Source organism: Flavobacterium sp. (assembly GCF_046293665.1).
In the GTDB taxonomy this organism is placed as follows: domain Bacteria; phylum Bacteroidota; class Bacteroidia; order Flavobacteriales; family Flavobacteriaceae; genus Flavobacterium.
Map to the genome: position 1 here is coordinate 1 of NZ_JBKBOL010000007.1, position 57,671 is coordinate 57,671.

Annotated in this window: 46 protein-coding genes and 1 CRISPR repeat array; of the genes, 33 read left to right on the top strand and 13 right to left on the bottom strand. The window is 34.3% G+C overall.

From position 1 onward, the window contains the following. The 7 genes from ACK4R1_RS10560 to ACK4R1_RS10590 form a co-directional block, all read left to right on the top strand. Positions 1-1,712, top strand: a 1,712-nt coding sequence (locus tag ACK4R1_RS10560) for a T9SS type B sorting domain-containing protein (protein ID WP_409686627.1), incomplete at its 5' end; no start/stop codon positions are given. A gap of 451 nt (positions 1,713-2,163) precedes the next feature. Beyond that, the gene (locus tag ACK4R1_RS10565; RefSeq protein WP_409686629.1) at positions 2,164-2,742 is read left to right on the top strand and encodes a TetR/AcrR family transcriptional regulator; all 579 of its coding nucleotides are present in this window, start codon (positions 2,164-2,166) and stop codon (positions 2,740-2,742) included. A gap of 241 nt (positions 2,743-2,983) precedes the next feature. Then, complete coding sequence (locus tag ACK4R1_RS10570) at positions 2,984-4,114, top strand: efflux RND transporter periplasmic adaptor subunit (RefSeq protein ID WP_409686631.1); 1,131 nt, start codon at positions 2,984-2,986, stop codon at positions 4,112-4,114. A 25-nt stretch (positions 4,115-4,139) separates the two neighbouring features. After that, positions 4,140-7,313, top strand: coding sequence for an efflux RND transporter permease subunit (locus ACK4R1_RS10575; protein ID WP_409686633.1), 3,174 nt, complete (start codon positions 4,140-4,142; stop codon positions 7,311-7,313). 19 nt (positions 7,314-7,332) lie between these two features. Then, the gene (locus ACK4R1_RS10580; protein ID WP_409686635.1) at positions 7,333-8,763 is read left to right on the top strand and encodes an efflux transporter outer membrane subunit; all 1,431 of its coding nucleotides are present in this window, start codon (positions 7,333-7,335) and stop codon (positions 8,761-8,763) included. Between the two features lie 30 nt (positions 8,764-8,793). After that, positions 8,794-9,003: a hypothetical protein gene (locus ACK4R1_RS10585; protein ID WP_409686637.1), complete on the top strand. Its 210-nt coding sequence runs from the start codon at positions 8,794-8,796 to the stop codon at positions 9,001-9,003. 191 nt (positions 9,004-9,194) lie between these two features. Beyond that, a complete protein-coding gene (locus ACK4R1_RS10590; RefSeq protein ID WP_409686639.1) occupies positions 9,195-10,070 on the top strand; it encodes a hypothetical protein in 876 nt (291 codons plus the stop codon). Here the strand turns inward: ACK4R1_RS10590 and ACK4R1_RS10595 are convergent. Next, positions 10,053-13,784, bottom strand: coding sequence for a metallophosphoesterase (locus ACK4R1_RS10595; protein ID WP_409686641.1), 3,732 nt, complete (start codon positions 13,782-13,784; stop codon positions 10,053-10,055). The genes ACK4R1_RS10590 and ACK4R1_RS10595 overlap by 18 nt on opposite strands. A gap of 22 nt (positions 13,785-13,806) precedes the next feature. Here ACK4R1_RS10595 and ACK4R1_RS10600 point away from each other — a divergent pair, with 22 nt between their 5' ends. Next, positions 13,807-14,991: a Pycsar system effector family protein gene (locus ACK4R1_RS10600; RefSeq protein WP_409686643.1), complete on the top strand. Its 1,185-nt coding sequence runs from the start codon at positions 13,807-13,809 to the stop codon at positions 14,989-14,991. On the opposite strand, the gene ACK4R1_RS10605 is transcribed toward ACK4R1_RS10600, so the two are convergent. From ACK4R1_RS10605 to ACK4R1_RS10615, 3 genes are all read right to left on the bottom strand, one after another. Next, positions 14,984-17,311 carry a GAF domain-containing protein gene (locus ACK4R1_RS10605; protein WP_409686644.1) on the bottom strand — a complete coding sequence of 776 codons (2,328 nt, stop codon included), beginning with the start codon at positions 17,309-17,311 and terminating at the stop codon, positions 14,984-14,986. The two genes, ACK4R1_RS10600 and ACK4R1_RS10605, sit on opposite strands and share 8 nt — an antisense overlap. Positions 17,312-17,479: 168 nt before the next feature. Then, positions 17,480-17,620, bottom strand: coding sequence for a hypothetical protein (locus ACK4R1_RS10610; protein WP_409686646.1), 141 nt, complete (start codon positions 17,618-17,620; stop codon positions 17,480-17,482). Between the two features lie 344 nt (positions 17,621-17,964). Beyond that, a complete protein-coding gene (locus ACK4R1_RS10615) occupies positions 17,965-18,804 on the bottom strand; it encodes a hypothetical protein (RefSeq protein WP_409686648.1) in 840 nt (279 codons plus the stop codon). Positions 18,805-19,140: 336 nt separating this feature from the next. On the opposite strand from ACK4R1_RS10615, the gene ACK4R1_RS10620 reads away from it, so the two are divergent. The 9 genes from ACK4R1_RS10620 to ACK4R1_RS10660 all read left to right on the top strand — a co-directional run bounded on the left by ACK4R1_RS10620 (position 19,141) and on the right by ACK4R1_RS10660 (position 36,303). Beyond that, positions 19,141-19,329, top strand: coding sequence for a hypothetical protein (locus tag ACK4R1_RS10620; protein WP_409686650.1), 189 nt, complete (start codon positions 19,141-19,143; stop codon positions 19,327-19,329). Positions 19,330-19,376: 47 nt separating this feature from the next. Beyond that, positions 19,377-21,020: a hypothetical protein gene (locus tag ACK4R1_RS10625; protein ID WP_409686651.1), complete on the top strand. Its 1,644-nt coding sequence runs from the start codon at positions 19,377-19,379 to the stop codon at positions 21,018-21,020. Between the two features lie 6 nt (positions 21,021-21,026). Then, a complete protein-coding gene (locus ACK4R1_RS10630; RefSeq protein ID WP_409686653.1) occupies positions 21,027-21,695 on the top strand; it encodes a response regulator in 669 nt (222 codons plus the stop codon). A 459-nt stretch (positions 21,696-22,154) separates the two neighbouring features. After that, positions 22,155-29,681 (top strand): PKD-like domain-containing protein, encoded by a 7,527-nt coding sequence (locus tag ACK4R1_RS10635; protein WP_409686655.1) that lies wholly within the window; start codon positions 22,155-22,157, stop codon positions 29,679-29,681. A 13-nt stretch (positions 29,682-29,694) separates the two neighbouring features. Continuing rightward, positions 29,695-30,726, top strand: coding sequence for a PorP/SprF family type IX secretion system membrane protein (locus ACK4R1_RS10640; protein ID WP_409686657.1), 1,032 nt, complete (start codon positions 29,695-29,697; stop codon positions 30,724-30,726). A 123-nt stretch (positions 30,727-30,849) separates the two neighbouring features. Beyond that, positions 30,850-31,905: a type I restriction endonuclease gene (locus ACK4R1_RS10645; protein ID WP_409686659.1), complete on the top strand. Its 1,056-nt coding sequence runs from the start codon at positions 30,850-30,852 to the stop codon at positions 31,903-31,905. 22 nt (positions 31,906-31,927) lie between these two features. After that, the gene (locus ACK4R1_RS10650) at positions 31,928-32,215 is read left to right on the top strand and encodes a DUF3892 domain-containing protein (RefSeq protein ID WP_409686661.1); all 288 of its coding nucleotides are present in this window, start codon (positions 31,928-31,930) and stop codon (positions 32,213-32,215) included. A gap of 246 nt (positions 32,216-32,461) precedes the next feature. Continuing rightward, positions 32,462-35,836, top strand: coding sequence for a type II CRISPR RNA-guided endonuclease Cas9 (gene cas9, locus ACK4R1_RS10655; protein ID WP_409686663.1), 3,375 nt, complete (start codon positions 32,462-32,464; stop codon positions 35,834-35,836). 182 nt (positions 35,837-36,018) lie between these two features. Beyond that, positions 36,019-36,303 (top strand): GIY-YIG nuclease family protein, encoded by a 285-nt coding sequence (locus tag ACK4R1_RS10660; protein WP_409686884.1) that lies wholly within the window; start codon positions 36,019-36,021, stop codon positions 36,301-36,303. 204 nt (positions 36,304-36,507) lie between these two features. Then, a CRISPR array of direct repeats spans positions 36,508-39,704; the repeat unit is 36 nt; unit sequence GTTGTGGTTTGATTAAAGATTAGAAAACACGATATT. Between the two features lie 105 nt (positions 39,705-39,809). On the opposite strand, the gene cas2 is transcribed toward ACK4R1_RS10660, so the two are convergent. Together cas2 and cas1 are read right to left on the bottom strand one after the other, a co-directional pair. Then, positions 39,810-40,139 (bottom strand): CRISPR-associated endonuclease Cas2, encoded by a 330-nt coding sequence (gene cas2 / locus ACK4R1_RS10665; protein WP_409686665.1) that lies wholly within the window; start codon positions 40,137-40,139, stop codon positions 39,810-39,812. After that, entirely contained in the window at positions 40,130-41,014 is an 885-nt protein-coding gene (gene cas1, locus ACK4R1_RS10670; RefSeq protein ID WP_409686667.1) for a type II CRISPR-associated endonuclease Cas1, read from the bottom strand. The genes cas2 and cas1 overlap by 10 nt, the downstream gene beginning before the upstream one ends. Positions 41,015-41,126: 112 nt before the next feature. Here cas1 and ACK4R1_RS10675 point away from each other — a divergent pair, with 112 nt between their 5' ends. From ACK4R1_RS10675 to ACK4R1_RS10735, 13 genes are all read left to right on the top strand, one after another. Next, positions 41,127-41,333 carry a hypothetical protein gene (locus tag ACK4R1_RS10675; RefSeq protein ID WP_409686669.1) on the top strand — a complete coding sequence of 69 codons (207 nt, stop codon included), beginning with the start codon at positions 41,127-41,129 and terminating at the stop codon, positions 41,331-41,333. Between the two features lie 387 nt (positions 41,334-41,720). Further along, the gene (locus tag ACK4R1_RS10680) at positions 41,721-41,960 is read left to right on the top strand and encodes a DUF4236 domain-containing protein (RefSeq protein WP_409686671.1); all 240 of its coding nucleotides are present in this window, start codon (positions 41,721-41,723) and stop codon (positions 41,958-41,960) included. A 6-nt stretch (positions 41,961-41,966) separates the two neighbouring features. Next, positions 41,967-42,188, top strand: coding sequence for a hypothetical protein (locus tag ACK4R1_RS10685; protein ID WP_409686673.1), 222 nt, complete (start codon positions 41,967-41,969; stop codon positions 42,186-42,188). 68 nt (positions 42,189-42,256) lie between these two features. Beyond that, positions 42,257-42,541, top strand: a complete 285-nt coding sequence (locus ACK4R1_RS10690) for a DUF6804 family protein (protein WP_409686675.1) — start codon at positions 42,257-42,259, stop codon at positions 42,539-42,541. Positions 42,542-42,612: 71 nt separating this feature from the next. Continuing rightward, on the top strand, positions 42,613-43,068 hold the full coding sequence (locus ACK4R1_RS10695; RefSeq protein WP_409686677.1) for a hypothetical protein: 456 nt from the start codon (positions 42,613-42,615) through the stop codon (positions 43,066-43,068). Continuing rightward, positions 43,065-44,291, top strand: a complete 1,227-nt coding sequence (locus ACK4R1_RS10700) for a DUF4407 domain-containing protein (protein ID WP_409686679.1) — start codon at positions 43,065-43,067, stop codon at positions 44,289-44,291. Before ACK4R1_RS10695 ends, ACK4R1_RS10700 begins: the two co-directional genes overlap by 4 nt. 2 nt (positions 44,292-44,293) lie before the next feature. Further along, positions 44,294-45,832, top strand: a complete 1,539-nt coding sequence (locus tag ACK4R1_RS10705) for a DUF4407 domain-containing protein (RefSeq protein ID WP_409686681.1) — start codon at positions 44,294-44,296, stop codon at positions 45,830-45,832. Beyond that, positions 45,832-47,601: a hypothetical protein gene (locus tag ACK4R1_RS10710; protein WP_409686683.1), complete on the top strand. Its 1,770-nt coding sequence runs from the start codon at positions 45,832-45,834 to the stop codon at positions 47,599-47,601. Before ACK4R1_RS10705 ends, ACK4R1_RS10710 begins: the two co-directional genes overlap by 1 nt. Position 47,602: 1 nt before the next feature. Beyond that, positions 47,603-48,112 carry a hypothetical protein gene (locus tag ACK4R1_RS10715; protein WP_409686685.1) on the top strand — a complete coding sequence of 170 codons (510 nt, stop codon included), beginning with the start codon at positions 47,603-47,605 and terminating at the stop codon, positions 48,110-48,112. A 92-nt stretch (positions 48,113-48,204) separates the two neighbouring features. Further along, the gene (locus ACK4R1_RS10720; RefSeq protein WP_409686687.1) at positions 48,205-49,344 is read left to right on the top strand and encodes a hypothetical protein; all 1,140 of its coding nucleotides are present in this window, start codon (positions 48,205-48,207) and stop codon (positions 49,342-49,344) included. Between the two features lie 2 nt (positions 49,345-49,346). Further along, a complete protein-coding gene (locus ACK4R1_RS10725) occupies positions 49,347-50,147 on the top strand; it encodes an endonuclease/exonuclease/phosphatase family protein (protein ID WP_409686689.1) in 801 nt (266 codons plus the stop codon). Positions 50,148-50,157: 10 nt separating this feature from the next. Then, positions 50,158-50,562, top strand: coding sequence for a hypothetical protein (locus ACK4R1_RS10730; RefSeq protein ID WP_409686691.1), 405 nt, complete (start codon positions 50,158-50,160; stop codon positions 50,560-50,562). Between the two features lie 37 nt (positions 50,563-50,599). Next, positions 50,600-50,953 (top strand): DUF5763 domain-containing protein, encoded by a 354-nt coding sequence (locus tag ACK4R1_RS10735; RefSeq protein WP_409686693.1) that lies wholly within the window; start codon positions 50,600-50,602, stop codon positions 50,951-50,953. Between the two features lie 92 nt (positions 50,954-51,045). On the opposite strand, the gene ACK4R1_RS10740 is transcribed toward ACK4R1_RS10735, so the two are convergent. The 3 genes from ACK4R1_RS10740 to ACK4R1_RS10750 form a co-directional block, all read right to left on the bottom strand. Then, positions 51,046-51,642, bottom strand: a complete 597-nt coding sequence (locus ACK4R1_RS10740; protein ID WP_409686695.1) for a hypothetical protein — start codon at positions 51,640-51,642, stop codon at positions 51,046-51,048. Between the two features lie 123 nt (positions 51,643-51,765). Continuing rightward, complete coding sequence (locus ACK4R1_RS10745; protein ID WP_409686697.1) at positions 51,766-52,116, bottom strand: hypothetical protein; 351 nt, start codon at positions 52,114-52,116, stop codon at positions 51,766-51,768. Between the two features lie 59 nt (positions 52,117-52,175). Continuing rightward, entirely contained in the window at positions 52,176-52,445 is a 270-nt protein-coding gene (locus ACK4R1_RS10750) for a hypothetical protein (protein ID WP_409686699.1), read from the bottom strand. 262 nt (positions 52,446-52,707) lie between these two features. Between ACK4R1_RS10750 and ACK4R1_RS10755 the strand changes: the two genes are divergently transcribed. Then, positions 52,708-52,914 carry a hypothetical protein gene (locus ACK4R1_RS10755; RefSeq protein WP_409686700.1) on the top strand — a complete coding sequence of 69 codons (207 nt, stop codon included), beginning with the start codon at positions 52,708-52,710 and terminating at the stop codon, positions 52,912-52,914. A 377-nt stretch (positions 52,915-53,291) separates the two neighbouring features. Here the strand turns inward: ACK4R1_RS10755 and ACK4R1_RS10760 are convergent, their stop codons facing one another. After that, positions 53,292-53,606 (bottom strand): DUF3892 domain-containing protein, encoded by a 315-nt coding sequence (locus ACK4R1_RS10760; protein WP_409686702.1) that lies wholly within the window; start codon positions 53,604-53,606, stop codon positions 53,292-53,294. 256 nt (positions 53,607-53,862) lie between these two features. Between ACK4R1_RS10760 and ACK4R1_RS10765 the strand changes: the two genes are divergently transcribed. Beyond that, positions 53,863-54,978 (top strand): AAA family ATPase, encoded by a 1,116-nt coding sequence (locus ACK4R1_RS10765; protein WP_409686704.1) that lies wholly within the window; start codon positions 53,863-53,865, stop codon positions 54,976-54,978. Next, the gene (locus ACK4R1_RS10770; protein ID WP_409686706.1) at positions 54,971-55,696 is read left to right on the top strand and encodes a hypothetical protein; all 726 of its coding nucleotides are present in this window, start codon (positions 54,971-54,973) and stop codon (positions 55,694-55,696) included. The genes ACK4R1_RS10765 and ACK4R1_RS10770 overlap by 8 nt, the downstream gene beginning before the upstream one ends. Before the next feature lie 182 nt (positions 55,697-55,878). Here ACK4R1_RS10770 and ACK4R1_RS10775 read toward each other — a convergent pair whose 3' ends face one another. The 3 genes from ACK4R1_RS10775 to ACK4R1_RS10785 form a co-directional block, all read right to left on the bottom strand. Beyond that, positions 55,879-56,196, bottom strand: a complete 318-nt coding sequence (locus tag ACK4R1_RS10775; protein ID WP_409686708.1) for a hypothetical protein — start codon at positions 56,194-56,196, stop codon at positions 55,879-55,881. A gap of 23 nt (positions 56,197-56,219) precedes the next feature. Beyond that, on the bottom strand, positions 56,220-56,999 hold the full coding sequence (locus ACK4R1_RS10780) for a hypothetical protein (RefSeq protein WP_409686710.1): 780 nt from the start codon (positions 56,997-56,999) through the stop codon (positions 56,220-56,222). 139 nt (positions 57,000-57,138) lie between these two features. Further along, complete coding sequence (locus ACK4R1_RS10785) at positions 57,139-57,414, bottom strand: hypothetical protein (RefSeq protein WP_409686712.1); 276 nt, start codon at positions 57,412-57,414, stop codon at positions 57,139-57,141. Positions 57,415-57,671: the final 257 nt, after the last annotated feature.

Genomic DNA, 57,671 nt, shown 5'->3' on the forward strand with positions numbered 1-57,671 from the left:
GTGATAACAATAACCCTGGCGATATGCAAGAAGTATTCAATTTAACGTTAAATGCGAATTACATCTTAAATGGTGATCCAAGTTTGACATTGCATTATTACCACAGCCAAGCAGATGCTTTGGTACCGCAAAATGAGATAATGAACCCTACAGCTGCTTTAGTAGGAGATGTTGACCCAGCCGAGCAAAGTGTATGGATACGAGTAGAGAATAATAGAGTAGACTCTTTTGGTAATCATTGTTTTGTACTAGTGGAACAACCTTTAACGGTTAATCCTTTGCCGAATGTAGCTATTATAGTAGATTATCAAATTTGTGAGGCGGATCCATCGGGTGTGAATGATGGCTTTGAAGTTTTTGATTTAACCACACAAACAGCGTCATTATTGGCCAACAATCCAACTCCGCCAACTTACAGTGTGGTGTTTTATGAAGATGCCGCGATGACTATTGAAATAACCAATCCAACGACTTATACCAACCTTAGTAATCCACAGACGATTTATGTTCAAGCCACCAATGATGCTACTGGCTGTCAGAGTGTAGTAGGTCAGTTTAACATTTTGGTCAACCCAAAACCGAGTATCAACATTGTTATGGGTGATATGAGAGAGTGTGATAATGTTGATGGGGTGAATGATGGTATGATGTTGTATCTCCAAAATCCGGCTAATGCCCAGGCGAGTTTGGCCGGTTATATAGATGATTTGTTAGGACCGACGCAAACAGCCCCAACTTACATTGTAGAGTTTTATTATAACAGTCAGTCAGATGCTGAGTCGGGTAACTCTGCCAATGCACTAACCGGTTTAGATACTTATCAAGTGCAAACGGGTACTTATTGGGTACGCATTGAGAATACCATAACGGGATGTTATGTATTGGATTCTTTTGATGTTATTATTGAGCAATTGGCAGAGCCAATTATCACGAGCAACACGGGTAGTAATATAGCTTGTGTTGTCTACAATACTGTAGCTGTAACCAATAATTTGATATTAGACAGTGGTATTACGGCGCCTAACTATACCTTTAATTGGTATGCAGACGGAGTATTGATTCAGGGCGCTAACTCGAGTACCTATCCCGTAACGGATATTGCCTCAGACAGTGTTATTTACACAGTTGAGGCAGTTAGTATTGACCCGCCATTGTTGGGTTGTACTTCATTGATTGATGCAGAAGCGACTTTTGAAGTTGTTCGTTCAGGACCGGCGACAAATATTAGTTATACTGTGACTAATGCTTTTGCAGAGAATCAGATAATTACGGTGAGCTATGAAGGTTATGGCGTTTATGAATACAGTTTGGATGACGGACCAAGACAAGTGAGTAATGTGTTTGAGAATGTTCCTATAGGAGAACACACTATCTATGTTTGGGATGTTAGAGATTCAAGCGGTTATTCTTGTGGAGTAGAATTTATCTCCGGAGTTCAGGTGATTGATTATCCACATTACTTTACCCCGAATGGTGATGGTATCCATGATACATGGAATGTGAGAGGATTGGAGAGCTTCTCCGGGATGACTAAGATTTACATCTTTGACCGTTATGGCAAACTGTTGAAACAAATCAGTTCGGCAGGAGAAGGATGGGATGGTACCTACAACGGACAGCCATTGCCTTCAACGGATTACTGGTTTACGGTGGATTATCCGGAGCAAGGCGGTATGAAGCAATTTAAAGCACACTTCTCGTTGAAACGATAAGAATTACACAAATAAAGAAAGCCACTCAATTGAGTGGCTTTTTTGTTGTGATGCTCTTAAACAAGCTTAGGATGACAAAAAAATACTAAGAAGCAATTATGTGATGATTAGCCCCGATTGCAGAGGAAATCCTTTTTATTGATTTGAAGAAAAGCCCTTCGACTGCACTCAGGGTGACAAAGCAATAAAAAGATTGTAGCGGAAAGCGGGAGCAGTAGTGAAAGAAAGCAGGATGGTTTGCTCCTAACCTGAGCGAAGCGAACTGACGTAATAAAATAAAAAAACGCCACATGATTTATTTTTTAACGTTTTTGTTTTATTGAAATTACTGCTGAGCACTTGATAAAATTGAGATTTTTAAAATCGTATAATAAATTTTTAAAAAAAAATGTTAATTCTGAAACAACCGTTTCAGAATTAATTATATCTTTGTCCCAGAAATTAAAATACCATGGCACGCAGTGTTGAATTTAATGAATGTGAGATAATAGAAAAAGCTATGAACGTCTTTTGGGAAAAAGGCTATCACGGTACTTCTATGCAGGATTTAGTAGATGCCATGCAGATTAACCGAAGCAGTTTGTACAATACCATTGGAGACAAACATTGTTTATTTATAAAATGTGTAACTGTTTATGCCGAAGCCGGTTTAAAGGAAACACAAGAAAAAGTAGCTAAAGAAAAATCGGCATTACAGGCGTTAATCAATATCATTCGTGATAAAGCAGCCTGGGTTGTAGATTCTGAAAAAGGGTGTTTGGGGATTAAAACGGTTTTTGAAATAGCTCCCGAAGATATAGAGGTTAGGAATGTGTTAACTAAAAGTAGCGTATTATACCGAGAGTTAATGACCAACCTAATCCAAAAAGCGATAGATGATGGTGAGTTGGATGGCAGTGAAGATGCCTCTTTATTAGCAGAATATATCATGACGACATTTACCGGTTGGAAACAGGCTTTTATTTTAAACCAAGATCCAATTATTATCAAAAAAATGTCTGAATATCTTATTAAAAGTATTACCCGATAATACTTTTTTTTAACAATAATTCTGGAACAATCATTTCAAAAAATGACTGTTCAGAATAACTATAATAATTATAAAAAACAGCTTTAATTCTGGAACAATCGTTTCAGAATGAATAGTTTAACAGTAACTAAATTTTTAATAAACAGCTATAATTCTGGAACGTTTATTTCAAAAAGAGCACATGAAAGCAACAATAAATAAGAATCAAAAACAAAAAACAATAACTATCAAAACAATCATTATGAAGAAAGTAATTACCTTGAGCTTAATGGCTCTATTTTTAGCCAGTTGTGCCGACAAAAATGCAGGCGCACCTGCAAGCGCACCGGCCACTTTACCGGTTTTAGATATCGCTTACCAATCAACGACTACTGATACTGAATATCCTGTTGCCATCCAAGGCAAAACAGATGTTGAAATTAGAGCACAAGTTAGCGGTACTTTGGATAAGATTTATGTGGATGAAGGGGCTTATGTAACTGCAGGACAGCCTTTATTTAAAATTAATGATAATCCTTACCGTCAGCAGTACAATAATGCAACGGCTAGTTTAAATGCTGCTGAAGCTGCAGCTATTAATGCGCAATTGGAAGTTGAAAAACTTTTGCCATTGGTTCAAAACAAAGTGGTCTCAGACTATCAGTTGAAAACCGCTAAAGCGAATTTGGCGATTGCCAAAGCAACGGTAGCACAATCAAAAGCGGTTCTGGCCACAGCCCAAATCAACTTAGGTTATACTGTCATTAAAGCACCGGTTAACGGATACATCGGCAGATTACCAAGAAAACAAGGGAGTTTAATAAGCCCGGCTGATCCAGAAGCTTTGACCAAATTGTCTGATATTAAAGAAGTGTATGCTTATTTTTCATTAAGTGAAAATGATTTTATAAACTTCAAATCACAATACAAAGGCAATTCAGTGAATGACAAATTAAAAGGATTAGCACCAGTCTCATTAGTGTTATCCGACAATACCATTTATGCCGAAAAAGGAAAAATCGATATGGTTGATGGCCAATTTGATAAAACTACCGGAGCCATTACTTTGAGAGCCAAATTCCCCAATGACAATGCACTATTGCGTTCCGGAAATACCGGAAGAGTAAAAATCAGCATGCAACACCAAAATGCTATTGTGGTTCCACAAGAAGCTACGATTGAAATTCAGGACAAAATTTATGTATTCTTAGTGGATAAAAAGAATGCAGTTACCAGACAACCTGTAGTTGTTTCTGCTAAAAGTGGAACCGATTATTTAATCAAAGAGGGCATTGCCACCGGAGACCGAATTGTACTTAAAGGCTTTGAAAATCTGCCTGACGGTGCAACCATCATTCCAGAGAATTCTAAAAAAGTAGTCGCCAAAATTTAATAAGACAAACTAATTCATCCTTATCATGTTACAAAAATTTATTGACAGACCAGTGCTGTCAACAGTCATCGCTATACTTATTGTGATCCTAGGAGCCATAGGCTTAAAGGCTCTTCCGTTGCAGCAATTCCCCGATATTGCGCCACCGTCAGTGCAAGTTGTTGCCCTTTATCCGGGTGCCAATGCAGAAACAGTTTTACGTTCGGTTGCGCCTTCTTTGGAAGAAGCCATCAACGGAGTTGAGAATATGAGTTATATGAGTTCAACGGCCAGTAATGATGGTTCGCTCGTAATTACTGTCAATTTCAAGTTGGGCACTGATCCGGACCAAGCTTCGGTAAACGTACAAAACAGAGTTTCGCAAGCAACAAGTCAATTACCGGCTGAAGTGGTTCAGGCCGGAATACAAACTACCAAAAAACAAAATAGTTTGTTGATGGTAGTCGATTTATATACCGAAAATGAAAAACAATACGATCAGACGTTTTTGACCAATTATGCACAAATCAATATTATCCCTGATCTTAAAAGGATTCCGGGTGTAGGACAGGTTATCACTTTTGGAGGAAACAAGGACTATTCAATGCGTGTTTGGTTGAATCCGGCCAAAATGGCCAATTATAATTTGACACCAAGAGAAGTAATTGGCGCCATTCAAGATAAAAACTTGGAAGCAGCTCCGGGTCGATTTGGTGAAGCTAGTAAAGAAGCCTTCGAATATGTAATCAAATACAAAGGAAAATTAAACAATTCCGGTGAATATGAAAACATTGTAATTCGTTCTAATGCTGACGGTTCTGTGTTGCGTTTGAAAGATGTAGCCCGTGTAGAATTAGGTTCCTACACTTATGCCAGCAGCACCAGAATTGATGGAAAATCAGGTTTGAATATAGGTATTTTCCAATTGCCGGGTTCTAATTCAAGCGATGTGCAAATTGCCATCAAAGAAATGATGGAAAAAGCCTCAAAAGATTTTCCAAAAGATGTAAAGCACTTAATTCTTTACAATACCAAAGACTCGTTAGATCTTTCCATTGCTCAAGTAAAATCAACTTTAATTGAAGCTTTTATTTTAGTATTTATTGTTGTGTTCTTATTCCTTCAGGATTTTAGAGCGACTTTAATTCCGGCCATTGCGGTTCCGGTTTCTATTTTAGGAACGTTCTTCTTTATGCAGATTTTTGGTTTCTCCGTGAACCTTTTAACCCTTTTTGCCCTTGTATTGGCCATTGGAATTGTCGTCGATGATGCTATAGTCGTCGTCGAAGCAGTACACGAGAAAATGCACAGTAAGAAATTGTCAGCCAAAGCGGCTACAACTTCGGCGATGAGTGAAATTACAGGCGCGATTATCTCGATTACTTTAGTGATGTCGGCGGTATTCTTACCAGTTGGATTTATGGAAGGTTCTACCGGAGTTTTCTACCGTCAGTTTGCCTTTACTTTGGCGATTGCGATTGTGATTTCTGCCGTGAATGCATTGACTTTGAGTCCGGCGCTAGCTGCTTTATTCTTAAAAGATGTGCCTCATGATAACCATCATCACGACGATGAAAAGCCCAAAAACTTTAAAGAAAAATTCTTTATCGGATTCAACAGCGGGTTTACAAAATTAACTAACCAATATGTAAACAGCCTTCGCTTTTTAATCAAAAACAGATGGGTAAGTTTTGGTGGATTGGCTGTTGTGATTGCTGCAACGGTTTATATGGTAAAAACAACGCCAACCGGTTTCATTCCTTCAGAAGACCAAGGATTCATTGCGATTTCGCTATCAATGCCGGCCGGAGCTTCATTGGAACGAACTCAAAACGTAATGAAAGAAGTAGAAGGTCAATTAGGCAACATGCCATCCAAAAAAGTACTGAATGTCATTTCAGGTTTTAATTTGTTGACTTCGTCTACTAGTTCTTCGGCCGGAGTTGCGTTTATTTTATTGAAGCCAGCCAAAGAGCGCGGCGAACTTCAGGATATCAATGACATCATGAACGATGTTCGAGGTAAATTAGGAACCATAAAAGGGGCGAATTTCTTTGTGTTTACGTTCCCAACTGTACCTGGTTTTAGCAATGTGGATGCTTTGGACATTGTATTGAAAGATAAAACCGGAGGAAGCATCAGCAAGTTTAGTGGTATCAGCACACAGTTTATCGGCGAGTTGATGAAACGTCCTGAAATAGCGTTTGCCTTTACCAGTTTCAAAGCTGATTTTCCACAATTGGAAATGGAAGTCGATGATGTAAAAGCCGAACAATTAGGCGTGAATGTTAGAGACATTCTCCAAGCGATGCAGACTTATTATGGTAGTGCACAAGCCTCAGATTTTAACCGTTTCGGAAAATATTACCGTGTAATGGTTCAGGCAGAAGCGGGAGCAAGAAATAATCCTGAAACCATGAATAATATTTTTGTCAAAAATAGAGCAGGTGAAATGGTACCGGTAAATTCACTGGTAAAACTAAAACCGGTAAACGGTGCTGAAACGGCTTCAAGATATAATTTGTTTAATTCTATTGGAGTTAATGCTATAGCCAAACCCGGATTCAGTTCTGGTGCTGCCATTAAAGCGGTACAGGAAGTGGCCGAAACCAAGTTGCCAAAAGGCTACACTATCGAATTTTCGGGCTTGACCAATGAAGAAATCACTTCTTCCGGACAATCAGCCGTAATATTCGGATTGAGCTTGCTATTTGTCTTCTTCTTATTGGCAGCACAATATGAAAGCTATATCCTTCCGGGAGCGGTATTGTTGTCGATACCAACAGGAATCTTTGGAGTATTTGCAGCCATTGGTTTGACCGGCATAGAAAACAATATTTACGTACAAGTGGCGCTAATTATGCTTATAGGATTGCTTGCCAAAAATGCCATTCTGATTGTAGAATATGCCGTGCAAAGAAGAAAAGCAGGAAAATCACTTTTGGCTTCCGCTTTAGAAGCCGCCAAATTACGTTTGAGACCAATTATTATGACTTCATTCGCCTTTGTAGTTGGATTAATTCCGATGATGCGTGCGACAGGTCCATCAGCTTTGGGTAACCATTCGATTAGTATTGGTGCTGCAGGTGGAATGGTTTCAGGAGTATTGTTAGGGATATTTATTATTCCGGTGCTGTTCATTGCATTCCAGTATTTACAAGAAAAAGTGACAGGAAAACCATTGGCAGTTTTGAATAATGAAAAACAAGCTCAAGTATAATTACAGAAAAATTAAGATTATGAAACTATATATAAAAATAAGTGTGTTGGTTATGCTAATGATGGTCAATTTTACCTCATTGGCACAGCACTCGAGCGAAAGCGAACTGGCGAAGCAAACCGCTAAACCTGAAGTTCCGGAGAATTTCAGAAATGTTACCAAAGCAGATACGACCAACATAGCCGATATCAAATGGAAATCTTTCTTTGGAGAAACTGATTTGGTCAAATTAATAGACGAAGCTTTGGCTAAAAATAACGATTTGCAAATAGCCGAAAAGAATATAGCGATAGCCAATTTGCAATTCAAGCAAACCAAATGGGGTAATGCACCACAAGTAAATGCTTATGCGAATGCCACAACTACCAGACTTTCAGACAACAGTTTGAACGGGATTAGTACCAATCTGTTTTTAGGCAAAAGTCATATTGAGGATTATTCAGCAGGCTTAAACCTGTCTTGGGAAGCTGATATTTGGGGCAAAATCCGAAACAGAAAAAAGGCAGCGCAAGCGGCATATATGCAAACGGCTGAAGCAAAAAAAGCATTACAAACTACAATAGTAGCTTCTGTTTCGAATGGATTTTACGACCTGTTAATGCTCGATGCGCAATTGGCTATAGCCAAAAAAACATTGGAACTAAATGACAGTACTTTATTTGCAGTCAATTTACAATATGAAGCAGGAAATATCAATTTATTAGGTAAACAACAAACCGAAGCACAAAGATTAATTGCGGCTCAATTGGTACCTGAATTGGAGAAAAATATTCAATTACAAGAAAATGCTTTAAGTGTTTTATCCGGCACTTTTCCGGAAGCCAAAGCAAGAGCCAGCAAGTTGGAAGCTATTGAAGTAAGAGAAAACTTGTCTGCAGGAATTCCATCGCAATTGTTGAGCAAAAGACCGGATGTGAAAAGTGCGGAATTGGCTTTAAAAGCAGCGAATGCTAAGGTTGGAATTACAAAGGCCAGTTTGTATCCATCGTTAAATATTACCGCTGTTGGTGGTGTGAATTCTTTTGAATCGAGCAATTGGTTCAATATTCCCGCTTCTTTATTCGGTTCGGTTGCCGGCGGATTAACAGCACCTTTGTTAAACGGAAAAAAACTAAAAACGCAATATGAAGTAGCCAAATTGGAACGTGACCAAGCCGTGATTCAATTCAGACAAACGGTTTTAGCAGCTGTTGGCGAAGTGTCGAGTGCTTTGGTAAAAATTGACAAACAAACACAACAATATACAATTGTAACTGAGCGAGTAACTACTTTACAAAAAGCGGTGGAGAATGCGAATTTGCTTTTCAAAAGTGGTATGGCGACTTATTTGGAAGTGAATATTGCCCAAGGCAATTTATTGCAAGCCGAATTGGAGTTGGCTTCCATCAAGAAAGAAAGATTAGCAGCCAATGTCGAATTGTATCGTGCTTTAGGCGGAGGCTGGGAATGATTTTAAGTATAAACCAAAACAAAATTAACTATGAAAAATATAACTTTTTTTGACCACATGAAATGTATCGTGAGAAATGATTGTAGCCCGATTGAGAATCAAAAAGCCGAAATTAAAAAGCAAGGCTCGAGCCTAATGGGCGAATTGGCAAAGCCAATCAACACTGAAAATGTAAAACAAGATACAGTATCAAAACTAAATGTTTACTTATTTGATATAGACCAAGTCTTTGCTAATTGATTTAAATAATAGAAAAAGAAAATAGTCCGTTGAGAATGAAACCGTTTGTTAAGTAGCGGTTAGAAAGATTGATAGGTGATTATTTTTTGTTGGAGTCCCGGCGTGATGAACCGGGGCTTTTTTTTTGTTGAATTAGAGAGTGAAATATATTCGATAACTTTGTGGCTATAGTCAATGCAAAATAGTGTCTTATGAAAATATATATTGCCCTTCTTTCCTTTTTTCTTTGCAGCTGTCAGGAAACGCATTCTGAACTAACCATGCTTTGTAAACTTCCCAAACACCTCAAAGAGGTTTCGGGTATGCAATATGCCAAAGACGGAAACTTTTTTTATGTGATTCAAGATAGTGGAAATGGCAGCTTTTTATATGAAATCGGTTTGGATGGAAAAGAAATTAAGGATGCGCTTATTGGTGTTGAAAATATTGATTGGGAAGATTTAGCGTCGGATAAAGAAGGTAATTTATATTTTGGAGATTTTGGCAATAACAAAAACAATAGAAAAAATTTAGGCATTTACAAAGTCAGCAAAGCAGCCATTCAGGATGAAACTATGATGCCCTCGCCGGAGTACAAAGTATCGTTTTATTATCCGGAGCAAACCGAATTTCCACCATCTAAAAAGGAATTACTTTACGATTGCGAAGCTTTTTTTGAACTCAATGGTTTCTTCTATTTGTTTACTAAGAATAGGAGCAAAGGCTTTGATGGTACAACCTTAATTTATAAAGTTCCTAATAAAGAAGGCCATCACGCCGCGCAATTATTAGGCAAATACAAAACCGGAGAAGACTATAACGATAGCGCCATTACCGGTGCAGCCATCAGTCCGGATGGTTCCAAATTTGTTTTGTTGAGTCATAGTAAAGTTTGGTTGTTTGAGAATTTCAAAGATGATGATTTTTTGAACGGAACAATTTCCGTGTTGGAATTGAACCATTATTCTCAAAAAGAAGCTGTTTGTTTTAAAGATAATAATACCCTTTTAATTGCGGATGAAAAAGACAAAAAAACCGGTGGCAATGTTTATGAAGTCAACGTGGAAAGTTTAAAAACCAAACCCTAAACCAAAAGCAATTCGGGCATTATCAATCTCACTTTTGAAATAAGTTATTCTAGCCGTTACAACGCCTAAACCATTCAGCCATAAACCGCCGCCATAGGATTTGTGCCAAGTGTTGGAGTTTTCGCCATCGAGCCAAACTCTTCCATAATCAAAACCGCCTAAAATGCCGTAAGACATTGGCACTAAACTACCACTGATTTTGCCTAAACTCAATCGCAAATCGCTGCTGTTAAAGAATGATTGTTGGCCTAAAAAACGCTCGTTTCTAAAACCTCTCAAATCATAATCACCACCCAAAGTAGCACCTTGATAGAATTCGAAATTGTCATTTAGAATCGCTTTCCCTTTGAAAAGTGTTGCGAAAACCAGTTTGCCGTTTTTGTCGATTTTGTGATTAAAATTCCATTTGGCTTCCAGTTCGGTGAAGTTTTTTCGACTTTCGTTTAAATTCATTTTCCAACCTCCGGAGATTAAGAAGCCCATCCCTAAGGTTGGATTCGAAACATTGTCATAATTTTCAAAACTGTATTGCAATTTTCCGCCTGCGAATTGTTGGTAGTCAAAAACTTCAGGATTTACAATACCCGGAATATTGACAAAACGATCGGTAGTTCTTTCGACTTCTATGTTTTCAAATGAAGTTTGCAATTTGATTTCACTACCATATTTTCCAACTTTCTTGATTGAAGGTTCAACTTTGATCATTTGTATCCGTACTCGGTTGTAATCCATGCCTAAATCATCGTCATTATTAACCGTTTCGTTTCCGTAGCCAAAATAATTGATGGCAAAATTCGGACTTGTAAAACGCGTGTCTAAATCAAAATCCCATTGGCCTAAAACTTTCGGGAACTTGGCAGCATAATAAAGTTCAAATCCGTTAGTGGCAAAGTAATAAAACGCTTTAAAAGTGTGCTTTTGCGTATACGGATTTTGCTTGAAACTGTAATTCGTATAGTTCAACATTCCGCCAATTTTTACGCCATCATCCGGATTAAAACCTATGCTAGGCAAACCGGTCCAAGCATTGAAACGCGGTTTTTTGTAGTCGTACAAATTGGTTTCATAATCATCGGTCAAAATGGTTTTGGTTTTCGAATCGGTTTCGAAAGTGTTTTGCTTTGATTTAAAATCATAAATCACCACTTTTCTTCCTTTTTCAACCTTGTAATTATCATGATTTTGTCCGCCGATTAATCTGATTTTAATGGTTGACTTTTCGTTGCCGTTTACTACAAATAAATCATCATCATCCAAACCGTAAACCCAAACTTCATTGGTTTGCTTACCCGAAATGGTTTTAGTTTGCACCAATTTTTCGCCTTCTTTTCTCAGTCGGAATTGTTTGATTTTGGTTTCGTTACTGGCTTGGCGAGTGATTTCAAATTTGTCTTTGTCTTCAGTGCCGACAATTACAACGGTTTTTTGCAATACATTATAATATTCTGAAGCATATTTTTGCAAATCGTTCTTTCTGATTTTTAATTTGGCCTTGATGCTTTCAATCGTTTCATCTTGCATTTCCTTTGGCAGATTTTGGAATGCGTTGGCTATGTCATTTTCGGATAAATGGTCTTGAATGTATTGGGCTTCTTTAATCCAATCAGCTTCAGTTGCCGTTTTCAAAAACGTAATATCCAAAGGATAAGGTTCGCGGTTGAACCATTTTACATTTTTTATTCTTTCTTTGAAAGTTTGCATGTGACGCAAATCGGGAATGTTCATTACAATCGCCAATAAGGCTCCGTCATATTTGGTAAACGCTTGATCTCGGTCACGCGGAATCGGTTTGTAAATCGTTTTGTTGTCGCTTTTGTATTCACCCCAACGCCATTGGTCAAAATGTCGATCCCAATCGCCAATCAGCATGTCAAACAAACGCGCACGGATATAAGCACTTTCATCGACTTGGTTTTTTTCGCTCTTTTGTAATTTTTTAAGCAAGTCGTTGGTACTGATAATAGCGTCAGGATTACCAAAGGATTTTAGGTCCTTTTGCGAATCCGTTGGACGTTCTTCCACCATGTACAATTCATCACCAAAATTGTCATTGAATTTACCTAAAGTATTTTGTTTCGGAATGAAATAAAGCTCCGGATTACTATGACTGACGCCAATTTTATCGGCTAAATCAGCTACAGCAAAAGGTGTATACGGATGCGAAGTAGTATAAAAATCCAACAAGAAATTCTCCGCATAAGTATTCTCAAATTCCTTTTCTACATATTGGTCTTTAAACGCGACTGATTGTAAAAAACGCGAAGCACTTTTTTTCAAAGCACGCATTACATATTCTCTATCATTTAGATCTTTAAGGCGAAGGGATTTGGATTGGTGTCCGCCACCGGCTTGCATGGGTTTTAATCCGCCGAATAAAGTATCTAGGTTGACTGTTTTCACTTCAATTGGAATACTGTAATAATCTTTGAAATGTTTGCCTAAGAACCAATTGTGAAACCAACTTTTCGTAGTCATTTCTTTGGTGTAAACTGAAGCCAAAGTCGTTTTTGGAAATTGATTTGGGTAATTGACTTCCGAAGTTTTTGTTTTTTTGTGGATAGATGTTTGCCACAACAGTTTTTCGGTTTTGTTTTCAATACCAAAATAACTAATGAACATTTCTTCGTTTTTGTCAATAGTAATCTGCGCATAACCATTGCCACCATAAGAGAAATCATTCTTGCCAACCGCTCGTGCCGCTTCGGTTTTTGAACCTGAACCGCTGATGATTTGCGTGATGTTGTTTTTCTCTAAATATTGCAAATTATGGTCATGACCCGAAACCACTACTACATTGTCTTGACCTTGTAATAAAGCGGTGATTCGTTTGATGTAAACTTGATAAGCTTTATTCTGCAAATCTTGTGGACTGATGCCTGAAGTTTTTCGAGTGAGGTTTAAAAAGCTTCCTAAAATTGGTAAAGGAAACTTACTTTCAAATGGAAACAATTGTTTTTCCCAAGAAAATTGACCGCCATGCGTTCCGTTACTGAGTAATGGATGATGTAGTGCAATGATTTTAATCTTATCTTGATTTTTATTCAGTACATTTTCGAGTTCTTCAAAAAAGCCTTCTCGGGTTTTGATTTCGCAATTGTCATTAATCTTCGGATGGTTTTCCCAATCTTCTAAAAACCATTGGCTGTCAATGGTAATCAAGACAATATTTTTAGTGATTTTTAGGTCATCAATAGCGCAGAATTTTTTGGGTTGAAAAGCGTTTTTGTCCTTTAAAAATTCATTCACAAATTGGGCTTCGGCTTCTAAACCTTCTAAACCGCTGTACCAATCGTGGTTTCCCGGAATGAAAATAGTTTTGCCTTTAAAATTTTTGGTGATTTGCAATTGGCTGTTGATTTTTTTGGCAGCCGATTCATACTCGGGATGATTTTGGTCTGCAGGCATTCCAATAGGATAAATATTGTCGCCTAAGAAAATTAGTGTGCTGTTAGTGTTTGCTTTATTTAACCTTTTTTCTAGGTTAGAAAGCGTTGCATTGGTTGTGCTGTCGCCGGCATTTCCTGCATCGCCTATAAGGTAAAAAGTATGGGTTGCATTTATACTATCAGTTGTTTCGACAGTAACTGATTTATTGCTATTTTTGTTGTATTGTGGTTGCTGTGTAGCACAAGATTGTAGTAATGCCAAGAAGCATACTACGACAAAAAATATACAATATTTGCTTGTATCACTGTTGATACAAAACAATTTCATAACTTGGATTTTACTTTTGCCAATGACCATTTTAGAACAAGCCGAAGATTTTGTCTACAAATTACTCAAAGATAAGTTATCTGATTCATTTTTGTACCATAATTTTGACCATACTTTATCCGTGGTAAATGCGGTGAAAACTATTGCTATCGCTCAGAAAGTTAGCGAAAAGGAATTGGAATTATTGCTTCTCGCCGCTTGGTTTCATGATACAGGATACACGAATTGTTGTGATAATCATGAATCGGTTGGGGTTAATATTGCTGAAAGTTTTCTAAAAGAAAGAAATTATAATGAAGCTGACATTGCCAAAATTTGTTCTTTAATCAATGCGACCCGAAAGAGTGCAACACCGACAACTGATTTGGGAAAAATCATACGAGATGCCGATTATTTTCATTTGGCAGACAAAGATTATTTATCAAGTGCGGAGTTTTTAAAACAAGAATTAAAATCTACTTTAAACATTGATTTCACCGATTTAGAATGGGCCAAAGAAAATTTAAATTTTCTCACCAATCACCATCGGTTTTTTAGTGATTATGCACTACTGCATTGGCAACCCAAAAAAGAAAAGAACATTCAAAAGCTTCGAAAAAGAATCAACCAACTTGAAAACAACAGCATGGAAACAGCACCTAAATCCAAAAAGCAAAAAGAGAAGGAAGAAAGACCTGATCGGAGTATTGATACCATGTTCAAAATCACGCTGACGAATCACATTCGATTGAGTGAAATTGCCGATAGCAAAGCCAATATTTTATTGTCGGTGAACGCAATTATTATTTCAATTGCGCTTTCGACTATTGTGCCCAAATTAGACAGTCCGGGTAATGTACATTTGATTGTGCCGACTTTTGTTATGGTGTTATTTAGTGTGATTTCAATCATTTTTGCGATACTTTCTACCAAACCTAAAGTTACCTCCGGCAAGTTTAGCCGTCAAGATATCGAAGACAAAAAAGTGAATTTATTGTTCTTTGGTAATTTCTTTAAAATGCCATACGAAGAATACCAATGGGCTGTGAGCGAATTATTGAAAGACAAAGAATATTTGCACAATTCGATGATTAAAGACTTGTATTATTTGGGTATAGTGTTAGAAAGAAAATACCGTTTATTGCGTATTACGTACAATATTTTTATGGTGGGTATCATAGTATCGGTGATTGCTTTTGTACTTGCTTTTAGGAATGCGCCTATGTAGTAATCTGATGCGCCACTTTTACGCGTATGCCTTTTAAGCCGGAAACTCCTTGAAGTTCTTCTACTTCAAATTGTTCTACCGTTGGTTCTAAAATCTCTTTAAATTGTAAATATTTGATGTAATCCATGTATTCTTTTTTCTCGCTGGCGTGAGAATAAACTATGGTTATCTTTTCTTTTTCGGTAATGCGTTCCTGGGTTCCTTTGATGAAGGCTTTGTCGATTCGCTTTTTTACGACTTCATATCTTGCATTGTAAGTGCCGTCAACGTCAAAGCGTTTTTCATCCATACGGAAACGAATAGAAATAGGTGAACTAAAGACCAAGATCAGTGACGTAACCTCCAAATGATAAGGCAGTTCAGCTTTCATTTGATGGTGCTCTAATTCCATTTCGCACATCGTTTGCAATTGCCAAAGTCTTAAATTGTTGAGATAAATTTTGTCGAAAGGCTTGTCAGGAGCAATAGAAGCACCGATATAGAGATTATGCTCAACGCCATCAGTTTTGAATCGTTCATAATAATGAGGGAAAATTTGTTGGGCTTCTAATTGTTTTTCGTCCAAAATAGATGCTAACTTTTTGTTGACTTTAGTTAGTGCGTTGTCAAATTTCTTTCGCGCTTGGTAAAACATGCCGGTTTTTTCGTCAATCTTTTCAAAATACTTTTTGATTAATACTTTGCCTTCTTCTGAGGCAATATCCGGGTTGATAATCGGATGGATTTCGCTCTCAATATAGCGCTGCATGATTTGCTCTGAATCTGCTTTTAAAGGCAAATTAAGTTCCTCAATAAAAGAATTCAGTTCAAATTTTCGTTGTTCCAAAATCATTAAGTTGGCTTGAGATTCTTGGCTTTCAATAATGGCAATTAAGGAATCTAATTGTTTTTTCAAATCCAGTTTTACGGTATGATTTCGGTGTTCGGAAGAACCTTTGATGTCTATTTCGCCAAACAAAGGATAAACTTCTTTAAAGACTATTTCTTTAAAGATATACTCTTTGGATTGAAAAGCCGTTCGGATGTATTTTTGCGCTTCTCTTCTGAATTTCCAGTAAACGCTTGAGTGAATTGCGGTATATTCTTTTTGGATTACGGCTTCAATTTGGTTTTGTAAATCGAGGCGATATCGGCTCATGGTATCGACCAGATAAGGCAATATCAAATCGAGTTTATTGGCATTGATGCTATTAAGTGCTCGTGGTTTTTCTGAGGCTAATTCGAAAACGCCCAATAATTCATTGTCTTTGACTACCGGTGCCAATAGGCAACTTTGAATGTTTTGACTTTTCAGGTGCTTCCCTAGTCCTTCGTTTCCTTTTTTAGTGGAAAACGTATCTATGTTTGAAATTATGAAAATTTCCTTTTTGTCAATAATAGCTTTAGAAAAGCAGTCGTAAAGTTTGTTTGAGCATTCGGCTTCTTCGGCTTCATTTAGAATAAGGCTTTGAATTTTGTCCTTGTTGGCATTAGGTCGAATAAACTTTTGCTCTTCCGGATCAAAAATGGTCAAGCCTATCCTTAAATCGGGGATTCTGAATATAGACCTAAAAATAGATTGGAAGTCTTCTTCTAAATCTTCCTCATGGTTATCGTTAGCTTTTAATAAATTGGTCTTCAATGTCGAAACTGAACTTTCGGTCGTGGCATCGTACAGTTGCACAATACCAAATCCTTTTAATATCCAACTGTCTGCAGGGAATTTTTCTTTCCAAAGGGTAATATCATCAAAATTATCAATCAGTTGGTCGATGTCTTCTTGAGTTAGTTTAATGGCTCTTTCTGTGGGAATGATTTCGATAAAATCAGCATTGTATAAAATGCGATAATGTTTCATGATGCCGTTGCTATCGGGAATATCGTAAAATAAAGGATTTGTGAAATCTATATTTTGTTGGTAATGATCATTTAAAATCAGACAACAATTCATAATATAGAAAAGATCATCTTCAAAATCACGGATATTCATGTCAAAATCGACTCCGGCCGCGTTTAAAATCTTTTTAAATCGTTCGGTATAATTAAAGGTGATGTTGTGAAACGGAATGGCTACCGCTTTGATTTCATTGTGTGTCAATGCCGTTGGAAACAAATCGGCTAAAAGATTTTTGATTAAATCTTGATGGTCGTCAATCAAGGATAAATCTTGAATTCCTGTTCTGAATTCAGGTAAACCAGCTATTTCTTTTAGTAAAGCTTTAGCATAGTTAGCTCTGTAATCTACATTAGAATTGGCAATGCTTTCGAGTGTTTCAATTAGTTTGTGAAACGAAATTTGAGTGATAAACGGGCTGTCGTATTGTTCTAATTTTCTTTTCATTTTGACCTACTAAAAAGTAGTGTAAAGGTATGGTAATATTTGAAAACTGACAATTGAAGTTTAAATGTGGTTTGAATGTAACTCAGCCATCATTAGTTATATTTTATTGTTGCAAGTCAGATTAAACTATTTGTAAACAAGTGCGGATTTTTTATCAATTTAGATTAGTTATTTTACACAAAAGTCAGCATCAGTTAAAAAGTTGGTATCACTATCGGTTGAAAGTTCATGTAGTTTGGTAGCCAAAATCATATTGGCACATTTGGCAATTTTGTTTGCGGGGTAACTAATGCCAGAAAGTCTTTGCATTGCGATTTTTGCACTATCTCCTTCATTAGAATTATTTGATGCTTTGTAAGATTATATTCTGGTAAAAAACGGAGAATAGTGTAGTATTCCAATCAATAATTTGGTCTTTTACCTCTTTTAAATCTATTCCTAGAGCTTCTAAATGATCAATAGTGTGGTAGTGTCTTTTAGGTTTTGAATATTTAGTAAATATTTCCAACCAGGGGTTATTGGCTAATTCGTGGTCTTTGCAGTGTTTACTAATGAGCTGTAGAAATGTTTTTATTAACAAGGTAAGATAATGAGCAGGCAAATATAGATCGAAATCTGTTGCTTGATTCAATTATCAGAAATATTGAAAACATTTACTTTTCTCTCACATATTTACCAAGTATGTAATCAGTAACTGGTTTCAAACTTTTTTTGGTTATGGGATGGAATCCTGGATTATTAAAAAACTCTAGTTCTTCTTTAACTTTACAATACCAAACTACTGCTTTTCCACCCTTAAAGAAAGTAGTGGTGTCATATACTTCAATCTTTCTTAAATCTAACACTTTATGGTCTTTAGGTTCAATCACAGCCTCCGAATAAAGACCATTAATTTCACTATCGCATTCCAATAATTCATAATGGTCATTTTGCCATTGCATGCATTGCTTTTCAGGCAAAACCAAATCATTCGCTGTATAACCAATAGAGAATAAAGCAGTAAAACCAAGTAACCAGAAAATTAATTTCTTTTTTCGTTCTGATTTCTTTTTAGTAGATATCTTGATTTCTTCATTTTCGTCTTTTACATCTGCTACAGTCTTCTCTTCAATTACAGCATCTTTTTGTCCATTAATAAACCTTACGAATTTCAAAAAAGGTCTTGGTGAGAAATCGACCAAAATAGCGGCTAAATTTATTACTTCTACATCATTACTATCTGTAATACCTTTTATAAAATTCTCTATAGTTCTGAAACGATCTGTTTCGTCTTTTAACTTATTTCTATTTTCAGGTTTAAACTCAAATCCCATAAAAATTTTAAAAGTGTTGAGATCGTCAGAGGTTACATTTTCTTTCAAACGCTCTACACACAACTTTCTCAAATTAGCCCTACTGGGTTGTAATAAAAAACTAGAATAGTAGCCTTTTTTTTCTTTTTCATAATGCTGTTTGACAGCCTTTTTATATGATTCTAAGTCGTTTTGTTTCATGATTTGTCAGGATTTTTCAGGAAAAGTTGGGAAACATAGGAAATACCGGAATTCCCTATAAACACTTATACAAAAACCCCATTCCTTTGTCTCAGAATTAGTTCTTGTTCTACATCGCGATAGAACAAATGTACAAAACTACTTCTTAAAAAGTGACGCTTAACAGGACTGAATTTTTATTCGGGAAGTATAATCAAACGGTTCTGTAATAGCGCACTTCACTTCCCAAAATAGTATTTCGAATACTCAAAATTCCGCATCGGTTATAGCCTTTGCAAGGGCTTCGGGCAGTACCCGAATAGCCACAACTATGTCCAATTTTAAAATGTCAAAATCATGAAAAAAATACTTTTATTTTCGTTTTTTATCCTGTCGTCAATAGCGATGACATCTTGTACTGCTGATGAAATGCAGGCACCAACTCAAAACCAAACTGCCGATGATACCGGAGGTCAACATGGTATTCCAACACCACCACCGCCACCACCACCGCCACCGGCAATGGGAGGTGGTAAAACAATGTAATTTAAAGATTTGCTTTGCAACTTAAAATTATTTAATAACTTCGGGAAATGATACGTGAAAAGTTACATTTCCCGATTTTGTTTTTGTTACTGCTCGCATTTACAGGTTCCTGTATAGATTCACCTGTGAGGAACTCCGAAAAGTATTATACAACAAAGGATAAGGCAGAAGCCTTTTACTCAAAAGCACAATTAGATAGTGCCTATCTTTATTACAATCAGGCAAAAGAAGCCAGTCAAGACAAAACCGGTGATGAATATGGGTATGTTTTGCTTCAAATGGCAACTGTTCAACAATATATAGGTGATTTTTATGGAGCTGAAGAAACCATAACTGAAGGATTGGCTCATTACAAAGGAGAGATTTACAAACCTTACTTTTACCAACTTTTGGCTGTCACTTATGATAAACAAAAGAAATATGAGGACGCTTTACCTTATTATGAGAAAGCTTATGCAACCTTTAAAGATGATACGGCAAAAGCCATAACAAAGAACAATATAGGGCTCAATTTTCTTGAAAGAAACCAATTTGTAAAAGCCATCCAGTTGCTCAAACCGCAATTGAAAGATCCTTTTCTGCAAAATAAAAAAGTTGAAGTTGCGCGTGTTTTGGATAATATTGGGTATTCTCAATTCAAATTAAATTCTGACGAAGCATACAGTAACCTTTTGAAGGCTTTCCAGTTAAGAGATAGTTTAAGCGATTATAATGGACTGATAGCTTCAAACCTCCATTTGTCTGAATATTTTAGTAACGATGAAGCACAATCTAAAAAGTATGCTGTCAATGCACTTATTGCTGCTAAAAAAGTGAACAGCCCGGATGACATACTCAATGCCCTGCGATGGCTGATTAAAAATAGTGAGCCAGTAACTGCAAAAAAATATACTGTTTCTTTTTTGAGATTGAACGATAGTTTATCATCGGCAAGGATTTCTGCTAAAAATCAGTTTGCAAAAATAAAATATGATTCTACTACAGCTCTTAAAAACCTCGAAATTCAAAAACAACAAAAGCAACTCTATTTTATTCTTTTCCTATCAGTGGTTTTACTGAGTATACTATTGTATTTCTTAATTCGTTCGAAGAATAAGAATAAGTTAAAAACCATCTCCTATGCAACAGAAACACGAATCTCGAAAAAGCTTCACGACGAACTCGCCAACGATGTCTATAATGCTATGACCTTCGCTGAAACTCAAGATTTACAACTTCCGGATAAAAAAGAAGTACTGATTGATAACCTCGACAAGATTTATAACCGAACACGAAATATTTCCAAGGAAAACAGTAGCGTCAATACGGACGAAAAATTTGAGAATGATTTAAAAGAAATGATTTCAGGCTATAGTAGCAGCGAAGTAAACGTCATAACTAAAAATCTAAATACTATTTCGTGGTCAAACATAACTGTCGAAAAAAAGATAACAATTTATAGAGTGTTACAGGAATTATTGGTTAACATGAAAAAACATAGTGAAGCCAATTTAGTGATGCTTAGTTTTGAAAGTACACCAAGATTTGTTGAGATACAATATACAGACAACGGAAAAGGAATTGACAATGATCATTTTTCAAAAAAAGGACTGCAAAATGCGGAAAACCGTATTCACGCCGTGAAAGGAACTTTTATTTTTGACCAAGAAACAAGTAAAGGTTTCAAAGTCACTATTCAAATACCAAAGTAAATTACTATGTTTAAAAGAGTATTAGTTGCCGAAGATATAGATAGTATTAATATTGGCGTAATTCAGGCACTGAGTGAATTAGGAATTGTCCATATAGACCATGTTAAATATTGTGATGATGCTATTTTAAAAGTAAAAAAAGCAATTTTAGACAATACACCTTATGATCTTTTTATATCTGATTTGTCTTTTGAGCAAGATCACCGTGACGTAAAGATTAAAACGGGTGAAGAAGCTATACAACAAATCAGGATATTGCAACCCAAACTAAAAATCATTGTCTATTCCGTTGAAGATAAAAGTTTCAGAATTAAGACTCTTTTTGAAGAGTCACAGATTAATGGCTATATCCAAAAGGGTAGAAGTAGTATTGACCAGCTTAAGATGGCTGTCAATCATATAATTCATAGCCAAGAACCTTACCTTTCCCCAAGTTTACAACACATTTTTAAAGATAATTCTAATCGCGAAATTGACAATTATGATGTTCAAATCATCAAACAATTATCCATTGGTATTACCCAAGACGAATTAGAATCAAGATTCAAAGAACTCGGAATAACTCCCAACAGTAAAAGTACTATCGAAAAAAGAATCAGTAAACTCAAAGACCACTTCAGAGCCAACAATACGGTTCATCTCATTGCTATTGCCAAAGATTTAGGAATAGCTTAATTATCCCTTTTTATTTTTTATGGCCTTTACGGAAATCCGTAAGGATTGCAATTGTATTGAATTTAATTTTGACAAATAGATTGACTGCATTTCGGTTGCAGACCTATGGGTTAAAATTGTAAAGTTTTGGACATAAGAGTAATCATAAAAATACATGAGCTTTTAAAAGCGAATAGAGCAGGTAATTCCATGGATATTTCATTGAAGTTGGGAATTTCTGTTCGTTCTGTATATAATTATTTGACCTTTATGAAAACAGAACTCAATGCCCCAATTGCCTACAGTCATCAGACTAAGAATTATTGCTACGAAAGAGAATGTGAATTAAATTTTAGAGGTTAGTTTGTAAGATAAATTTAACTATGTTTGTATGATAAGTTAGGTTAAATCTAATTTATTCATTCACGTTGCTCCCCAAAGCTATTAGATCAAACAAAAGGATACTCATAAAAATTCATTATGAAACAAAATTATATTGCCATTTTATTACTGTTGGTTTGTCAGTTTGGGGTAGCCAATGAAAAAAATAATTTATTAGTGCCTTCGGCAACGATAACCGGGACGACAACGATTTGCCAAAATTCAGCTAGTCCTTTAATAACTTTTACTGGTACTGGAGGAACAGCTCCGTATACGTTTACATATAAGATAAATAACGGAAGTAATTTAACTATTACTACTACTGGAAATAATAGTACAGTTACAGTTTCTGTTAGCACTATAAATCCAGGAGTTTTTAATTACAGTTTAGTAAGTGTTGAAGATTCAGATAATCCTCCTGGTTCAGTTAATGTCTTAGGAAATGCCATCGTTACGGTAAATCCTCAAGCAAACGCAGATTTGAATTCATCCGCAAATTCAATTGTTTTCAATGGTTTTACCACTTTCAGAGAATGTTCAAATCAAGCCGCCTCGATTGATTTTTTTAATGCTTCAACTACAACTGCAACAAATACAAACTACACAATTAATTGGGGTGATGCTTCTCCTAATTTTACTGGTACATCATGGACAAGTTTATCTCATACCTACCAGGTAGGATTATGGACATTGACATATACAATAACAGCACAAAATGGGTGTAATATTGTCAAAATTTATAAAGTATTCGTGGGAAATAATCCAGCAGTTGGATTAGGAAATCCCGGCAACACTGATATTTGTATTTCATCTTCTTTAACGTTTCCTATAACAGGCACTGATAATAACCCTCCTGGCACAACCTACGTTGTAACATTTAATGATGGTTCTGCGCCAGTTAATTTTAATCATCCGCCTCCAGCTTCAGTAACTCACAATTTTTTAATTAGTTCCTGCGGAACAACAAGTACATCAGGCAGTACTACTTATCAAAATTCATTTTTTGCTAGTATTGCAGCAATAAACCCATGTGATCAATCTTCTGCTTCAGTTGTACCAATCAGAATATCAACACCTCCGGTAGCTAATTTTAATTTACCACAAACTACTGTATGTATTGGTAATCAATTATGCTTAACTAATACTTCTACAGGAGGAGACTCAGCTTCTTCTGCAAGTTGTTCAACTCCTAAATTAATTTGGACAATTTCTCCCAACACAGGGTATACTTTAAGTAGCGGTACATTAGGAAATGATTTTGGTTCACCAAATACCAATTCTTGGACAAGTGGAAGTGCCTCAATATGCCCTGTTTTTTCAATAAATGGGACTTATACAATTAAGTTAAAGATTGGAAATAGATGCGGGATAGATGAAATTACAAAAACAATATGTGTTCAATCAACATTAACTCCACAATTTACTTTAAATACAAACTCAGGTTGTATTCCATTAGCTGTAGTAGCTACAAATACAACAAATTTGACGAATCAATGTTCGGCACCAACTTACCTTTGGGCAGTTACATATACGCCCGCATATTGTGGAACTTCAATAACCCCTATCCCAAATCAAACTACGGCAAATGCTTCCTTTAACTTTGTAGAATCAGGAAGCTATTTAATCAGATTGACAGTTACTAATTCATGTGGCAGTACAAATACAACTCAAACAGTCGTTGTCAAAAAACCACCAACAGTTACTATGACTCCCATCAGCAACACATGTGGCTCGGCAAATATAACCCCAACTGCTAATGTCACTAATTGTGCTCCAACAGGAGGAACTCTAACGTATGCTTGGAGTTTTCCGGGAGGAACGCCTGCGAGTTCAAATACATTAAATCCGGGATCTATAAGTTATCCTACTGGAGGTCCTTATACGGTTTCTTTTACCGCTACAAACGAGTGTGGCGTTTCAAATACGGCTACTCAAAGTTTCTCAGTCAATACAGCACCGGTTATCACTAATACGACTTTAAGTCAGACCATTTGTTCAGGTTCTCAAACTACATTGGTAAACCTAACAGCTAATCCACCGGGAACTACATTTTCTTGGACTGCAACAGCAACTGCTGGTATCACAGGATTTACTCCTTCAGGAACGGGGAGTACAATTCCTGCTCAGACCATCACAACAACTAATCCCAACGCAGGTACAGTTACCTACGTAATCACACCAACGTTTAATAATTGTGTTGGGCCAACGGTTAGTTATGTTGTTAATGTCAATCCGGCTCCATCAATAACAACACAACCTGCTTCCAGTTCAGTATGTTTGGGTGGAACACCGACAGCTTTAACAGTTACTTTGAACAGTTCTGCAATCACACCAACCTATCAATGGTATTCCAATACAGCTAATAATACAACGGGAGGAACTTTAATTCCTGGAGCTATAAATGCTACATTTAGTCCGCCATCTACCACAGTAGGAACTTTATATTACTATTGTGTAATTACTTTGTCATCTGGTGGCTGTTCTAGTTTAACTTCTTCAATTGCAACAGTTACTATCAATCCATTACCAACTATTAATACGCAACCTCAGGCTACACAAAATATCTGTGTTGGAGGAGCAATAAATGCATTAACAGTGTCTCACACAGGAGGCAATGGGACAGCATCTTATCAATGGTATAGTAATATTAATAACTCAACTACCGGAGGTACACCGGTTGGGACAAATTCACCATCTTATACACCATCGGTATTTTCTACGGCTGGTACATTTTACTATTATGTTATTGTGAGTTTAAGTGGAAATGGGTGTGGTACTGCGACGAGTAATACGGCTGAAGTAGTAGTTTCGCCTGATCCAATTATTTCAGTTCAACCCTTAGCTACTCAAACCCAATGTCAGAATGCAACTGCTGCTCCGTTAACAATTTCGGTTAGTGGTGGAGTTGGGACTTTCAGTTATCAATGGTATAGTAATGCAAATAACAATACAACAAGCGGTACGATAATACCCGGAGCAACAAGTAGCACTTATTCACCTCCAACCACAACTATTGGAACTAGATACTATTATTGTATAATAACGCAAACCGGTTTGGGATGCTCAGTTACCAGTGCGACTGCAGCTGTAGTTACTGTTCCGGCACCATCAATATCAACTCAACCATTGGTTAGTCAAACAGTCTGTTTAAATGGAGCAACAACTGTTTTGACAATTAATTATATAAATGGTATTGGAACACCTTCTTACCAATGGTACAGCAATATTTCCAATTCAAATGCTGGTGGAACATTGTTGTCTGGAGAGACAAATAATAACTATACGCCACCATCTTCACCTGTAGGAACTAATTATTATTACTGTATTGTAACATTTACTTCTGGTGGTTGTACAAGTGCTACTTCAAATACAGCTGCAGTAGTGGTTAATGATTTACCTGTTATCAATACCCAACCACTTTTGACTCAAAATATCTGTGTTGGAGGCATTATTAGTGCTTTGACAATTTCTTATAATGGAGGTGTTGGAACTGCCGGTTACCAATGGTATAGCAATACTTCAAATAACAATTCAGGAGGAACATTAATAACCGGAGCAACTTCAGCAACTTATACACCACCTGTTTTCAACAATGCTGGAAATTATTACTATTATGCTGTAGTGACTTTGAATGGAAATGGCTGTGGAACTGTAAATAGTAATACAGCAGAAATAGTAGTATCACCAGACCCTACGATTAATAGTCAACCATTAACCACTCAAACACAATGCCAGAATGCAGTTGCCACAGCTCTAACAATTACAGCTTCGGGTGGGATAGGTACTTATAACTACCAATGGTATAGTAATACTAATAATAACAATACCGGCGGTACTCTAATATCAGGAGAAACGTCAAGTACATTTACACCTCCGACAACAACAACAGGAACAAGATATTATTATTGCATAGTAACACAAACCGGATTGGGCTGTGGAGTGACTAGTGACGTATCTACAGTAATTGTAGTACCAGCCCCTATTATTACTACCCAACCTCAATCGGCAACGGTATGTGAAGGTTCAGTTTTATCCCCTTTAACGATTGCTTATAACAACGGAACAGGAACAGCAAGTTACCAGTGGTACAATACTAATGGTTTGATTCCAGGAGCAATCAATAATACTTATACGCCGAGTAATACAGTTACGGACACTTATTACTGTGTAATTACTTTTTCTTCTGGAGGATGTACCAGTATTACTTCAAATTCAGCTGTCATAACAATTAATCCACTGCCTATAATAGATGTCCAGCCATTAAATACTCAAAGTATTTGTGTCGGAGGTTCAATTACTGCTTTACAAGTCTCTTACAGTGGAGGAGTAGGAACACCAACCTATCAATGGTATAGTAATACCTTGAACGCAACTACAGGGGGAACCCCAGTTGGAACCAATTCTTCAAGTTATGCTCCACCTGTATTTAGTTCGTCGGGTAGTTTTTACTATTACGTTACTATTAGTTTAAATGGAGCAGGTTGTGGCCTTATTACAAGTGATGTTGCAGAGGTAATAGTGGTGAATGATCCAATTGTAACTGTACAGCCAATGGCAGTACAAACACTTTGTCAAAATGAGTCAGCCACTGCATTGTCAATTTCAGTTTCAGGTGGAATAGGAACTAATTACACTTATCAATGGTATGTTTCTTCAACTAACGATACTTCATCAGGAACAGCAATTTCAGGGGAAACAAATCTAGTATACATACCTCCAACAAGTAACGCCGGAACATTGTACTACTATTGTATAATATCCCAACCAAATGGAATTGGATGTAGTGCAACTACTAATATAGCTGCTATTACAGTTAATTTAGCACCAGCTATAGCTGATCAGCCAATTTCAAGTATAATCTGTCTTGGCCAAAGTCCAACCCTTTTGTCTTTTACTATTACTAACGGTGTTGGTACTCCAACTTATCAGTGGTTTAGCAATAGTAGCAATTCAAATACAGGAGGCACTTCAATTCCGGGAGCAACAAATGCTACTTACAATCCACCGGCAAATGTTTCAGGAACCATCTATTATTATTGCATAATAACTTTCCCTTCGATAACTGGAGGATGCTCTGTTATTTCAACTGATACAGCTGAAGTAACCATAAATCCAAATCCCGAAATTGCTAATGAAGCTGTTACGATCTGTAGTAATACTTCTTTTGCTATAACTCCAATAAACTCAGGAGCTAATATAGTTCCGGTAGGCACAACTTATGTTTGGTCAACTCCGGTGGTAAATCCATCCGGTTCTGTAACAGGAGCAACTTCCCAAAGTATTGCTCAAAATCAAATCAGCCAAACTCTAGTAAATACTACTACAAGTCCGGCTACAGTTACTTATACAGTTACCCCAACTTCGGGTATTTGTATCGGCAATGATTTTACAATAACTGTAACAGTTAATCCTGCTATTAATCCTAATGTTGTGGCGACAAACAGCACTTGTTTCGAGATTAATAATGCTTCTATTACTACTAATATAACCGGTGGTATACCTTTTTCAACAGGATCGGCATATTTAATCAATTGGACCGGTCCAATTGGATTTGTCTCATCAGCAAATAATATTACTGATTTAGTACCGGGGACTTATAATCTTACCATTGATGATGCAGGAGGTTGTCCTTTTACAAATTCTTATGTTGTTACTGAACCAACAGATATTGTAATCACAGTTGATAGTGAGAATGATATCACTTGTTTTGGAAGCGCTAACGGCAGTGTTAATATAACAGTTACAGGAGGAACTGGTAATTATACATATACTTGGACGCAGAATGGAGCTTTTTATGCAAGTACTGAAGATATTACTAATCTTAGTCCCGCAACTTATATCGTATCAGTGACAGATGCCAACAATTGTGGTCCAAAAACAGCAACTTTCACTATAACACAACCTCCATTATTAGTAGTTAGTTTATCAGGTCAAACGAATGTTTTGTGTTATGGGGCTGCTACAGGAGCTATAACCGTTACTGTTTCGGGTGGTACTCCGGATCCTATTACATCAGACTACAACTACTCATGGACAGGTCCAAACGGATTTTCAAGTACAACGCAAAATTTAAGCAATATTTCCGCCGGCACATACAGCCTAACAGTTACAGATAATCAAGGATGTGTTAAAAACCTAACCGTTGAAATTAACCAATCCACCGAGATAATTATCAGTTATACCACTACACCTATAACCTGTTATGGTGCTAATAATGCCTCCCTAACAGCAACCATCTCAGGAGGTAACGCACCTTATCAATACCAATGGAACAATTTGGCTACAACGTTAAATCAAACCAATTTGTCTGCTGGAACCTATATTATAACGGTTACTGATGATGTGGGTTGTATAAAAGTCCAAACCATTGTCATCCCCGAAGCACCTGTCTTTACAGTAAACCCTATAGTGACTAATGTTACTTGTTATGGAGCTAACAATGGAAGCATCAACCTAAATTTAACAGGTGGGATTGCACCCGTAGCTTTAACTTGGAGTGATGGAAGTACTTCGGGACTTATTAGAAACAATCTTCCTCCTGGGACATATACAGCAACCATATCCGACGGCACTCCTTGTTTTATAGTTCGAACATTCACTATTGTACAGCCGCAACCTTTGGTTCTTTCTGCTAACATTACCCATCCACTGGATTGTAATGTAGCCAATAGTGGAGCAATAAATTTAATTGTATCCGGAGGTACTGCACCATTTAATTATAGCTGGAGTAATGGTTCAACTATAGAAGACTTAACAAGTCTAAATGCCGGTAATTATTTGGTAACAGTAACCGACGCAAACAACTGTGTCGTTTCTGGACAATACTCACTAGTGAGACCAGCTCCAATTCAAATTGCAGTTACAACTCAAACCGATTTTGACTGTGCCGCCCATGAAGTAACTCAAAATTTTGTTGCTCAAGCTAGTGGTGGTGTTCCGCCATTTCAATACCAATGGTCAAGCGGTAATGTTAGTGGAGCCAGTGGACAAATAATGAATTCAGACACCAATGGAACAGTAATTTTAACTGTAACAGATAATGTGGGCTGTACCGCAAATTATACGGTAGATATTGATAATCCTGAAATAGGATATGCATCGTTTGAGCCAACATCGTTTGGTTATACAACTTACGGTATCTATTCCATTGGCGACCCTATCCAATTTAACAGTACCATTACAGGAGATTATATCTCGGTTTCTTGGGATTTCGGCGATGGTACTTTTTCAACTGAATTAAATCCGGTGCATACTTATCTTATCCCAAGAGATTATGTAGTCACTCAAACAGTAACTTATCCTTTTGGATGTGTTTATATACAGACCATTACTTTAATAGTTGAAAAAGGATATTTATTAGTAGTGCCAACAGCATTTACACCTAACAACGACACTGTAAACGACACTTACCGTCCGGTAACCAAAAGACTTAAGGAAGTTCAGTTAGATATTTATGATACATGGGGTTCGCTTATTTATACAGAGAAAGGCGATGTTCTGGTTGGTTGGGATGGCAAAATAAAAGGATTCAATGCCGAAAACGGAAACTATTATAGTAAAGTGACAGCAGAAACATTCTATGGAACCATTGTGAATGAGAATCAAACTTTTGTTTTAATCAAGTAAATGCCAAAATGATATGAAATTTAAATTTATTCTAGTTACAGCATTCACTTTGATTACAACTTTTAGTAATGCTCAGGACCCAATATTCACTCAATTCTATCTTGTTCCTGAGACTTTAAATCCTGCATTTACCGGGATTTCCAATACATGGAATGCAGGTATAATTCACAGGCGTCAATGGCCGGATGGCAATCGTAAAATAGACACTCAGTTTGGCTTTGCCAACAATTTAATAAAAGATGAAATTGGCGTTGGAATAACCGTCTTAAATCATAATGAAATATTTACAGGTTACAATTATTTTAAGTTCAATGGAACCTTCTCCTATCGCATTGATTTGGATTATGATTGGAGATTAAGATTAGGGCTCGAAGCAGGTTATGGTCGGAAAGACTTTAATTTTAATAATCTTTTATTGGAAGACCAAATCAATATCAATACAGGAGCTATTAGTCCCGGAAGTGTTGACCCGGGTGTGATGGATTATAGCAATAAGATTAACTTCATGGATTTCTCTGCCGGGTTTGTATTTGATCAGGAAGATGCATGGTTTGGAGTAGCAGTAAAACATTTAAACAGGCCAGATATTTCTTTCAGAGAAAATGCCAATGTACCCTTAGATTTATTCATATCTGTTCATGGGGGATATTTTTATGAATTTTTCAATTCACCTTCTAAACTAATACCTGAAGGTACAAACCTGCTGATAACAGCCAATTATATGAGACAAGGACAATACAATAGATTGGACATTGGAACAGTGATGGATTTCAGTCGATTTAGTTTTGGACTAATTGCTGTGACAAATCCCGAAGGAAGAGCCTCAAATAGTCATTTAATCACTTCTCTAAATCCTGTTCTTTCATTTAAAAGTAGTGAGTTTACTTTCGGGTATTCTTATGATTGGAATACTTCAAAGATTGGTAGAACCCAAGGAGTTCATGAGCTATCCCTAACCTGGCAGTCGAGTTATCGCTGTGATCGTTGTGATAACTATAAAGTTAAATTAAAACGCAACGGAGAGTCAGGCTATCAAAAAATGTAAAGTTTTAAGAACTATTTATAAACACCCTTTTGGGTGTTTTTTTTTTTTTTTTGGCTTTACGGAAAACCGTAAATAACTCATTTATAATGGTTTTAAGTTTGTTCTACATCTAACTCAAGACAAATGGAACTACAAATACAACTCAAAGCCCTAGCCGATAAAATCAATTTGTTGAAAGATAAAATCGAAACCGAGGAATCAACAAAACATGCATTCGTATTGCCGTTTATAAATATACTAGGTTATGACACCTTTAATCCTACCGAAGTAGTTCCTGAATTCACAGCTGATTTAGGCCTTAAAAAAGGAGAGAAAGTAGACTATGCCATAATTCAAAACGGAGAACCTATTTTAATCATTGAATGCAAAAACTGGAAAGAAAACCTATCTGTTCATGGCTCGCAATTGTTTAGATATTTCCACGTATCAAAAACCCGATTTGCATTATTGACCAATGGAATCACTTATCAGTTTTTTACTGATTTAGATGAGAAAAACAAAATGGATCAAAAGCCTTTTTTAGAGTTTGATATCACTAATTTAAAAGACAACAGCATCAATGAAATAGCCAAATTTCATAAATCAAGTTTTGATGTAAATAATATAGTCAGTAATGCCAGTTCCTTGAAGTATATCAAAGAAATTAGAAAGCAAATCGACAATGAATTGACGAACCCATCTTTTGAATTTATTAAACTTTTTGCCAATAAAGTATATTCCGGTAGATTAACCGAAAAAGTAATGGAAGAATTCAAAGAGCTTGTTAGTAAAGGTTTTAATCAATTCATCAATGAGAAAATTAACGACCGACTAAACGCCGCGCTGAATAAAGAAGCCCAAAATCAAAGAGCCGATCAAATTGAAACTATTGAAGATGAAAGTAAAATTTTTACTACCGAAGAAGAAATGGAGGGATATAGAATTGTCGTTGCCATTTTACGCCGAAAACTGCCGGTTGATAGAATAGTTTGTCGTGATACCCAATCCTATTTCGGAATTCTTTTAGACGATAACAACCGCAAACCCTTGTGTCGTTTACACCTCAATGGCGGTAAAAAGTATATTGGACTTTTCAATAATGACAAAAATGAAAAGAGAGAGCTCATTCAATCGGTAGATGATATCTACCAATTTGAAAAAGAGTTACTGGAAACCGTTAGGTTGTATGAAACTGAGTAATTAACAATTTAAGCATAAAATTATGGCAACATCGCACGAAATTAAATGTATTAATAAATCAGACAGAACGAATATTCATGAAAGAATAGTAAATGTTGGAGGAATAAATTCAGATGGAACTAGATGGAAAATAACCGAGACTGAAGCAATTAACGGAATAGAATCTGGAACATGGTTATTTTATGTTAGTAATGGTGTTAGTAGAGTAAATGTTATTATTGCAAAAAGTGCTGCGGGTTATAAATACCTGAAAACTGAAGCTGACAATTCTACATCAAATAATTTACTTTACTTGCCAGAATGTCCATAATCCAATAAATTCTTTAAATTAATCAAACACCTTGACAAGGTGTTTTTTTTATAAAAAAAAGTCCCGCCGAAGCAGGACTAAAGATTTTCATCTACGGCATATAGCCTTATTGTGATAAGATTAAAGATTAGAAATTTTAATCTAAAACAAATATAAGTAAAAAAGAATTAACCTACTTTACGGTTTTCCACATTAAGGCTAATATTATTTTTTTAACTTTAAAAATTGATTTAATAACAAGAAGTTATGGCAAAAATATTAGGATTAGATTTAGGTACAAATAGTATTGGATGGGCGTTGATTGATGATAAACTAAATAAAATATTAGGGGTTGGGAGTAGAATATTTCCGATGGGAGTAATTGATTTAGGTAATGGTGAAAGTGAAATGTCTAAAAATTCAAGCCGAACTGGGGCTAGGGGTGTTAGAAGGCAATTTTTTAGAAGAAGATTGAGAAAGAAAGTTTTATTGAAAGCTTTGTCTGAAAATAGAATGTGTCCAATGATAGCTCAAGATTTTGAAGATTGGAAAAAGACTAAAACGTTTCCTTCAGAAAAGTTGGCTTCATGGTTCGCTATAAATCCTTATGAATTACGTTATAAAGCATTGAATGAGAAACTTAGTCTTGAAGAAATAGGACGTTTGTTGTATCATTTAATTCAAAGAAGAGGTTTTTTAAGTAACAGCCGAAAAGGAGGTAGTGATGATGGTGCTATTTTTAAAGGTAATATTAAAGAAGGGAAAATAGGGATTGATGATACATTGGAAAGTATTGAAGGACAAACTTTAGGCTCTTATTTATATTCTATTTATCCAAAAGAGAATCAACCGTTCAAAGATGGTTTGGAACGCATTAGAAACCGGTATACTACAAGAAAAATGTATGTAGATGAGTTTGAAATGATATGGAATAAACAAGCCCAATTTCATACTGCTTTAAATGAAGATTTGAAACAACTATTTGGTGGTAGAAAACAAGATGGCTACAAGGAGGATGGAATTTTATTTCATCAACGACCTTTGCGTTCTCAAAAGCATTTGGTTGGGAATTGTTCTTTTGAGCCAAATAAAACAAAATGCCCTATAAGTGCGATACCTGTTGAATTGTATAGAATTTATCAATGGGTTAATACTGTTGAATATAACGGAAAGAAAATATCGAGTGAAGAGAAAGATAAGATAATTGAGCAGTTGCTGTTGTCTGATAAAATTGAGTTTAAAAAACTTCGAAAGGCAATAGGAAAGGAAAGCGCAGAGTTTAAGTTTAATTATAAGGATGATGATAGGATTGTGGGCACCCATACCATATCACATTTAGCGAATAAGAAATTCTTTGGACAAAGATGGTTTGAATTTACAGAGAAAGAGCAAGAAGATATATGGCATGTGTTGTATTTTTTTGATAGTAAATCTAATTTGAAAGAGTATGCGATAAAGCATTGGGGATTTACTGAAGAACAAGCAGAAGCTATTTCTAAGTTTAATGTAAAGGATGGTTATGCTAGTTTAAGCCGTAAAGCTATTGGTAATATCTTACCATTTTTGAAACAAGGTTTTGTTTATGATATTGCTGTGGCATTAGGCGGAATTAAAAATGCTTTTGGCGAGCAATGGGAAATACTTGATGATAGTCAAAAGAGTTTTATTATTGATAATGTTCCTGATATAGTGAGAGCTAAAATAACGGGCGGTTATATTGATACTATTAAAGACTTGCTTCGTAAAGAGTTTGGCTTTACAGATAAACAATTAAAAAAACTTTATCATCATTCTACTACTATAGATGCTCAAGTATTATTAGATAAACTGCCTGTTGGCAAAGATGCCGATAAAGAGTTACAGGCTATTAGAAATCCGATAGTTATAACGGCTTTGTTTGAGTTGCGTAAATTGGTTAATGAACTGATTGATGAGCATGGCAAGATTGATGAAATTAAAGTGGAAATGGCAAGGGATTTAAAAATCTCTAAAATGCAGCGTAACAAAATTAGAAGAGAGCAAAAACGGCTGGAGCGTGAAAATGACAGAGTGAAAGACCGTTTGAAAGAAGAAGGACAGCGAATAACGCATGATAATATATTATTATATAAACTGTGGGAAGAGTGTAAAAAGACTTGTCCTTATACGGGAAACCCTATACCGTTACATAAACTTTTTAGTGGTGAAGTACAGATAGAACACATTCATCCATGGAGTCGCTCATTGAATGATAGCTTTAATAATAAAACTTTATGTTATGCTGATGAGAATAGAAGAAAAGGTGATAAAACACCCTTTGAGTTTTATGGCGGTGATGAGCAAAATTGGAGCGCTATAAAAGAACGTGCCTTGAAATTATTTTCGGACACTAAAGAATATCCAAATGCGTATCAAAAATTCAAGCGATTTGTACAACAAAAATTTGATGAAGATTTTAGCACACGACAGTTAAACGATACTCGTTATATAAGTAAAGAGGCCAAAGAATATTTGTCGCAAGTATGCAAAAATGTTATTGTTTCTCCGGGGCAAGCTACTTCGAATTTGCGCCAAAAATGGGGAATGAATAATATATTGAATGATGAAAATGAAAAGACACGTGAAGATCATCGTCACCATGCTGTTGATGCTTTGGTGATGGCTTGTACTAAAGTTTCTTATGTTCAGGAATTGTCAAAATGGAATAGGTATAATAGAAATTCTGAATTAAAGGAATTTCCTTTGCCTTGGGAAGGTTTTAGAAGAGATGCCGAAGTGGCTGTTGAGAAAATATTAATTTCTCATAAGCGAACTACTAATGATATAACTGTTAGAACACATACGGTTGAAAAAAATGGGATAAAACATAAAAATGTCGGTGTTGCTGCTAGAGGACAGTTGCATTTAGAAACCGTTTTCGGACAGAGAAACTTTAATGGAGTAAGTGCATTCCACGTCAGAAAGCCAATAGAATCAAGACAGACTGAAAAGCATATTCATAAAATTGTAGATGAGACAATTAAGTTGTTGATTTTGAAAAGAGTCAAACAGTTGGGAGGTTTTATAAAGGGTAATGTACCACCAAATACCTATTTTATAGTAGATGAAAATGGTAAAAACCAACCACAAATATTCTTACCAAACAAAAATGGTGATTCAATACCAATTTTAAAAGTAAGAATTAAAGAAAATATTGGAGGAGCTGTTCAATTGGGAAATAACATAAACCAATGGGTAAATCCAGGAAACAATCATCATGTATTAATTTATAAAAATGAAAAAGGAAATTTTAAAGAGGAAGTTGTTACTTTTTGGACAGTTGTAGAAAGAAAGCGACAAGGTTTTCCGGTATATCAGTTGCCAAGTGATGGAAAGGAAATTGTAACCACTTTACATATTAATGATATGTTTTTGTTGGGAGTTAATGAAGATGAGGTTAATTGGGAAAGTCCGGATTATGAATTGTTAGTTAATCATTTATATAGAGTTCAAAAATTAACATCAGGAGATTATTTTTTCAGAAAGCACAAATCTTCTAATGTAACTGATGATGATTATAAACAAATAAGAGGTTTTGGGGAAGGTAAAACGGGATGGTTTACTTTTAATCCAATTAAAGTGAGAATTTCAGTTACAGGAAAAATACAAAAAGTGTCAAGATAGTTTTGTCATTTCGACGAAGGAGAAATCACATAATATTGAATAGTGTAATCAAGTTACTCATTCGTTAGCATCACAAAAAGAACAGTCAAAAATAATAAAGAAATAAGTTAAACGATAACAGGAAAAGTATGAATAATGACATGATAGAGTATAATGAAGGTCACTAAACTTTTTATGTTTATATTATCACAAATAAATATCGTTCTACATATTATATTGGTATGACTAACAATCTCGGTGAACGATTAAAGCAGCATAAAAAAAACATTGAGGAAGGAATTAAGACTTTTGCATCGAAATACAACATTGAGTTTTTAGTGTACTATGAAAAGTTTACTTGGGTACAGGATGCAATCGCTAGAGAAAAGGAATTGAAGACTTGGAGAAGGGAAAAGAAATTGGATTTAATTAGGAGTTTTAATCCTGAATTTGAATTTTTGAATGATAGGTTTGTGAATAATAAATAGTTTGTCATTTCTAGTTTGTCATTTTTAGTTTGTCATTTCGACCATCGGGAGAAATCACATAATCTTGAATAGTTTGATAAAATTTCTCCCGATGGTCGAAATGACAAAAATGAAGCAAAAATTAAAGAAATAGAAGTTCTTTGACATAAAACTTTTAATCTTAAACAACCAAACCACAACGGAGTTTCGGCGATAGCTCACTCAGTTGTGGTTTGATTAAAGATTAGAAAACACGATATTAAGGTTGGCAAATGGTTACTGCCTTTGACCGTTGTGGTTTGATTAAAGATTAGAAAACACGATATTTTACCCTAAACTTTAAACCATGGAAATTCAGTTGTGGTTTGATTAAAGATTAGAAAACACGATATTGTAGAGGTCTTTTTGATTTTATCAAACAACGTTGTGGTTTGATTAAAGATTAGAAAACACGATATTTTGGTATAAAAACAATATCATAAGTTTTTAGTTGTGGTTTGATTAAAGATTAGAAAACACGATATTAGTACCTACCGGAATGTTAGTAGCAACCGTGTTGTGGTTTGATTAAAGATTAGAAAACACGATATTTATTAATCAAAAGGTATTTGACGCGAGTAAGTTGTGGTTTGATTAAAGATTAGAAAACACGATATTTAAATTTGAAAGATTATGACACCACAAGAGTTGTGGTTTGATTAAAGATTAGAAAACACGATATTCGTTATCGACGGTGTTTACTCTTTAGATGGTTGTGGTTTGATTAAAGATTAGAAAACACGATATTTCTACAAAAAGAATATGCTCAAAAAGTAGCGTTGTGGTTTGATTAAAGATTAGAAAACACGATATTGGTGTAAGTATAGATTTTCAAGTCCCGAGCGTTGTGGTTTGATTAAAGATTAGAAAACACGATATTCAAATCTATTGCAGATGTAGATCCTAACATGTTGTGGTTTGATTAAAGATTAGAAAACACGATATTTTGAAAGCTGCAATTAAAACAGCTGAAGCCGTTGTGGTTTGATTAAAGATTAGAAAACACGATATTCTAAAAATTAATTATATTTGTTTAAACTTTGTTGTGGTTTGATTAAAGATTAGAAAACACGATATTCTAATAAATCAAAGTATGAGCAATAGATAGTTGTGGTTTGATTAAAGATTAGAAAACACGATATTTTAACGAACATTTATCAACGTTAGCGATTAGTTGTGGTTTGATTAAAGATTAGAAAACACGATATTTCTTTATCAAATAGCATTATACAATGTGAGTTGTGGTTTGATTAAAGATTAGAAAACACGATATTCCATTTCCTCCATGCATCTTTTAGAGGTTGTTGTGGTTTGATTAAAGATTAGAAAACACGATATTTCTAAAAATTAAATTAACACCTATTAATATGTTGTGGTTTGATTAAAGATTAGAAAACACGATATTATCTATATTAACGGTCAGATAGGGAGCTTTGTTGTGGTTTGATTAAAGATTAGAAAACACGATATTAGATTTAACGCAAGGGCGAATAAGGTAGCGGTTGTGGTTTGATTAAAGATTAGAAAACACGATATTCAACAAATAATATCCATATTTGACTGCAAGTTGTGGTTTGATTAAAGATTAGAAAACACGATATTAACAATTCAAAAGGCTTTGAAGTTTTGACCGTTGTGGTTTGATTAAAGATTAGAAAACACGATATTTATTCCGATTTTGTTAATTTAAGGGCAACAGTTGTGGTTTGATTAAAGATTAGAAAACACGATATTAGGAGCGCTAAAAATAGTTCCGGATAAACTGTTGTGGTTTGATTAAAGATTAGAAAACACGATATTTAAACTTACCGTCCAAAATATCAGCATACAGTTGTGGTTTGATTAAAGATTAGAAAACACGATATTATTTTGTTTGAACATCATCTAAAACATCGAGTTGTGGTTTGATTAAAGATTAGAAAACACGATATTATCTTAAAAAACTTCTACTTATAGCCTCGTGTTGTGGTTTGATTAAAGATTAGAAAACACGATATTAATAATCAAATTACCAGTCATAATCGCCTCGTTGTGGTTTGATTAAAGATTAGAAAACACGATATTTTTCTTGCCCAAATCAACCTTCCTTCATCCGTTGTGGTTTGATTAAAGATTAGAAAACACGATATTTCAAGCATTAATTAGGATTGGAATTGACTAGTTGTGGTTTGATTAAAGATTAGAAAACACGATATTAAAAGGGATTCAGGAAAAAATATACAGCTAGTTGTGGTTTGATTAAAGATTAGAAAACACGATATTAGGAATCGCACCCAAATCAAATTGATAACTGTTGTGGTTTGATTAAAGATTAGAAAACACGATATTCCTTTGTAACTATAAATCGAACCTCATTAGGTTGTGGTTTGATTAAAGATTAGAAAACACGATATTTTTGATTTCGTTTATAGTGTCCGACATCAAGTTGTGGTTTGATTAAAGATTAGAAAACACGATATTTAACTATTTGTAAAACTTTATTATCTTCGTGTTGTGGTTTGATTAAAGATTAGAAAACACGATATTAATTGGCAAAAAAAGCCAGGGCAACGAGTCGTTGTGGTTTGATTAAAGATTAGAAAACACGATATTCTACGATATCACATTGCTTTTTGATTGGGTGTTGTGGTTTGATTAAAGATTAGAAAACACGATATTCATACAAAGATAAAGTAAAATATGATATAAGTTGTGGTTTGATTAAAGATTAGAAAACACGATATTTCTAGAACATAATACTTGCTGATTTCCTCAGTTGTGGTTTGATTAAAGATTAGAAAACACGATATTCAACTATAGCCGCCCATGGAATACCCAATAGTTGTGGTTTGATTAAAGATTAGAAAACACGATATTTTCTCAGGCGCATAGTCAAAGGTTAACCCTGTTGTGGTTTGATTAAAGATTAGAAAACACGATATTGTTGTTGTACGTCTGAAATTCTAAGCCCTGGTTGTGGTTTGATTAAAGATTAGAAAACACGATATTTATTGTTTTCTTCAGATGGCACAGAACCGGTTGTGGTTTGATTAAAGATTAGAAAACACGATATTTTTTGGTTGATGAACTACAATTGCTTCAGCGTTGTGGTTTGATTAAAGATTAGAAAACACGATATTAAACCGTTTACAGCCCAATAGACCAAAACAGTTGTGGTTTGATTAAAGATTAGAAAACACGATATTTTTTCTTTCTTTACTTGTATTTGCCATTCCGTTGTGGTTTGATTAAAGATTAGAAAACACGATATTCTTTTTGCGCTTGCGCTGAAGCTTTTAAGAGTTGTGGTTTGATTAAAGATTAGAAAACACGATATTTGGACTAGGAATGTTTGAAATTAACTGCGAGTTGTGGTTTGATTAAAGATTAGAAAACACGATATTAGTTGGCCCGTTACCTTCTAATAATCAAAGAAATAAAGTATTATATCGTGACAAAAAATGCCTCTTTTATGGACTGATAACCCATAATTGAGGCATTTTTTTATTTCAAAACAACTCCAACTGTGTGGGTTGTGGCTCTTTTGGTACTTCAGCCTTGCCCCAAAAGTTGAGAATATTGCCAAACTGTTTGTCAGTTATTCGCAGGACGCTTACTTTTCCCAATGGTGGTAATAGCTTATGAATTCTTTTTTCGTGAACATCAGCACTTTCTCCACTAGCACAATGACGAACATAAACAGAATATTGCATCATGGCAAAGCCATCTTTCAAAAGGCTGTTGCGAAAGCCACTTGCATTTTTTCGGTCCTTTTTAGTCTCGGTCGGTAAATCAAAAAATACAAATAGCCACATAATTCTGTACCCGTTTAGCTCCATAATTTTGGATATTTTATTTTCTTCCGCTCACCAGTGTAGCATTGTTGCAATGAACTGGCCGTTTTTTGTAATGCTACCATCAAAGGGCTTTTTTCTTCTTTAAAGTAAACCGTTCGGGTAAGTATTTGTAAAAGTTCAACTTTAATCGCGGTATTCAATTCTTGTTCATCAAAATTTTGCATTATTTCATAAACCTTTTCATCAACTATAGGTCGAAAAGGTTCCATAATGTCATCTGCCAAAGCAAACGCATTGTATTTACTTTTATGATGAATACCAAGAGTATTCAATAATCCACTTCCCGACAAAGCCCTTGCCGTAGCAGCTCTTAAAATAGCATAGCCATAATTCAAAAAATTATTGGGATAATCCCCAAATCGCTCACGCTTAAATTTTATCTCAAAAAAAGATTTCCAATATAAATTGGCAGCAACTCCTTCCATATTGGTACTGTCACCACTAAGTACTTTTGAAGCAAGAAATGGGAGTGTGTTTTTTGTCTTTGTGATTTGCTCTAATAAGATACCTTGATTGGTTATTTTTTCAACTATGGTTTGTTGCCATAATTGTTTTTTTAATGGTATGCTGGCATCTATTTGATTTTTAAAAATTTCTTGTTGAATGTGATGGCTGTTGAGGTTGAGAAACATACCATTAGGTAAATGATTGTTGCCACAAATGATAACTGCGGTATTATTTTCAATCAATAAATTCATGGCCGGAATGCTTAGATAGGTTTCGGCATTATCAATCACTAAAAAACCAATGTCTTCTATAGGAACTGTACTTTCTCTAATTTCGGATTTTAGAACAAGTTGTAAATTTTTTGTAGAAATGGTTGTTTTATTTTCTATTAATAGGCTTCTTTTAATCATTTTTTTCTATCTAAACTAGACATAATAAATTTTTACTTTTTACGGTTTCCCGTAAAGAACTCGCTTTTAATGGTTTTAAGTTTGACCTGTGTAACTATTAAATAAGATAATCATGAAAAACTATTATGTTAATAAAAATGCGCAAGCAAACGGAGATCACGAAGTGCATGATGAAGATTGCAAATATTTGCCAACTTATGGCAATAGAAAGGATTTAGGTGAGCATTCAAATTGTAAATCAGCGGTAACGGAAGCCAAAAAGACTTATTCAAAATCAAATGGCTGTAAAACCTGTTCGCCGGATTGTCACACAACTTAATCAAAAAAATAATTGTGGTGGTATTTGTCTCGGGACTAGCTGGCATATAGCTGTTCCGGGAACAAATACTAAACAGATGACATTGACTTGTTAATAAAAACCAAATGACTGCATTCTGGTTGCATTCTCAAATTGTAAACTTGCTATAAGTTGGATATTCGCATTATCATAAAATTACACGAGCTTATTGAAGCCGAACGTACGGGACCGCCAAACGAACTGTCAGGCAAGTTAGGTATTTCAGTAAGGACGGTATTTAATTATATCAATTTTATGAAGGCTGAACTAGAAGCCCCAATAGTATTCAATTCACATACTAAAAATTATTATTACAATAGGTTTTGTGAGTTATGTTTTAAAGGATAAGTATAATTTAAATATGGTATTATGGGTTTCCGATTTTCTAGGCGATTAAACCTCGGCAAAGGATTTGGTATTAATATAAGCAAATCCGGAGTATCACCAAGTGTAAGAACTAAACTAGGCTCTTTTAGTACTAAAGGATATTCTCTTAAAACCGGTGTAACCGGGCTATCATACAGAAAGACAGCAAATTCAAAAGGATGTCTGTTAAGTTTTGTTTTTTACATAGTATTGGGAATTTCAATATACCAAACCCTTAAATAGAAAATTATGAAAACATTTTTATCCATTTTCATTTTACTCATGATTTCTTGTAATCAAACTAATGAAAACAAAATTGAGCAAAGCATTGCATCAACTTGCGAAGCACGTGGCTGTTCTGGTTCAGATTACTGTAGCGCTTGCAAAAATTGTACAGGATGTAAGCATTGTGCTAAACAAGGGGGAAGTTGTGGGGTGTGTAAAAAACCTTCTAAGAAGAAGAAAAGGTAAATTAATAATCCTTTTTGTATTAAAAAAATAATTATTTTTATAAATCTCTAACAATAAGCAGGTTATTTATGAAAGGAATACTTTTAATAGTCGCAATTGCCCTATTGTTAGCTTTAGCACCGTTACCAATCGGTTATTATACCTTCTTAAGAATTCTTGTAACTATCTCATCAATATTTATTATTGCTAAAGAATTAAAAACAGGAATAACTATTTGGTTTATTCTGTTTGGAATTACAGCAATAATTTTCAACCCCATCATACCCATCTACCTTTACCAAAAATCACTATGGATGCCTATAGATATGTTGGCAGCAATACTATTTCTTAGTTATTCATTTAAAAAACAATAAGGTTGTTTTCACAATATTTTAAATATTTACTAGAAAAGCTACAATTTGGTTTTATTGTAATTGTCAGGTTTATGAAGATTCTCTTTCGATGGAGGAAAGGGATTGAATTATTACACCTTGACTTCGCAAAAGAACATCTCTTCGATAGTAGTTTTATAGTGATAAACTACCGTTTTAGAAATGCTTTATTTTATCGTTTTGGCAAACACCTCACATTAGAAAAGCAAATCAAAATTTTCAATCTTAAAAACTTTGAATCCGAATTTGATTTAATTGTATATGGTTTCTTTCGGACGAAAACGTACAAACTGAAATTTGAGCCACAATGGCAATTAGACAATTCAAGTTTCAAAACTTCTTTTTCTAACTTTTACTTGAAATTGGAGCAACAACCAGTTCCTAAACTAGGACAACATGCAATTTATTTAACGATGGACAATCCTATTATCGAAACACCAAAAATTGCAATTGTACACAAAACAATAAAACTAAAAACAAGTACCTATAACCAAAACGAATTTATATGAAAAGAGACTACTATGAATTACCACAATCAGGAGCCATTATGCGCTTTCTATGGAAATGTGCAGGAGGAGATCGTTATCTTTTAGAACGCTCAACTTATTCTGATCAGATCAAATATATGTGCTTGGGAGGGATTGTGTTTGCAACTGGTGCAATGGCAGGATTAGCCGGAGGTTATGCTTTTTACACCATTTTTGAAAAGAGAGGCTCAGCCATCGAAAACCCAGTCGACTTAAATACCGTTTTCTTAGCATTATTTTTTGGGATAATTTGGGGGTTAATGATTTTTAATATTGACCGGTTTATTGTAACCAGTACCGGAAAAGGTGATGGAACTGAAGCTATTACGGTTGGTGAATTGAAAAGTGCATTACCTAGAATATTGATGGGAATGATTATAGCACTTACAATTTCTAAACCTGTGGAAATAAGAATGTTTAAAACCGAGATTGATATCAAATTAAGAGAAAAACAGTTAGAACAGCAGGCAGAATATCAAGCCAAAGTTGATAAGACTTTTGCAGACAGAGAGAAATTATTGGATAAAGAATTTGGTTCAATAGCAGAACAAAGGAAGGCATTAATTGGTAGAATTGAAGCTGCGGAACAAGCTTATACAGATAATTTGATGGGTAAAGGAGAAAAAGTTCCTGCTGGAAATGGTCCATTGTCAAAAGCATTAAAGTCTCAATTGAATGATTTGGAAAGACAATTAGATGATTTTGATAAGCAAAATGGTAAAGATTTAATTGAATTGAATAAAAGAAAAGATGAGTTGCGTGTCGCTAAAGAAAGCGAAAGAGGGAATAATGAAAAAATTGCAAATGGGTTAGATGGTTTATTAGAAAGAATAAAAATTGCTCATGAAGTTGCGGGCTTTTGGATATCTCTTTTCATCACATTATTATTTATGGCAATCGAACTAACACCAATTTTCTTCAAGCTAATGTTAACTAAAACTACCTATGATTATCTGGCTGAAAATCGAGATGAATTATTAAAAGCGGATAATGGCATTGAAGTAAAATATGATTATTACAAAGATAAACAAGGAGTAGAGAAACATCTAACCATTAACCATGAAGCTGAAAGAATAATATTTGAAAAAATTAAAGTTACTGAAATCCAGAAGGAACTAACAGAATACGCTATTCAAAAATATAAAGAGCGTGAAAAGAAAAAAATTGATGATAATCTAGATGATTTTATAAAGCCCGTTGAGTAAAAATGAATAAAGTAGTTAGTGATATAAGGCTTTTTCTTTTCACTTGTTCAGGTGAGGATAATTATATACTGAAAAGATGCAATTGGGGAATCCAAAAAAGATTTGCTCTGATTGGCTTTTTTGTGTTGCTTATTTTTATTGGATGTTTTTTTAGCGCTACATTATTCAGTTATTCATTATTTCAAGGCGCCAGATGGACTAGTGTACCAATTGGTGTTCTATGGGGAGCTATAGTAGTTAATATGTATTTATTACTGTTACACACTATCTCACCCGCAATCATACCGCTGGCATGTAAAAAGAAAAATAAAAAGGAAAATTTTTCAAATACTGATGAAAAGCCAAGATTTTTTACATTATCTATGTTCTCTCGCTTAGGCTTTATGATGCTACTCGCCATCATTATTGCACAGCCACTAAACTTTTCAATACTGTCTTCAACCGTAAAAACACATTTAGAGAAACATAAAATCCAAGAAAGAGTAAAACTTTACTCTTTGACAAATGCACATCTGGTTAAGTCTGAGATTCAAAATCAAAAAGATTTTAATGATAAAGTAATAAGTCGCTTAAAAAGTGAAGAGCTTCAATTGTTTGAAGGTCATTTGAAAAGCATAAATATTAAAATCCAAAATGACAAAAGGTTTATTGCTACTGCATCAAAAAGAATGCAACAGCTAAGTGAAATTGATAGTCATGTTTTTTTGAACAAAAAAGAGAATCAAAAGAAGACAACCTTAATCAATGAAATCGAAGCGCTATTAGACGCACAGATTTCATCCGATGAAGATTTAATTAGCAATCTGAATACTATTCAAGTTTCTGGTATGCTAAAATCAGATTTTGATAATTATAAATCATCCTTTGTTAAACTAGTAACAGAGAAAGTTGAGAATTATAATAAGTTAAATAGTCTATTGGAAAAGAGTAATTTTTACATCAAAACAATTCAACTATTACTAATTGAAAACCCAATCTCATGGATAATAACTATCATAGTTTGTTTAGTATTCTTATTGCCAATATATTTTAAATACAAAGCACGAGATATATCTGCCAAATTATTCATTGAAAATCAAAAAGACAAACCCGAACTAATTAGACTTAGGGAAGAATTAATAAACACTAAGGATTTCACTTGGTTAGAAAGGAAGATAAAAACGATAAATATAAGAGAGATAAGAACATCAGATTATTATTTTCAAAGAATGTTAATTGAACATAAAATAATTTTGGAAGAGTATGACGAAACCAAAAAGACTTTTTCAAAATTATTGACCAATAACATTAAACGGTTTAATAGAAACTCATTATCTAGATTATTACCATTATTAGAAAAACTAAAAAGGATTGACTTATTAAAGTATCAAGAGTTGTCACGAAAAATTTTGACAGAGTATAAAGATGAGGTTGTAATTAAATATGAATATTGGTTAGACTGTCCTTTCAGAACCAAAAGAGTTCATCAATCAACGATCGTTGAAAACCAAGTAGGTCTTTTAGATTTTGTATACAATTCTGAAAATGAAGAAGAAATTTAATGGATAAAATAATCATAAATATTATTAAAGAAGAACCTTTTGTTGGTGAGGATGGATTGGACTATGTAAAAGTTACCAAGGAAATTTTAACCCCACGAAAGACCTACCTAAAAGGAACAATATCCGGTAAATACAGAGGTGATAAAATACCTGATGATTATGACAAAGCTGATTTATACGATTTTGAAATATATGAAGCCGAGGTTTTATGTAACTCTATTGATGATTTTGGCAAAAACAAGCCATTTGTTTTTCCTAACGATTTTAAAAATATTGACAATCTCAAGACTGTAAAAGGAAAAGTATTCCCAAAAAGTAAACTTCCCGAAATTCTTCCTGTAAATATCACTGCTAATTCTAAAACATTTCCCATTAATGTTTTAGAGCCTAAACTGTATGAATTTGAAATCAATCGCAAATACCATCAAACAGAAGGAGATGAGATTTTTGGCAGTTTTAGTGCTTATGTAACAGGTTATGTCTTCGATTACGAAAGAGAAGTAGTTGAAGAAGTTATTGGCCCGATATTATATGATGATGTTGAAGAAGGTGTAATTGAACCGACTATTCCTCCAAAGCCTATCTTATGTATGCCAAGTAATATTGAGACAGGAAAAACAGAAACCAAAGGCAGCTATATCCGTAAAGAATTTAAATGCAGAAATCATAACGATAATGTTTGGGGAAAGTGGGAGTATTATGGCAGTAAAACAGGTTACAACACATTTTATAGCAACACAGGATGCTTGGGTGATTTAATCTCGCTTATTGGAGTTTTAATATTCTTAGGATTCCTAATAGCTATTCTCCCAGGCTTAGGATATTTTATACTATTTTATTTGGCCATTTTAGTAATCGGTCTATTAGCGCCATACTTAAAATGGATTTTTAGAACTATTGGAATAGTTCTTCTTATTGCATTTATTGGATCGCTTATTAATGCTTTTAATGATGGTTCTGTTAGATATAATCCACCACCAACTACAGTTGACACCCAGGAAGAGACAACACAAACAATAGAGCCAATAGTAGATAATAAGATTGATAATTCAAATACTCAAAAGAATAATGAAAATGATTACCTGATAAAAAAATACAGAGAATGGATGGATTATGATGGTAATAAGTATAATGGTTATTATACACTCAAACAAAGTGATATAAGAAAGGCAGGTTTATATAAGACTAATTTACAAATCAGCTCTGCCAACATTAGCAGTTATGATGAGATTGTATTTAGTCTGAAAGAAAATGATAAAACCAAATTAGATGGTCTATATAAACTATTTGACAGTATTCAATCAAATAGAAAACTATCCAATATTAAATTTGCAGAAATGGTGGTATCGTTTGTACAGGATATTCCGTATGTTCTAATTTTAGAGGACAATTGTGACGCAAATCTTTATAGCGATAATTTTACGAGAAGATACCTCTCTAATCCTAAAGCAAAATGTAGTGGCTTCCAAAGATTTGGAATTAATACACCTGTAGAGTTTCTATATAATCTAAATGGTGATTGTGATACAAGAACATTATTGCTTTATACAGTACTCTCACACTATAATTATGATGTAGCATTAATGAGTAGTGAATTTTATGGGCATTCAATCTTAGGCGTTAATCTTCCACTTAATGGCTTATCATATTCATATAACAATCAAAAATACATTCTTTGGGAAACTACCTCACAAAATGTCAAACCGGGATTAATTCCAAATGAAATTTCAAATCTTAATAATTGGAGAATATCCTTAAAATCAAAGTAAAATGAACAAACAAAGCTTATTTTTTACATGCCTAGTAGCGGTTGTAGCAACAGCTCTAATGATAATGGCAATTCAGTTTCTAGCAAAAAAACTAAACGTAAAATCTGAAACGGAGGATAAAATTAATTTGTCCTATGCTGTTTGGTCAGCTTCTATTTTTATTACTTTTTTTATGCTTTTAAAAGTAGCTTTAGAGCAAACAGAGAATGCAATTGAAGTAATTATTTATTCCAAAACAATAGAAAATACTTTTCTGGAAGTAATGCAGCGAATAGCTATATTTACTGGCTTTACGTTCTTTTTTACGTTTTTGTCTTGGTATGTCGTAAATGCAATATTCAAATTCTCTATGGGGAATAGGGTTGATAGTTATGAGATTGAAAAAAACAATATTGGCTACTTTATTTTGAAAGGGGTAGTTTTAGTTCTTTTAGTGTTTTCACTGATAAGTATTTTCGAGCATTTACTTCGTTGGTTTGCGCCGGTAGTTGAAACACCTTTTTATCATTAATAGAATGGGCAAGAATCAGGATGAAGTAGAAAAGACCACTTTTGAGTCTTCATGGTTTTTAATAGGGTCTAAAAGCGATAACAATGAATAATATGAAAACAAAACTATTTTTAGGGATTGCCTTCTTGTCAATACAATTTTTAAATGCTCAAAATACCATTGATGTCACCGAACAAACAATAAAAGTAAAAGCATTGAGTGAAGAAGTAATGTATTTTGGCTTTGCTGAAGGAGATCAGATAATCTTTAATTTAAGTGAGATAGATGGAAAAGAATTAAAGGAAGTAGAAGTAATTGAGTTTCCCTCGGCTTCAAAATTTTCAGATTTCAAAACATCCAAAGTCACAAACAAAGTGATTAATGTGAATACAAAAGGAGTATATAAATTTCGTTTCTATAATAGCTCTTTAGGAGGTAGAATATGCAAAGTTAAAATTCAAAGAATTCCGTCGGAGGATAAATTTAAAGGTTTCAATACTGCTGTAAAGTGGATTAAGGAACAAGATACTATATGGAATTCTTATACTAAAGATGTTATAATTGGGTATGATACGTTAAAAGTTCAAAAGACAAGAAAAGTAATTTCATTAGAGGAGAAAATAGAGGACTTATTTATGGATAAATCCGAAAGAGTCCATTCAACAACCAATAAGAATGGTAATAAAACAAGTGTATTCTTTACCCTTCCTCAAAACCAAATTAATGAGTATGAATCAAGAACGGTAATAGCTTGGGCATATTGGATAGGAGTGGGAGAAGAGTCTAATCAGGCTTGGCAACAAAATAAAAAAGCTATTATTGGAGCTGTAAAAGGCTTTGTTGGTTCAACATTATCTCCGATAGGTGCAATTGCTTTAGGAACAGTAGCTAATCTTATTTTACCATCTAGTGGAGAAGTTATAAGTTATGGCTTGGTAGATGAAGCGAATAAAAACTTATTTTATTCTGGGCTGCAATACAAAGGATATGATTTTGGAAAAGGTGTAGCTGGGTTTAAAAGATTTACAAATGGTTCAATACTACAAGGAACCTATTTTATTGTAATGAGTAATGAAAATATGATGCTAGGTTTAAACGTCAACGTAAAAGTTTCTGCAATTATTGAGCACAAGAAATTTAAAGATGAGGTTTACATTGAAAAACAAGTAACTCCAAAGTATGAAAAACAAATCATTAAAGAGCCGGTAATAAACACAAGAGAGTTGCCGGTCACGTTTGATTACAGGAGATAAGTATGAAAAAGTATATCATATCAATTTTCCTGTTTTCATTCAGCCTCAATGCCCAAGTTAAAATCCTAACCTGGAACGTTGAAAACCTCGGTAACTCTAAATCAGACAGCATCATCACCTACATAGCCAATACCGTCAAAGCGTATGATATAGTGGCTCTGCAGGAAGTAGTTGCCGGTGATGGTGGAGCACAAGCGGTTGCAAAACTAGCAGACGAACTCAACCGAAAAGGAGCCAAGTGGGATTACGCCATCAGCGACCCAACAAGCAGCTCTGCCTACAAAACAGAACGTTATGCTTTTCTTTGGAAAACCGCGAAAGTCAGGTTGGTCAATAAACCTTGGTTGGAGAAAAAATATGGTTTACTAATTGACCGCGAACCCTATTATGCAACGTTTGAATACAATAAAAAACAGTTCACCCTAGCGAACTTCCACGCCATCACCAAAAGTAAACAACCCGAAACCGAAATCAAGCACTTCAAAAACCTTCCCGGTCAATACCCAAACCTCAATATCATTTTTATAGGTGATTTTAATTGCCCGCAATCACATACCGTTTTCAATCCATTAAAAAAGATGGGATACAAACCGGCTTTTGAAAATCAAAAAACTTCTTTAAAAAGAAACTGTCAAGAAGACAATTGTCTTTCCAATGAATTTGACAATATATGGTACAACAGTAATAAAACAGTAGTTAGTAATCCCAAAGCAATTCATTTCTACAAAGATTTTAATGATTTTGCTAAAGCCAAAGAGGTTTCAGACCACATTCCTTTAACAATAGAACTAGAACTTAAATAAGCGATTAATTATGATAAAAACACTACTTAAAAAGACGCGAGTAATTCTAATTATTGCCGTTGTTAGTCTAAGCAGTTGTAAACAAAAGGAACAAGAGCGTCAACAAAATTTTGTCCCGGCTAATGCAGAAGATTTAACAACAGAAGAATTAAAAACGGTTCAGATAGTCACTACTAATAAATACGAATACAGAACTGGAACCAGTGGCGACTATGGCTATAATTATGACGTTTCAGGCTATGATGATAATGGAAACGAAGTTACCGGTAATGTTAGCATGGAAGACAAATACGGAAACGGCACACTAACAAATGCTCAAGGAGATGAAATTAATGTCACTGTAGAATGGATTGGTAAAGGAGAACTAGAAGCTACCGATGATGATGGAAACGAATACGAGCTCACGGTTGATTAAAAATTCGCTATCTTTATAAAAGTCTAAAAGTCGTCCAATGAAAAAAGTTACCTTGCTTGTAGTGATCTTATTACTAACTTCAGTAGTAACTAATGCTCAAAAAATCTATAAAACACCTTCAGGTGCTAAGTACCATTTGGGCAATTGCAGTATGGTGCAAAATGTTTCGGAGGAAATATCTTTTGAAAAAGCTGCCGAATTGGGCTTGCAGCCCTGTAAAATATGTAAGCCAAAAGATTATGTAGCTTTGGGTTTAACTTCTCAAAAAAATCAGGCTCGCGGCCAGTCTCAAACGGTTCAATGCAAAGGGACTACTAAAAAAGGGACACGATGCAAGCACATGACCAGTATTGCAAATGGGTATTGTTTTCAGCACAATCCGGATAGATAAGATAACGCTAATGTTAATCCCGATAGTGAGGCTTTGTACACGAGCGCAGCGAACGGATGAAATTAACGGCTGTTAGGCAAAGTTTTTGGACACTACTTTCGAACTCTTATTCCTTGTTCTTGTAATTTTAATAGCTCACGGGTTTCGGACATATTTTTTCCTTTAGAAGAGCAAAAATCGATCAAATCATATTCTATCACACGCTGAATACTTTCTGCATTATTCGAAACAGATTTAATTTTATAAAATAATTCCTCCATGATATTACCTGCATTTAAATCTTCTTCGTTTCCACAGATAACTTTATGAATTAACCAATTTCTTTGCTTTAAAAAATCGTTTAATTCATCTTGTAATGACGAATTATATAGTTTCTCTTTAATTGCAATTTTAATGGCGTGACCGAAAGTGTAACTCTGGTTTTGTTTTAAAAACTCGTCAGCTCGTTCTTTTGTTTCGGCGTGATTCATTTTAAGAGTTATCGAATGACTTAAAGCTTGTTCGGCCATTTGGGTTTTCAATAAAGCTTCTCCGAGAAAACAATACAAATTTATTTCGCTATTGTTGGCTGGTATTTTTATAACATTGTTTTTCATATACTTTACTTTACGCGTTTGTAAAATTTCGCCAAATGTGCTACGGCTTGCCGCAGTGGCGACGATAGTAAGGTTTAGTTGTAAAGTTAACAAAATTTAGCTTTGTTCGTTCGCCTTAGGCTCGTGTCCGGCTGTCGATTTAACTTCGTTCCGAGCGCTAGCGAAAGGATGAAATAAACTGCTGTTATAATAAGTTTTTATAAGCTTTACGTTAAATTAATTTCTACAATCAATCATAATCGTTCCTGCTTGGCAGATATAAACATCATTTACTTTTGCATTACCCTCATAATGGTCTTTCAAATCCTGTTTTAGTTCTTCGTATTCCCAACTTTCGGCAACTTTTTGAATTTTAACATTGATTAGTCTTCCAACTGGCATAATTGTATATAATCCATCACTGGTTGTTTTGGCATGTTCTGAACCTCCAAGAATTCCATAACTTTCATAGGTTGTATGTAAAGATTCTACAAAAGAATCAGTCTCTTTAAACAATTCACTTTTACTTTTAGAACAACCGGCTATTACAAATAAACAGATTGACAGTATTAAAATTTTATTTCTCATATTTTATTTAGATTTTGTATTGAAAAAACTTTAAAAACCACTCCGCAGAGTGGTTAAAATTATAATCCTACGAATTCATCTGCATTAACTGCGACTGCTTTTTCCAGTGTAACTCTTAAATCGGCACATACTTTTTTCATATCGCTCATGGCTTGGTCTGATGATTTTGTTTTATGCCATAAAGTAGTATTGGGTAGTTCATATACTCTTGAAGCAGACCCCAATGTAAAATGATCATAATAATTTAAGGCTAGTAGAGCAGCTTTAACCTCCGGATTTTTTGCACTAACATCATAAGATATTAATACTTTTGCAACTGTTGTTCCCATTTTTTAAGATTTAAAATTATGGAAATTTACATTCTTGTAATTGTAAAATAGTACGGTTTTCCGTAAAGAGTTGAAATTTTATTATGAATTATTGTAGACTAGAGTCGAATGCGACTATTATTATTTTCTCTGTAATAAAACTTAAAATACTGTTAATAAGTTGTTTGAAATAATTTCCTGATAGATGTGATTGGGAAAATTATAATATCTACTTTTACTTTAGATGAAGCCCAAATTTATTATGAACTTTAAAACAAAAATTATGGATTCTTTAGAAATTACAAAATGTAACAATGAGAGTTGCATTACTGCAAAAGCAAGTGGTGAATTTGCGATAGTCGTGCTTGGACTTGTTGCTCTAGGGCTTGGTGCTTACTGTATACATAAGCATTATGAGTACAAAAAAGAGATAGCTTTATCTTCTTTAAATCGTTCCATTTATACACTAACACTTCAACAAGCGGCATAATCACAAAGGAAAATATCTATTTATCAATTTCTTTTCGATTTTACATCAACCAAAAACAAAGCCTATCTAAAAAAGATAGGCTTTCTTACTTTTTAAAATATCATTTTTTTTTCGAGCTTTTGGACGGTTTCAACGATGGTGTATTACCTGGCGTGCTTTTATTATCACGTTGACGTTTGTCCGGCTCTCCTGTTGTTTTTGCAATTCGTTTTGGTCCTGGTTTAAGTGCCATAATATTAAATCTTAAGTTGTTATATATTCAAATTTATAAATGAAAAATTCAATCAAAGCTTTTCTAGTAGTAATAAGACTAATCCAATTTTGGACGGTTACTTATAACTTATGCCTTTGTCGCAAAATGTGATAGACAGAACTAATTATGGTGCTATCCAGTCAAAATCGATCAAATGTCCTAAATTATCTGTCAATTTATTATCAGGGTTTGATCTCAAATATTTGCCGCTACTACCATTAACGACATGAACAGTTTCGCCAATGTTCCATTCTGCAGTTGAATAATTCCATATCCATGTAGTTGCAGAGTTGCCAGTAGTTTCTAAAAGCGTTATAGCCTGTGCTTTTGTTTTTTTTACGGCTCTTCCTGTCCCCGTTTCTTCAACGGTATGAAACGCATAAGCAGTAATAACATTATCGCTGTTTTTCCATATTCCAGAAATTCTATACTTTGCCATTTATCTAATCTTTTTTGATTCGTATATGTAAAGATATATTGTAAGATTAAAAGATAATTACGGTTTTCCGTAAAGAGCTGAAGTTTTATTTTGAATTTTCGAAGAAAATTGATGATAATCCAAGACGCCAAATAGTTGTAAACAACTCTTAGTATTAGTTTTTGGTTTAATAGGTAACTTATTTTAATATCCGTAAAAAAATTACGGCATGTTGTTTTATTTTGTAACTTTGATGAAATTTTAATAATAATTTAAAATGTTAACTAAATTTAGTGTAGACAATTTTAAAAGTTTTAATGACAAATTTGTATTTGATTTGCAAAATACAAATGGTTATAACTTTAATAAGGAGAGTGTAATTGAAGGTACAGTTGAAAATGCAATTGTATACGGTAAAAACGGTGTTGGTAAATCTAATTTAGGCTTAGCAATCTTTGATATAATTGAGCATCTTACTGATACGGAGCATGGTGATAACCAGTATAATAACTACTTAAATGCCTTAAATTCGTCGAAGTACGCTACTTTTCATTATGAGTTTTTAATTTCTTCCAAAAAGATAACTTATGTTTATAAGAAAACGGAAAATAGGAATATCGTTTATGAGAGTTTTTCAATTGGAGAAGTATTAATTGCTAAAATTGACAGAGAAATTAGCAATAAGGCCATAATTAATCTTAAGGGAGCAGAAAGTTTAAATAATGATATAAAAAATGCTAATTTATCTTTACTGAAATATATAAAAAACAACTCAGTTTTAGCTGAAGACGATGTTGTTAATAAAGTCTTTTTATGTTTTTTTAAATTTGTTGAAGGGATGTTATTTTTTAGATCCTTAGAAGGAAATTCATATTTAGGTATTGAAGTCGGAACAAGAGACATTCAAGAAGACATAATCGAAAGAGGAAATGTAGAGAATTTAGAAACTTTTTTAAACAAAGCAGGAATAGAATGTAAACTCAAAGTTGTTAAAGAGTCAGAGAAAAATATCATTGCATTTGATTTTAATGGTAAAACAATCGCATTTTATAAAATTGCTTCTCAAGGTACAAGAGCATTAGGACTTTTTTATTTTTGGTTACAACGTTTACAAGAACAATCAAGAGTTACATTTTTGTTTATAGACGAGTTCGATGCATTTTATCATCATGAATTATCTAAGTTGATAGTTGAAGAACTTAAAAAGTTGAATATTCAATTTGTGTTGACCACTCATAATACATCAATAATGACAAATGATCTTCTGAGACCAGATTGTTATTTTATTATGAATAAAGATTTAATTAAGTCCTTGTCGAAAAGTACTGATAAAGAGTTGAGAGAAGCACACAATTTGGAAAAAATGTATAAAGCTGGTTCTTTCGATGTCTAATATTTTATTTGTTTTCGAAGGTGAAAAAACTGAAGAACAATTGGTTAATAGTTTGACTAAATTTTTTTTCAATGAAAAAACTTTGGTCAAATGTGCTTTCTGTGCTGAAATCTATCAATTGCATAAAGCTATAGCTACGGATAGTGACTTAGATACTTTTACACTATTGAAAGAAATACCACAAAACAAGGAAATTTTGAGGGAATTCAATAGGGATGATTTTGCAGAGATTTATTTGTTTTTTGACTATGATGGACATTCGACATTAGCAGATGATGATTCGCTTGAAGAAATGTTAGGATTATTTAATGAAGAAACCGAATCAGGAAAGCTGCTAATTAGTTATCCAATGGTTGAAAGTCTTAAACACTTATCCGAAGAAATTGATTTTAAATTATTGAAAGTAAGTGCGAAAGAAAACATCAAATATAAACAAATCGTAGGTGCTGAATGTGATAACCAATATTTACAATTTTCAAAGTACTCTAAAGAAACTTGGAGAAAATTATTAGAAAATCATTTAAAGAAAATGAATTATATAATAAACAACGAATTTCAATTTCCAGATAATAACTACAGTCAACATATAATATTTAAAAACCAAAGAAATAAGTATATCAATATTGATTCTACAGTTGCTGTTTTAAGTGGATTTCCTGTATTTATTTTTGATTATTATGGGAGTGAAAATATGATTCAAATTGTCTTTAAAGACTAGTTTTGAGAGAATTACCGCTATTATTCTGCGGCTAATAACAATTGAGACTATTTATCACTACCGATTCCAAATATAAACTTCCTTTTTGAATTTTTAGAGAAAACTCGTTATAAACGCAAGCTTCTCAATTGTTACAAACCGCTGTTATATGCCGTTTATTCTTTTTTAATTTCTTGATGAAACTATAGCATTCCAAGTTCTTTTCTCCATTTGACAATTGTCGTACTTAATTCTTTCGTAAAATGGGATATGATTGCTTTTGATTCATTAAGTTTCTGTTTGTCATTAGTAACAAAATCTTCTTCATCAAGTAAATTAAAAAATTTAGATGCTTTTCCCAATGATTCTATTAACTCAGTATCATCAGAATCTAAATCAATAAGTTCAGTAGCTAATTCATCAAACTCATTTCTAAGCTTTGACAACGAACTGAATTTATCGATATTCATTTTAGCTAACTTTTTTGTTAGCGCTTTTATGGTTTTAATATCTACTTTCATGTTTAGAAATTTTGAATTGCCGTTTATTTTAATATCGAATATTTCAATTTTTTCTTCAGTCCATACTTTTCCATTAAATTCTCTATCATCATAAAATACCATGGTTCTGCAAAAGGACTTAACACAATTTCGTCTATGAGGTAATCAAGGTTGATTTTTAAACTCTTTCCATTTTTATTTTTTTCAGAATCCCAATCATAATCCCAACTGTCAACCTTACTTACTGTGTGCAGTAAACGAATTTCTTCTTCAAAAGAATAGGCTATGTGCTTATGTAAAACTGGCGAGTTAAGATTTCCCGGATTGGGAATAAAATCAGTTTCGTGATTTATATAATCAATTTTGGTCAATTGCACTATTTCAGGAGTTTCTTGAAATGCTTTGTACAAGTTTTCTATGGAAGAAGTAATCATTATTCCTTTATTCATGTCTGAGTAAATTTTCCACATTGCATAAGATTCATTTTCAAATTTATTCCAACATGAAATACAGCATAATTTTTTAAATCGATTTTCCATATCAATCCTTTCATGCAGGCTCTTCGTAACAAATTCCTCTTCGCTCTCATTATTAGGTGATAAATGTCTGTATATATCACGAAAATAGTTTTCATGGTGTTCTCTATTCGGTTTAGGAGATGTTCCCTCAAATTTGTCTTCAAGCTTATCCAACCTACAAAAGAAAATAGATTCATTTTGTAGCATTGATAAAAATTTTATAATGTCAAGATATCGTACAATCTTGAAATCTTCAGTAATTTCATTTACTGGTGCAGTTTGGTGTGTCGGTTTTTCGATTGGCATCTTTTTCATCAGGTTTGTGAATAAATGGCATATAACTAATTTTCACATATGATTTCCATTCACAGTTGAAATTGCTAAAATACAAAAAGGATTACAAACTGTTTATTGTAAGGCATAAAAAAAGTGCCAGAGGCACCTTCTATTTTTTATCTGTAATTTTAAGTTTCTTGTCAACTTCTTCAACTCTTTTAAAGAAGTTAGAAATAGAAATTTTATAATATTCGCATAAAAGAAATAAAGTACTTGGAGATATATTTCCAGTGCCGGTTTCAATCCTGGCTAGATTGATAGTTACATTTTTAGAATCAAATATATCTGTTATAATAGCATCTTGTGTGAGTGCAGTTTCTGCACGTAGGTCTTGTAAAACCTTTCTTATAGCTGCTAAGAGTTGTATATTTTTTATCTGTTTCATTTGAATTCAAATTGACATAGAAAAAAAGTTTAACACAACGACATATATGTCGGTAATATTATTTATATTTGTCAGCATAATGCTATAAATAGTATTAATTTTGCGATTCTTCAAATACAATATTGAAGCATTCGCTTTGAATCTCGTATCAGAAAACTGGTAATTTTTATAGGAACGAGAAGATAAGTGCCAATGCTCACGCTCCAGGGCGTGGGCTCACTTATTGTTCCCCGGTATACCAGTACCTCTGATACAAT

What these genes read in the sequence shown, in the direction of transcription:
- ACK4R1_RS10565 (WP_409686629.1), top strand. Translation starts at nt 2,164, where the DNA reads ATGGCACGCAGTGTTGAATTTAATGAATGTGAGATAATAGAAAAAGCT.
- ACK4R1_RS10570 (WP_409686631.1), top strand. Translation starts at nt 2,984, where the DNA reads ATGAAGAAAGTAATTACCTTGAGCTTAATGGCTCTATTTTTAGCCAGT.
- ACK4R1_RS10575 (WP_409686633.1), top strand. Translation starts at nt 4,140, where the DNA reads ATGTTACAAAAATTTATTGACAGACCAGTGCTGTCAACAGTCATCGCT.
- ACK4R1_RS10580 (WP_409686635.1), top strand. Translation starts at nt 7,333, where the DNA reads ATGAAACTATATATAAAAATAAGTGTGTTGGTTATGCTAATGATGGTC.
- ACK4R1_RS10585 (WP_409686637.1), top strand. Translation starts at nt 8,794, where the DNA reads ATGAAAAATATAACTTTTTTTGACCACATGAAATGTATCGTGAGAAAT.
- ACK4R1_RS10590 (WP_409686639.1), top strand. Translation starts at nt 9,195, where the DNA reads ATGAAAATATATATTGCCCTTCTTTCCTTTTTTCTTTGCAGCTGTCAG.
- ACK4R1_RS10595 (WP_409686641.1), bottom strand. Translation starts at nt 13,784, where the DNA reads ATGAAATTGTTTTGTATCAACAGTGATACAAGCAAATATTGTATATTT.
- ACK4R1_RS10600 (WP_409686643.1), top strand. Translation starts at nt 13,807, where the DNA reads ATGACCATTTTAGAACAAGCCGAAGATTTTGTCTACAAATTACTCAAA.
- ACK4R1_RS10605 (WP_409686644.1), bottom strand. Translation starts at nt 17,311, where the DNA reads ATGAAAAGAAAATTAGAACAATACGACAGCCCGTTTATCACTCAAATT.
- ACK4R1_RS10610 (WP_409686646.1), bottom strand. Translation starts at nt 17,620, where the DNA reads ATGCAAAGACTTTCTGGCATTAGTTACCCCGCAAACAAAATTGCCAAA.
- ACK4R1_RS10615 (WP_409686648.1), bottom strand. Translation starts at nt 18,804, where the DNA reads ATGAAACAAAACGACTTAGAATCATATAAAAAGGCTGTCAAACAGCAT.
- ACK4R1_RS10620 (WP_409686650.1), top strand. Translation starts at nt 19,141, where the DNA reads ATGAAAAAAATACTTTTATTTTCGTTTTTTATCCTGTCGTCAATAGCG.
- ACK4R1_RS10625 (WP_409686651.1), top strand. Translation starts at nt 19,377, where the DNA reads ATGATACGTGAAAAGTTACATTTCCCGATTTTGTTTTTGTTACTGCTC.
- ACK4R1_RS10630 (WP_409686653.1), top strand. Translation starts at nt 21,027, where the DNA reads ATGTTTAAAAGAGTATTAGTTGCCGAAGATATAGATAGTATTAATATT.
- ACK4R1_RS10635 (WP_409686655.1), top strand. Translation starts at nt 22,155, where the DNA reads ATGAAACAAAATTATATTGCCATTTTATTACTGTTGGTTTGTCAGTTT.
- ACK4R1_RS10640 (WP_409686657.1), top strand. Translation starts at nt 29,695, where the DNA reads ATGAAATTTAAATTTATTCTAGTTACAGCATTCACTTTGATTACAACT.
- ACK4R1_RS10645 (WP_409686659.1), top strand. Translation starts at nt 30,850, where the DNA reads ATGGAACTACAAATACAACTCAAAGCCCTAGCCGATAAAATCAATTTG.
- ACK4R1_RS10650 (WP_409686661.1), top strand. Translation starts at nt 31,928, where the DNA reads ATGGCAACATCGCACGAAATTAAATGTATTAATAAATCAGACAGAACG.
- cas9 (WP_409686663.1), top strand. Translation starts at nt 32,462, where the DNA reads ATGGCAAAAATATTAGGATTAGATTTAGGTACAAATAGTATTGGATGG.
- cas2 (WP_409686665.1), bottom strand. Translation starts at nt 40,139, where the DNA reads ATGGAGCTAAACGGGTACAGAATTATGTGGCTATTTGTATTTTTTGAT.
- cas1 (WP_409686667.1), bottom strand. Translation starts at nt 41,014, where the DNA reads ATGATTAAAAGAAGCCTATTAATAGAAAATAAAACAACCATTTCTACA.
- ACK4R1_RS10675 (WP_409686669.1), top strand. Translation starts at nt 41,127, where the DNA reads ATGAAAAACTATTATGTTAATAAAAATGCGCAAGCAAACGGAGATCAC.
- ACK4R1_RS10680 (WP_409686671.1), top strand. Translation starts at nt 41,721, where the DNA reads ATGGGTTTCCGATTTTCTAGGCGATTAAACCTCGGCAAAGGATTTGGT.
- ACK4R1_RS10685 (WP_409686673.1), top strand. Translation starts at nt 41,967, where the DNA reads ATGAAAACATTTTTATCCATTTTCATTTTACTCATGATTTCTTGTAAT.
- ACK4R1_RS10690 (WP_409686675.1), top strand. Translation starts at nt 42,257, where the DNA reads ATGAAAGGAATACTTTTAATAGTCGCAATTGCCCTATTGTTAGCTTTA.
- ACK4R1_RS10695 (WP_409686677.1), top strand. Translation starts at nt 42,613, where the DNA reads ATGAAGATTCTCTTTCGATGGAGGAAAGGGATTGAATTATTACACCTT.
- ACK4R1_RS10700 (WP_409686679.1), top strand. Translation starts at nt 43,065, where the DNA reads ATGAAAAGAGACTACTATGAATTACCACAATCAGGAGCCATTATGCGC.
- ACK4R1_RS10705 (WP_409686681.1), top strand. Translation starts at nt 44,294, where the DNA reads ATGAATAAAGTAGTTAGTGATATAAGGCTTTTTCTTTTCACTTGTTCA.
- ACK4R1_RS10710 (WP_409686683.1), top strand. Translation starts at nt 45,832, where the DNA reads ATGGATAAAATAATCATAAATATTATTAAAGAAGAACCTTTTGTTGGT.
- ACK4R1_RS10715 (WP_409686685.1), top strand. Translation starts at nt 47,603, where the DNA reads ATGAACAAACAAAGCTTATTTTTTACATGCCTAGTAGCGGTTGTAGCA.
- ACK4R1_RS10720 (WP_409686687.1), top strand. Translation starts at nt 48,205, where the DNA reads ATGAAAACAAAACTATTTTTAGGGATTGCCTTCTTGTCAATACAATTT.
- ACK4R1_RS10725 (WP_409686689.1), top strand. Translation starts at nt 49,347, where the DNA reads ATGAAAAAGTATATCATATCAATTTTCCTGTTTTCATTCAGCCTCAAT.
- ACK4R1_RS10730 (WP_409686691.1), top strand. Translation starts at nt 50,158, where the DNA reads ATGATAAAAACACTACTTAAAAAGACGCGAGTAATTCTAATTATTGCC.
- ACK4R1_RS10735 (WP_409686693.1), top strand. Translation starts at nt 50,600, where the DNA reads ATGAAAAAAGTTACCTTGCTTGTAGTGATCTTATTACTAACTTCAGTA.
- ACK4R1_RS10745 (WP_409686697.1), bottom strand. Translation starts at nt 52,116, where the DNA reads ATGAGAAATAAAATTTTAATACTGTCAATCTGTTTATTTGTAATAGCC.
- ACK4R1_RS10750 (WP_409686699.1), bottom strand. Translation starts at nt 52,445, where the DNA reads ATGGGAACAACAGTTGCAAAAGTATTAATATCTTATGATGTTAGTGCA.
- ACK4R1_RS10755 (WP_409686700.1), top strand. Translation starts at nt 52,708, where the DNA reads ATGGATTCTTTAGAAATTACAAAATGTAACAATGAGAGTTGCATTACT.
- ACK4R1_RS10760 (WP_409686702.1), bottom strand. Translation starts at nt 53,606, where the DNA reads ATGGCAAAGTATAGAATTTCTGGAATATGGAAAAACAGCGATAATGTT.
- ACK4R1_RS10765 (WP_409686704.1), top strand. Translation starts at nt 53,863, where the DNA reads ATGTTAACTAAATTTAGTGTAGACAATTTTAAAAGTTTTAATGACAAA.
- ACK4R1_RS10770 (WP_409686706.1), top strand. Translation starts at nt 54,971, where the DNA reads ATGTCTAATATTTTATTTGTTTTCGAAGGTGAAAAAACTGAAGAACAA.
- ACK4R1_RS10775 (WP_409686708.1), bottom strand. Translation starts at nt 56,196, where the DNA reads ATGAAAGTAGATATTAAAACCATAAAAGCGCTAACAAAAAAGTTAGCT.
- ACK4R1_RS10780 (WP_409686710.1), bottom strand. Translation starts at nt 56,999, where the DNA reads ATGCCAATCGAAAAACCGACACACCAAACTGCACCAGTAAATGAAATT.
- ACK4R1_RS10785 (WP_409686712.1), bottom strand. Translation starts at nt 57,414, where the DNA reads ATGAAACAGATAAAAAATATACAACTCTTAGCAGCTATAAGAAAGGTT.